Annotated in this window: 50 protein-coding genes and 1 tRNA gene (2 of these 51 running past the window's edge); 40 read left to right on the top strand and 11 right to left on the bottom strand. The window is 54.6% G+C overall.

Annotation, left to right across the window (positions count from 1 at the left end; genetic code table 11):
- The 3 genes from MKY58_RS04340 to MKY58_RS04350 all read left to right on the top strand — a co-directional run.
- Positions 1–244 carry the 3' portion of a hypothetical protein gene (locus MKY58_RS04340; protein ID WP_339323614.1) on the top strand. 131 nt of this gene lie to the left of the window's left edge, so only the last 244 of its 375 coding nucleotides appear in the window; its start codon lies off the left edge, out of view; the stop codon is at positions 242–244.
- Between the two features lie 177 nt (positions 245–421).
- Positions 422–916 (top strand): CYTH domain-containing protein, encoded by a 495-nt coding sequence (locus MKY58_RS04345; protein WP_339323615.1) that lies wholly within the window; start codon positions 422–424, stop codon positions 914–916.
- A gap of 391 nt (positions 917–1,307) precedes the next feature.
- A complete protein-coding gene (locus MKY58_RS04350; protein WP_339325050.1) occupies positions 1,308–2,444 on the top strand; it encodes a glycoside hydrolase family 88 protein in 1,137 nt (378 codons plus the stop codon).
- Positions 2,445–2,527: 83 nt separating this feature from the next.
- Here the strand turns inward: MKY58_RS04350 and MKY58_RS04355 are convergent, their stop codons facing one another.
- Positions 2,528–3,568, bottom strand: a complete 1,041-nt coding sequence (locus MKY58_RS04355; RefSeq protein WP_339323616.1) for a chitosanase — start codon at positions 3,566–3,568, stop codon at positions 2,528–2,530.
- Between the two features lie 672 nt (positions 3,569–4,240).
- On the opposite strand from MKY58_RS04355, the gene MKY58_RS04360 reads away from it, so the two are divergent.
- Positions 4,241–5,110, top strand: a complete 870-nt coding sequence (locus MKY58_RS04360) for an EamA family transporter (protein ID WP_339323617.1) — start codon at positions 4,241–4,243, stop codon at positions 5,108–5,110.
- Positions 5,111–5,271: 161 nt separating this feature from the next.
- Here MKY58_RS04360 and MKY58_RS04365 read toward each other — a convergent pair whose 3' ends face one another.
- Positions 5,272–6,222, bottom strand: a complete 951-nt coding sequence (locus tag MKY58_RS04365) for a helix-turn-helix transcriptional regulator (protein ID WP_339323618.1) — start codon at positions 6,220–6,222, stop codon at positions 5,272–5,274.
- 253 nt (positions 6,223–6,475) lie between these two features.
- Here MKY58_RS04365 and modA point away from each other — a divergent pair, with 253 nt between their 5' ends.
- The 4 genes from modA (at position 6,476) to MKY58_RS04385 (ending at position 9,877) form a co-directional block, all read left to right on the top strand.
- Positions 6,476–7,324 (top strand): molybdate ABC transporter substrate-binding protein, encoded by an 849-nt coding sequence (modA, locus tag MKY58_RS04370; RefSeq protein ID WP_339323619.1) that lies wholly within the window; start codon positions 6,476–6,478, stop codon positions 7,322–7,324.
- A gap of 15 nt (positions 7,325–7,339) precedes the next feature.
- Positions 7,340–8,041, top strand: a complete 702-nt coding sequence (gene modB, locus MKY58_RS04375; protein WP_339323620.1) for a molybdate ABC transporter permease subunit — start codon at positions 7,340–7,342, stop codon at positions 8,039–8,041.
- A 320-nt stretch (positions 8,042–8,361) separates the two neighbouring features.
- Positions 8,362–8,634 carry a hypothetical protein gene (locus tag MKY58_RS04380; protein ID WP_339323621.1) on the top strand — a complete coding sequence of 91 codons (273 nt, stop codon included), beginning with the start codon at positions 8,362–8,364 and terminating at the stop codon, positions 8,632–8,634.
- A gap of 88 nt (positions 8,635–8,722) precedes the next feature.
- The gene (locus MKY58_RS04385) at positions 8,723–9,877 is read left to right on the top strand and encodes a response regulator (RefSeq protein WP_339323622.1); all 1,155 of its coding nucleotides are present in this window, start codon (positions 8,723–8,725) and stop codon (positions 9,875–9,877) included.
- 48 nt (positions 9,878–9,925) lie between these two features.
- Here MKY58_RS04385 and MKY58_RS04390 read toward each other — a convergent pair whose 3' ends face one another.
- A complete protein-coding gene (locus tag MKY58_RS04390; protein WP_339323623.1) occupies positions 9,926–13,069 on the bottom strand; it encodes an ATP-binding protein in 3,144 nt (1,047 codons plus the stop codon).
- Between the two features lie 555 nt (positions 13,070–13,624).
- On the bottom strand, positions 13,625–13,783 hold the full coding sequence (locus tag MKY58_RS04395) for a hypothetical protein (RefSeq protein WP_156124758.1): 159 nt from the start codon (positions 13,781–13,783) through the stop codon (positions 13,625–13,627).
- A 331-nt stretch (positions 13,784–14,114) separates the two neighbouring features.
- On the opposite strand from MKY58_RS04395, the gene MKY58_RS04400 reads away from it, so the two are divergent.
- From MKY58_RS04400 to MKY58_RS04415, 4 genes are all read left to right on the top strand, one after another.
- Positions 14,115–15,056, top strand: a complete 942-nt coding sequence (locus tag MKY58_RS04400) for a hypothetical protein (protein WP_339323624.1) — start codon at positions 14,115–14,117, stop codon at positions 15,054–15,056.
- A 22-nt stretch (positions 15,057–15,078) separates the two neighbouring features.
- Positions 15,079–15,336, top strand: coding sequence for a hypothetical protein (locus MKY58_RS04405; protein ID WP_036713415.1), 258 nt, complete (start codon positions 15,079–15,081; stop codon positions 15,334–15,336).
- A gap of 675 nt (positions 15,337–16,011) precedes the next feature.
- A tRNA-Pro gene (locus MKY58_RS04410) sits at positions 16,012–16,085 on the top strand.
- Between the two features lie 236 nt (positions 16,086–16,321).
- Positions 16,322–16,516, top strand: a complete 195-nt coding sequence (locus MKY58_RS04415; RefSeq protein WP_339323625.1) for a hypothetical protein — start codon at positions 16,322–16,324, stop codon at positions 16,514–16,516.
- 67 nt (positions 16,517–16,583) lie between these two features.
- Here the strand turns inward: MKY58_RS04415 and MKY58_RS04420 are convergent, their stop codons facing one another.
- Together MKY58_RS04420 and MKY58_RS04425 are read right to left on the bottom strand one after the other, a co-directional pair.
- On the bottom strand, positions 16,584–17,186 hold the full coding sequence (locus MKY58_RS04420) for a hypothetical protein (protein WP_339323626.1): 603 nt from the start codon (positions 17,184–17,186) through the stop codon (positions 16,584–16,586).
- Positions 17,187–17,359: 173 nt separating this feature from the next.
- The gene (locus MKY58_RS04425; RefSeq protein WP_339323627.1) at positions 17,360–17,782 is read right to left on the bottom strand and encodes a hypothetical protein; all 423 of its coding nucleotides are present in this window, start codon (positions 17,780–17,782) and stop codon (positions 17,360–17,362) included.
- A gap of 263 nt (positions 17,783–18,045) precedes the next feature.
- On the opposite strand from MKY58_RS04425, the gene MKY58_RS04430 reads away from it, so the two are divergent.
- A complete protein-coding gene (locus MKY58_RS04430; protein WP_339323628.1) occupies positions 18,046–18,873 on the top strand; it encodes an aldo/keto reductase in 828 nt (275 codons plus the stop codon).
- A gap of 94 nt (positions 18,874–18,967) precedes the next feature.
- Here MKY58_RS04430 and MKY58_RS04435 read toward each other — a convergent pair whose 3' ends face one another.
- Entirely contained in the window at positions 18,968–20,092 is a 1,125-nt protein-coding gene (locus MKY58_RS04435) for a cytochrome P450 (protein WP_339323629.1), read from the bottom strand.
- 77 nt (positions 20,093–20,169) lie between these two features.
- On the bottom strand, positions 20,170–20,748 hold the full coding sequence (locus MKY58_RS04440) for a TetR/AcrR family transcriptional regulator (protein WP_036713423.1): 579 nt from the start codon (positions 20,746–20,748) through the stop codon (positions 20,170–20,172).
- A gap of 245 nt (positions 20,749–20,993) precedes the next feature.
- Here MKY58_RS04440 and MKY58_RS04445 point away from each other — a divergent pair, with 245 nt between their 5' ends.
- Both MKY58_RS04445 and MKY58_RS04450 read left to right on the top strand, forming a co-directional pair.
- Positions 20,994–21,155, top strand: coding sequence for a DUF3934 family protein (locus tag MKY58_RS04445; RefSeq protein ID WP_081992626.1), 162 nt, complete (start codon positions 20,994–20,996; stop codon positions 21,153–21,155).
- Between the two features lie 29 nt (positions 21,156–21,184).
- Complete coding sequence (locus MKY58_RS04450; RefSeq protein ID WP_036713409.1) at positions 21,185–21,472, top strand: hypothetical protein; 288 nt, start codon at positions 21,185–21,187, stop codon at positions 21,470–21,472.
- 106 nt (positions 21,473–21,578) lie between these two features.
- On the opposite strand, the gene MKY58_RS04455 is transcribed toward MKY58_RS04450, so the two are convergent.
- Complete coding sequence (locus MKY58_RS04455) at positions 21,579–21,923, bottom strand: helix-turn-helix domain-containing protein (protein ID WP_036713408.1); 345 nt, start codon at positions 21,921–21,923, stop codon at positions 21,579–21,581.
- Positions 21,924–22,073: 150 nt separating this feature from the next.
- On the opposite strand from MKY58_RS04455, the gene MKY58_RS04460 reads away from it, so the two are divergent.
- From MKY58_RS04460 to MKY58_RS04500, 9 genes are all read left to right on the top strand, one after another.
- Positions 22,074–23,012 carry an aldo/keto reductase family protein gene (locus MKY58_RS04460; RefSeq protein ID WP_339323630.1) on the top strand — a complete coding sequence of 313 codons (939 nt, stop codon included), beginning with the start codon at positions 22,074–22,076 and terminating at the stop codon, positions 23,010–23,012.
- A gap of 330 nt (positions 23,013–23,342) precedes the next feature.
- Entirely contained in the window at positions 23,343–25,496 is a 2,154-nt protein-coding gene (locus MKY58_RS04465; protein ID WP_339323631.1) for a PrsW family glutamic-type intramembrane protease, read from the top strand.
- Position 25,497: 1 nt separating this feature from the next.
- Positions 25,498–25,827: a hypothetical protein gene (locus MKY58_RS04470; RefSeq protein WP_036713407.1), complete on the top strand. Its 330-nt coding sequence runs from the start codon at positions 25,498–25,500 to the stop codon at positions 25,825–25,827.
- Positions 25,828–26,120: 293 nt separating this feature from the next.
- Positions 26,121–26,732, top strand: coding sequence for a glycerol-3-phosphate responsive antiterminator (locus MKY58_RS04475; RefSeq protein ID WP_339323632.1), 612 nt, complete (start codon positions 26,121–26,123; stop codon positions 26,730–26,732).
- 178 nt (positions 26,733–26,910) lie between these two features.
- Positions 26,911–28,224 (top strand): ABC transporter substrate-binding protein, encoded by a 1,314-nt coding sequence (locus MKY58_RS04480; RefSeq protein WP_246537234.1) that lies wholly within the window; start codon positions 26,911–26,913, stop codon positions 28,222–28,224.
- Positions 28,225–28,241: 17 nt separating this feature from the next.
- Complete coding sequence (locus tag MKY58_RS04485) at positions 28,242–29,123, top strand: HAD family hydrolase (protein ID WP_339323633.1); 882 nt, start codon at positions 28,242–28,244, stop codon at positions 29,121–29,123.
- Positions 29,105–30,178, top strand: a complete 1,074-nt coding sequence (locus MKY58_RS04490) for an ABC transporter ATP-binding protein (RefSeq protein WP_212952397.1) — start codon at positions 29,105–29,107, stop codon at positions 30,176–30,178. The genes MKY58_RS04485 and MKY58_RS04490 overlap by 19 nt, the downstream gene beginning before the upstream one ends.
- Positions 30,175–31,047 carry a sugar ABC transporter permease gene (locus tag MKY58_RS04495; RefSeq protein ID WP_339323634.1) on the top strand — a complete coding sequence of 291 codons (873 nt, stop codon included), beginning with the start codon at positions 30,175–30,177 and terminating at the stop codon, positions 31,045–31,047. The genes MKY58_RS04490 and MKY58_RS04495 overlap by 4 nt, the downstream gene beginning before the upstream one ends.
- A 115-nt stretch (positions 31,048–31,162) precedes the next feature.
- Positions 31,163–31,981, top strand: a complete 819-nt coding sequence (locus MKY58_RS04500) for a carbohydrate ABC transporter permease (protein WP_339325051.1) — start codon at positions 31,163–31,165, stop codon at positions 31,979–31,981.
- A gap of 124 nt (positions 31,982–32,105) precedes the next feature.
- Here the strand turns inward: MKY58_RS04500 and MKY58_RS04505 are convergent, their stop codons facing one another.
- Positions 32,106–32,732, bottom strand: a complete 627-nt coding sequence (locus MKY58_RS04505; RefSeq protein ID WP_339323635.1) for a DUF3298 domain-containing protein — start codon at positions 32,730–32,732, stop codon at positions 32,106–32,108.
- A 418-nt stretch (positions 32,733–33,150) separates the two neighbouring features.
- On the opposite strand from MKY58_RS04505, the gene MKY58_RS04510 reads away from it, so the two are divergent.
- The 14 genes from MKY58_RS04510 (at position 33,151) to gcvPB (ending at position 54,675) form a co-directional block, all read left to right on the top strand.
- Positions 33,151–34,344: an amino acid deaminase/aldolase gene (locus MKY58_RS04510; RefSeq protein ID WP_339323636.1), complete on the top strand. Its 1,194-nt coding sequence runs from the start codon at positions 33,151–33,153 to the stop codon at positions 34,342–34,344.
- Positions 34,332–35,648, top strand: coding sequence for a D-arabinono-1,4-lactone oxidase (locus MKY58_RS04515; protein WP_339323637.1), 1,317 nt, complete (start codon positions 34,332–34,334; stop codon positions 35,646–35,648). The genes MKY58_RS04510 and MKY58_RS04515 overlap by 13 nt, the downstream gene beginning before the upstream one ends.
- Positions 35,649–35,893: 245 nt before the next feature.
- Complete coding sequence (gene htpG / locus MKY58_RS04520) at positions 35,894–37,774, top strand: molecular chaperone HtpG (RefSeq protein WP_339323638.1); 1,881 nt, start codon at positions 35,894–35,896, stop codon at positions 37,772–37,774.
- Between the two features lie 327 nt (positions 37,775–38,101).
- A complete protein-coding gene (locus MKY58_RS04525; RefSeq protein ID WP_339323639.1) occupies positions 38,102–39,244 on the top strand; it encodes an SEC-C metal-binding domain-containing protein in 1,143 nt (380 codons plus the stop codon).
- Positions 39,245–39,615: 371 nt separating this feature from the next.
- Entirely contained in the window at positions 39,616–41,322 is a 1,707-nt protein-coding gene (locus tag MKY58_RS04530) for a trehalase family glycosidase (RefSeq protein ID WP_339323640.1), read from the top strand.
- Positions 41,323–41,553: 231 nt separating this feature from the next.
- A complete protein-coding gene (locus MKY58_RS04535) occupies positions 41,554–43,314 on the top strand; it encodes a sensor histidine kinase (protein WP_339325052.1) in 1,761 nt (586 codons plus the stop codon).
- Complete coding sequence (locus MKY58_RS04540; protein WP_339323641.1) at positions 43,274–44,458, top strand: response regulator; 1,185 nt, start codon at positions 43,274–43,276, stop codon at positions 44,456–44,458. Before MKY58_RS04535 ends, MKY58_RS04540 begins: the two co-directional genes overlap by 41 nt.
- A 131-nt stretch (positions 44,459–44,589) precedes the next feature.
- Complete coding sequence (locus MKY58_RS04545) at positions 44,590–45,861, top strand: sugar ABC transporter substrate-binding protein (protein ID WP_339323642.1); 1,272 nt, start codon at positions 44,590–44,592, stop codon at positions 45,859–45,861.
- 36 nt (positions 45,862–45,897) lie between these two features.
- Positions 45,898–46,887 (top strand): sugar ABC transporter permease, encoded by a 990-nt coding sequence (locus MKY58_RS04550; RefSeq protein ID WP_339323643.1) that lies wholly within the window; start codon positions 45,898–45,900, stop codon positions 46,885–46,887.
- Positions 46,884–47,696 carry a carbohydrate ABC transporter permease gene (locus MKY58_RS04555; protein WP_339323644.1) on the top strand — a complete coding sequence of 271 codons (813 nt, stop codon included), beginning with the start codon at positions 46,884–46,886 and terminating at the stop codon, positions 47,694–47,696. The genes MKY58_RS04550 and MKY58_RS04555 overlap by 4 nt, the downstream gene beginning before the upstream one ends.
- Before the next feature lie 23 nt (positions 47,697–47,719).
- Complete coding sequence (locus MKY58_RS04560; protein WP_339323645.1) at positions 47,720–50,848, top strand: glycoside hydrolase family 2 TIM barrel-domain containing protein; 3,129 nt, start codon at positions 47,720–47,722, stop codon at positions 50,846–50,848.
- Positions 50,841–51,623: an SDR family NAD(P)-dependent oxidoreductase gene (locus tag MKY58_RS04565; RefSeq protein WP_339323646.1), complete on the top strand. Its 783-nt coding sequence runs from the start codon at positions 50,841–50,843 to the stop codon at positions 51,621–51,623. Before MKY58_RS04560 ends, MKY58_RS04565 begins: the two co-directional genes overlap by 8 nt.
- A 46-nt stretch (positions 51,624–51,669) precedes the next feature.
- Positions 51,670–53,079: an aminomethyl-transferring glycine dehydrogenase subunit GcvPA gene (gene gcvPA, locus MKY58_RS04570; RefSeq protein ID WP_339323647.1), complete on the top strand. Its 1,410-nt coding sequence runs from the start codon at positions 51,670–51,672 to the stop codon at positions 53,077–53,079.
- Positions 53,080–53,097: 18 nt separating this feature from the next.
- Complete coding sequence (gene gcvPB, locus MKY58_RS04575) at positions 53,098–54,675, top strand: aminomethyl-transferring glycine dehydrogenase subunit GcvPB (protein WP_339323648.1); 1,578 nt, start codon at positions 53,098–53,100, stop codon at positions 54,673–54,675.
- A 125-nt stretch (positions 54,676–54,800) separates the two neighbouring features.
- On the opposite strand, the gene MKY58_RS04580 is transcribed toward gcvPB, so the two are convergent.
- On the bottom strand, positions 54,801–55,040 hold the full coding sequence (locus MKY58_RS04580) for a hypothetical protein (protein WP_339323649.1): 240 nt from the start codon (positions 55,038–55,040) through the stop codon (positions 54,801–54,803).
- A gap of 375 nt (positions 55,041–55,415) precedes the next feature.
- Here MKY58_RS04580 and MKY58_RS04585 point away from each other — a divergent pair, with 375 nt between their 5' ends.
- Together MKY58_RS04585 and MKY58_RS04590 are read left to right on the top strand one after the other, a co-directional pair.
- A complete protein-coding gene (locus MKY58_RS04585) occupies positions 55,416–55,631 on the top strand; it encodes a hypothetical protein (protein ID WP_339323650.1) in 216 nt (71 codons plus the stop codon).
- Between the two features lie 46 nt (positions 55,632–55,677).
- Positions 55,678–57,671, top strand: partial view of a glycogen/starch/alpha-glucan phosphorylase gene (locus MKY58_RS04590; protein ID WP_339323651.1) — the 5' portion only. Its footprint extends 466 nt past the window's final position; 1,994 of the gene's 2,460 nt are visible here — the first part of the coding sequence; it begins with the start codon at positions 55,678–55,680; the stop codon falls past the right edge of the window.

The following is a 57,671-nucleotide window of genomic DNA, read 5'->3' on the forward strand; positions in this document are numbered from 1 at the left end:
AGCGGTCGGCAAAACGGTCGCGGTGCGCAGCTCGTGGCTGAAGCAGCTTCCGGCAGCCCCCCTTACAGACCGGCAGAATCTCGAAAGCTTGATCGACCTTGCCTTGTCCACGTGGGATGAAGCCTGGTTCGACGAACTGACGGGGCTTCTGGAGGGCTTAAACAGCGAAGAAGAACAAGGCAAACAGCGTGCCCGGCTTCAAGGTTCCTTCCGGAACCGGCTCGGTTTGTTTGAAAATAAATGACGGCAAGGCCCGGATTTTCCGGGTCTTTGTTTTTTTAGGAACGGTTTCGCGGCGAAATGGCCGGCATGGGCCGGGATTTGCGTCTGGACGAGCTTGTTCGTGCTCATTGTTCCTCGCCGGTCCCGCCCGTATAATGGATAGTACATGCACGAAAATGACATAACGGGAGGCAAACGGATGGTGCTTGAGATTGAACGCAAATTTTTGCTGCCGGAATTTCCGGCGGCGCTGCTCGACGAACAGGGGCTGCGGATCGAAAAGGAGCAGATGATCGAGCAGACGTACCTGGCGATCCATGAAGACCAGGAGCTGCGGGTTCGGAAAATCTCCGACGTGAAGACCGGCCTGACGGAATACACCCATACGTTCAAAAAAGGCCACGGCATTGCCCGGGAGGAAGTGGAATATTCCATCTCGGCAGGGATCTATGAGCAAATGATCGCCAAACACGGCGCGGTGCCGCTGATCAAAAAGCGCACGACGGCCGCTTGGGGAAACCGCCTGATCGAAATCGACGAATACGAGCAAATCGAACTGCGGGTATTGGAAGTGGAATTCGCTTCCGTTTCGGAGGCGGAACGTTTCGTTCCGCCGGCGTGGTTCGGCCGGGATATCAGCTCCGACAAAAGGTACAGCAACAAAAAGGTGTGGAAGCAGCTGCAAAGCCGTTAAGGACAAAGCGGACGCGCGAAGAGGTACGGGGGCAGTTCGTTTGTTCACGGATATAAAGGTATGGACAAATCCGCCGACCGGTGCCTATTATCTTAATAAGCGCATTTCGGCGCGCACAGCAGCGCTATTTTACCTACCCAAGCAGCGTCCGCTTCTTGGGGCTTACCGGAAAACGGCGATCCGTGGACGCGGGTATCCACATGAACGAGGCAAAAGACGGGCGGCAAGCGCCCCTCTTCGCGCCCCGGCGACATACAATTGAAAGCGCATACGGCAGCAATCTCCGCTTCCGATGAAGGAAATGGCCATGGTTTTTCACGGGGATGAGGCCGAAAGCCGTGAAGGTTTGCTTCAAATCATGAATGAACTCGAAAAGGAGAATCAACGTACGATGTGGCAAAAAGCGATTGAAGATGCAGCGGGAAAAATCAAACGTAATGCGGTTCGCCATCCGGGGCTGTTCCCTCATATTGTCGGGCAAAGCGCAAACGGAGAGAAACGTTACGACTGGGGTGCGAACGAGGACTGGATCGAAGGGTTTTATACCGGAATGATGTGGCTTTGTTACGAATACGGCGGAGATGCATTTTTCCGTGAGTCGGCGGCGGCGCAACTGGATCAATACCGCCACCGTCTGGAAAAGCATATCAGCCTCGACCATCATGACATCGGGTTTTTGTATTCCCTTTCGGCCGTGGCCCAGTGGCGCGTGCTGAAGGACGAGAAAGCCCGTGAGCTGGCGCTGCAGGCGGCGGATAAGCTGCTTTTGCGCTGGCGCCCGCGAATCGGGGCGATTCAGGCCTGGGGACCCGAAGGCGATCCGGAAAACGGGGGACGGATCATCATCGACTGCCTGCTGAACCTGCCGCTGTTGTATTGGGCCCATCTGCAGACGGGCGACGAAAAATATTACGATATCGCTTACCGCCACGCGCTCCTCAGCCGGCGTTTCCTCGTTCGCGGCGACGGCTCGTCGTACCATACGTTTTATTTCAACCAGGAAAACGGCAATGCCATCCGCGGCGGTACGCATCAAGGGTATCAGGACGGCTCGACGTGGACGCGGGGGCAAGCCTGGGGAATATACGGTTTTGCGTTGTCCTACCGGTACACGCGGGACGAGCGTTTTCTGGATACGTCCAAGCGCATGGCCCGATATTTTATCGAACATTTGCCGGAGGACGACGTGGCGTATTGGGATTTCGACGCGCCGGTCGAACCGGGAACGCCGCGCGACAGCTCCGCCTCGGCCATCGTGGCCTGCGGTTTGCTGGAGCTGCTTGAGCTGATGGACGAACACGATCCGCAGCGCGGATATTTCGCGGACGCTTTGCAGCGGATGATGGCGTCGCTTGTCGAAAACTACTCTACGATCGGCATGCCGGACGCGGAGGGCCTGCTGCAGCATGGCTCTTATCATGTCCGCGGCGGCATCGGCCCCGACGATTACATGATCTGGGGAGATTATTATTACCTGGAGGCGCTGGTAAGGATGTCGAAGGGGATTAAGGGATATTGGTACGAATAAGGCAGGATCGAACTTTGTAAAGACTTATACTGAGAAAGCAGGGGCACCGTTCACGATGCCCGCTGCTTTTTCCGGTTTCCGGCTTACTTCAGCTCCCAATCGGTGACCTTTTGGATCGCCGCATCGGCATTTTTTAAATCGGTTTCGCCCATGTTCAGGAGCGTGCTCCATTGTTTGACGCGGTTTTTTCCGTTCGGCGGCTGGTTGTAGTCGTTCGTGTCCACGATTTTGGTGCGTTCGGCGTAAAATTTCGTCATAAACGTCTTTTCGTCCTTGCTGCTTCCCGAGCGGGACAGGATGCCTTGAAGGCTGCCGGAGTCGCCCGTGGCGCCTTGGTTAAGAGCGGTGTCGACGAAAGAGCCGATCGTCAGCGCCGAAGTGAAGCCGCGTTTTTTCGCCTGCTCGACGCTGTATTTGATGTATACGTTATAGAAGGTGCGCCACATCGCTTCCCGCCAGGCCGCGTCATTCTGCAGGCTGTTGATTTTTTTGACGAATTTGCTTTCGCTGTCCGAGATGACCAGGATGCCGTTTTTCATTTTGCCGTTGATGCCAAGGCGCTTCAGGGCGCCTTCGACGCTTGGATTGCTTGCGCCCTTGGCGCGGTCGTACTCTTTAAAAAGTTCGGGACCGTCCGGCCCTTCGTCGTTCGGCCCCCCGGTTGTCGCGCCGAAAATACCGATGGTATACCCGCGGTCATCTCCGATATCCTCGCAATATCCGTAATATTTCGTCCAGTTGAGGTCGTCCTGCTCCGGTTTGTTGACGAGCTTCATGATGTTGTCCCACTGCTCGCCGTCAAGGCCGGTGTTGGCTTTCAGAAATTGCAGCGTTTCCGGCGAAAAGTTGGCGTCATGGCTTCCCGCCACAGCGGCGAAGGCTTGGACGTCCGCCTCGGAGGCTTCGGCCGAAGGGCTTGCGTTGAGTTCAGCATTGATATCCGTTTCCAGGGGGATGGAGATCTCCGTCGGTTCAAGCTGCTCCGCATCCGAAACCTGCTCGTCGGCAAAAGCCTTCACCGGAACGGGGCCCGACATGGCGATCATGGAACCCAGCAGCGTAAAGCTGAGCAGAAATACGGTTAACTTTTTTCTTGCGGCGGCTTGTTTGCTTGAGTTGTTCATCCGTTTATTCCTCCAATTCGAAGATAGAAGATACGTTCACTTAAATTAATACGCTTTAACTTTAATTCGTTAAAAATTTCCGAGTTCATTTTTCTTGTTGCAGGCGGGTGCGTTTTTTTAAGTTTAAGCGCTTAAACTTTAAGAGCGAAAAAACATACCATTCCGTATGCCAAACACCCCATGATGGAATGCCGTGGATCCGCCGGCCTTCATCCCGCCCTTTTGGGGATGCAGCATGAGCATACTTGAGTTTGCGGCAATTGAACAGGGTACAACAGACTATTGCGTACGCGGATGTATGTGTAGATACTTTATCCTAATCAGGCGAAAGGAATGCTGCGGAGCATGGCAGCGTTCGACTCCGTTCGCCTTCAAATGCGATCGATAGACAGTCATAACGGTTGTTCGAAAGCCGCACGTAGAATCCGGAGTCGCTTTTTGGCTGGCGGCGAGCATTTCCTTTTATAAAGCCCTGTTGGAAAAAAAGAGCACTTCTTTTGGGGAGGATCTTCTGCTTGGGCCGGGTTTCTGATATGGTGGTAAGGCAGAAAATTCGGGGTTAGGCGAGTAAAAGGAACGCAACTTCATATGCTATGCATGGAATCATCCGATATACATATGGCTCCGCTCGGCGAACGAAGGGCTGACCTAAGAAAGGGGGACTGATCGGCAATGTGGATTGCCTTTGCATTTGGGGCGGCGCTGTTCGCCGGCATCACATCGATTCTTGCCAAAATCGGGATCCGCAACGTGGATTCTAACCTGGCCACCGCGCTGCGCACGTGGGTCGTTTTGATTTTCTCCTGGCTGATGGTTTTTGTGGTCGGGTCGCAGAACACGATCGCGGCTTTAAGCGGAAAAAGCTTGTTGTTTCTCCTGTTGTCCGGCCTGACGACGGGAGCTTCTTGGATCTGTTATTTCCGGGCGCTGCAGCTTGGGGACGTCAACAAGGTCACGCCGGTCGATAAGTCGAGCAATGTGCTGACGATGATGTTGGCGTTTGTTTTTCTCGGCGAGCGGCTGACGTGGATCAATGCCATCGGAATGGTGGTCATCGCGGCCGGCACATATATGATGATCCAAAAAAGCAAATCGGAAAAAGCGGCGTCCGCCGTCCGCAGAAGCTGGCTGGTTTACGCCTGTTTATCCGCGTTATTCGCGGCATTAACCTCGATTTTGGGCAAAATCGGCATCGAGGGCGTGGAGTCCAACCTGGGGACGGCAATCCGGACGATTGTCGTGCTTTTGATGGCTTGGCTGATCGTGTTTGTCCAAAAAAAGCAGGGAGAGATCAAACGGATCGACCGCAAAAGCTGGCTGTTTATCACCCTGTCCGGGCTGGCGACGGGCCTGTCGTGGTTATGCTTTTACAAAGCGCTGCAGGATGGCCCGGCAAGCGTTGTCGTGCCGATCGACAAGCTCAGCATTTTGATCACGGTGCTGTTCGCCTTCGTTTTTCTGAAGGAAAAGCTGTCGCTGAAATCGACGGCCGGATTGGTGCTGCTGACGGCGGGAACGCTTTTGTTGCTGCTCAAAGGATAGCGAAATAACCCTGCAAAGCCGGGCCAATGGCTCTGAAGCCTATTCAGGTGCTTTGCGGGGGTGCCGAAGGATTTAAATTCTTATACTAAAAAGGAGCTGTCCCATAGGTCGCTTTGGACCCAGGGCAGCTCCTTTTATTTATGGCCAAGCAAGGAAGGCGGTCACGTCTCGAACAAAACTTCCCCCGTGCGCGACAAGTCGTACCCCGCGATCGTTTGCAGCTCCTTCCGGAACTCCTCCGAACGCAAAATGTCCAGCAGCGCCCCGATCCATGCCCTATTCTCCGGCTTTTTCAGCATCACCAGATCGTAGCGCTCCTGAATGAGCGGGATAAAATCCACCTGCCCGACGATCGCTGCGGCTTTTTCGATGCCGACGCCGACGTCGGCGTCGCTGGACGCAACCTTGGCCGCCACGCCGATATGGTTGGTCTGCTCCTCTTCATATCCATCGAGCCGCTCCGGCCGGATGCCGTGCAGGCGCAGCTGCTCGTCCAACAGAACGCGGGCGCCGGAACCTTTCTCTCGGTTTGCCATCCGCAGGCCGGGACGGGCCAGATCGGACCAGCCGGACAGCCCGAGCGGATTGCCTTTTTGCACGTAAAGCCCGGCGTTTCTCGACAGCAGGTTCACGACCATGTAGGAAGAGCCGACGAGCAGCTTGCGGATGTACGGAATGTTGTATTCGCCGGTATCCCCGTCCAGCAGATGGGTGCTGACGATGTCCGATTCCCCGCGGTACATGGCGATCAGACTGTCCAGGCTTCCGACGTAGGCGCGCAGCGGGCGGACGCCGGGGATGCCTTTTTCCATATATTTGACCAAAATGTCGAGGCTGAGATCCTGTCCCGTCACGACCAGCGGGCGAACTCCGTTCATGGCCGGCGCGGCGGAAAGGGGAAGGCTGTCGGCCGCTTGGACGGGGACGGACGCCGTTCGGATGCCTTTGGCCCGCTGCTTGTAAGCTTCGAGATCCGACGCGTCCACGCGCATCTGTTTGCCGACGCGGTAGGACGGAAGCTCTCCTTTTTTGATCAGATCGTAAACGGTGAGCTTGGATATTTTCAGCATTTTGGCGATTTCTTCGGTGGTATAGGATATATCGCTCGACATGGAAATCCTCCTCGTTCAAAACAAACGCTCGTTTGGCAAAAGCCTTATGCTTCTTCTTCCATTGTAACATGCCGATTTTGCAAAAAGCCAAGAAACATACTGCTTCTTGATCATCAAGCGGAATGCGGCCCAACGGATTTGTTGTCCGATTGTGAAACATTTCTGAAATAGGTTTACAATGCGTGTCACGCCCAATATAATTTATATCAATTATAACTAATTATTATTAAATATAATGATCTGGAGTGTTGACATGCGAAAAATGTATCGAAACAGTATGGTTTGGTTTGTTTTTGCGCTGATTCTGGCGTTGGCGACAGGCTGCGGAAACGCGTCGAAAACGGATGCCAACCCTAAAGCAGCGTCAGGTTCGAACCCAGCGGCACCGAATGCGGAGCCGTTATCCAAAGCGGACTTGACGATTTCCGCGGCCGCAAGCATGACCGATGCGCTTGAGGAAATCAAGGCCGCCTACGAGAAGTCCCATCCCAACGTGGAGCTGAATTTCAATTTCGGCGGCTCCGGCGCGCTGCAAAAGCAAATCGAGCAGGGAGCCCCGGCAGACCTGTTCCTCTCCGCCGCGGTCAAAAACATGAAGCCGCTTGTCGAGCAGGGGCTTATGGCCGACGGCAAGGTGAAAACCCTCCTGAAAAACGAGCTGGTCGCCGTCGTGCCGGCGGATTCCGCGAGTCCGGTCGGCAGCATCGGAGACTTGGGCAAAGCTGAGGTCAAAAGGATCGCGATCGGCATCCCGGAAAGCGTTCCGGCAGGCAATTACGCGAAGGAAGCGCTGACGAACGCGAAGCTGTGGGAGCCGCTTCAGCCGAAGCTGGTCCAGGCCAAAGACGTGCGGCAGGTGCTTCAATACGTCGAAACGGGCAATGCCGACGCCGGGTTCGTCTATAAAACAGACGCGTTGTCTTCTTCGAAAATCGGCATCGCGTTTACGGTGGACCAGGCCTCCTATTCGGTAGTGGAATATCCGGTCGGGATCGTCAAAGCCACCAAACATGCGCGGGAAGCGGAGGATTTTTACGAATATTTGCAGTCGCAAGCTGCGCTTGACGTCTTTGTCAAATACGGCTTTTCCGTTCCGGAGTAAAAAGGATGTGTGGATATGAACTGGCATGATTTTTGGCCCCCCGTCCGCATTTCGCTTCAGGTGGCGGCGTTGTCGAGCGTGATCGTGCTGCTCCTGGGCACGGCGGCGGCCTGGTGGATGTCCCGAAAAAGGTTCAAGGGCAAAATCGTGCTCGAAACCGTCCTGATGCTGCCGCTGGTGCTTCCTCCGACGGTCGTCGGCTTTTTGCTTTTGGTGCTGCTCGGGCGGAAAAGCTGGATCGGACAGGCCGTAGAACGGCTGTTTGACGCGCCGGTGATTTTCTCCTGGTGGGCGGCGGTGATCGCCGCCGTGGTCGTATCTTTTCCGCTCGTATACCAAACGATGAAAAACGGCTTTGCCGCCGTCGATCCCGAACTCGAAAACGCCGGGCGCGCAAACGGCGCAAGCGAATGGCAGGTGTTTCGATACATTACGCTGCCGCTTGCCGTTCATGCGGTCGGTACCGCCTTTATCCTCGGCTTCGCGCGCGGGCTCGGGGAATTCGGGGCGACGCTGATGATCGCGGGCAACATCCCGGGCAAAACCCAAACCATCCCGACGGCGATCTACGTGGCGGTGGATGCGGGCAATACGCCGATGGCATGGGCATGGACGGCGGCCATTGTCGCGATTTCGTTCCTGATGCTGTTACTGACGGGACGCCGAAATCCGCCGGAATCCACCCGGGCGGCCGTCCAGCCCCGAAAATCTTTATAGGCGCGCTTTTGGCAAAGATACTGCGCAGAAATGAACAAAAGCTTGATTTGGTGCTTGCACCGGGTCAAGCTTTTTTGATGATTGGGGATGCCCGGTCATTTCGAAAAAATTTTTTTTATAGCATTTCTTTTTATGTTTTCGCCATGTTTTTTGCGGCCGCCCTGAACCTGTTTCTTTGGTCCTAGTGTTTATTTTTCAGAATATATTCAGAGCCCTATGCTTAAATAGCCTTATACTCGCTGAAATGGGAGGGGGGCGTAATGATTCCATCGATTGTCTTGGCAGCAAATAACGTAAAAGATTTGTGTGGTGATCAATTAATGTTATCTGAAATACAGCAGGAGGCGCTGAACAAGGCGCAGCAGCATGGGGGAAAATTGGTCCGCTGGAGGCAAGGCGGATACTGGACGTATGAGAAAGCCGTATCGAAATTAAGGGATCGTTCTCCAAGCGTGTCCGATTTGGAATGGTATTGCACGACCAACACCATTTTCGCGCTCGTCCGGCGCGGGTACATGGCAATGGACGATTGGGAAAATTGTTCGGTCGTCCAAGAGGAAACAGAGGATCGCATCCTGCAAAAAGAATCATAGAAGAGTCGGGTTTCTCGGTTCAACTGGACACGTTTTGCTGTTAAAATGAAAGTAAGAGAATGCAGCGCTGCCCAGGAGGAGAGAAGCCTTGAAGGTAATAATCGTCGATGATGAAAAACTGGCTTTATTGAAGTTGGAAAAACTTCTGCATTCACAGATCGGGGCAAACCTTCATTTGGAACTGGCGGGAGCTTATCAGGATCCTTACGCTGCACTTGCCGCCGCCCGGGAAGTGCGGCCCGATGTCGCTTTTTTGGATATCGAAATGCCGGAGGTTTCCGGTTTTGAACTGGCGGAGAAGCTGCTGGAGATCCAGCCGCAAATGCAGATCGTTTTTGTTACCGCCTATCAGGATTTTGCGATTAAAGCTTTCGAGGTCAACGCACTCGATTATTTGCTGAAGCCCGTGAACGCGTCGCGCTTGAACGTGACGTTGAACAGGGTCGTCCGATTTTCGCTTCTGAACGCTGCGGGCGCAAATCAGGATCAAGCTGCAAAGACAATGCTTTGCTGCCTGCAAAGTTTGCATTACCGCGACCCGGACGGCCAACCGAAATACTTCCAATGGAAGACGCTGAAAGCGCCGGAATTGTTTGCGTATCTGATTTATTACCGGGACAAGATGGTGAGCAAACAGGCTCTGATCGATTTGCTGTGGCCGGAGCAAGACATGAAAAAAGCAACAACTCAGTTACATACGGCAATCTATCAGATTAGGCAAATGATCAAAACAAGCGGGCTGGATCTTCAAATCAAGTACCATGATGAGGGATACCGCCTGGTTTGGGGCCAAGTAGAACTCGACGTCGAGGCGTGGGAGAACAGCCTTCGCGACGCGCCGCCGGTAACCCCGGATACGCTTCACCGCCATCTAGGAACACTGGACAAGTACACCGGCGATTTTCTGGAGGAGCACCGCTATATATGGGCAGAACCGGAACAGGAACGGATCCGGCTGCTGTGGCTCAATTATGCCAAACCCGTCGCCGAGTGCCACGTCGGGCTTGGGCAGTATGCCGAAGCTGCAAAGCTGTATCAGCAGATGATCGAAAGACTGCCTTTTATGGAGGACGGCTATGCCGGCTTGATGAAGATGTATGCCGGTTTGCATAATTACGCAGAAGTAAGAAGGCTGTATCAACAGCTGAGGGACGTGTTCGACGGCGAATATGCCATGTCCCCAAGCGCGGGTATCACGTCCTGGTACCTGGAATGGGAACAAGGCGTCGCCAGCGGCGCATAAAGTCAATCAAATAGAAAAAGCAGCCTGAACGGATCAGGCTGCTTTTTCCTATTCGTCGAAAAATTCCGGGTTTCGGCCCGGCTCGGAGCTAGGATTCGGTATGACGAATGACATGACCGTGCCTTGCCCCAGCTTGCTCTCAATATGCAGGCCTTTGCCGTAATGCTGCATCAGCCTGCGGTTCGTATTCAGCAATCCGATCCCGCGGGATGCCTGAATGCTGTCGGGGTCGAGGTGAAGCAGCCGCCCGGCTTCCTCTTCGGACATGCCTTTTCCGTTATCCCGAACCTCGAACCTTGTCCCATCCTCCTGGCGGCGGATGCGGATTTCAAGCGTGCCGCCCTGCAGCCTGCTCAGCAGTCCGTGTTTGACCGCATTTTCGACCAGGGGCTGCAGCGTCAGCGGAGGAATGAACAGCGATATTTCCGGATCAATGTCCCATACGACCTCAAGCCGTTCTCCAAAACGTTCTTTTTCGATGTAAAGGTACGCTTCGACCAGATCCAGTTCGTGGGTCAGAGGGACGATTTGTTCCGAATTCAGGAAGTCGATGCTGATCCGCAAATACGAGGTGAACGCGTCGGCCAAATCCCGCATTTTGTCCAAGTCGATTTCGCTTAGGGACATGATCGAATTGATCGTATTAAACAGGAAATGCGGCTGAATTTGCGCCTGCAAATAAGCGGCCTCGATCCTGAGCCTTTCTTCCGCGGATTTTTTTAACGTGCCCAAGGCAAGCACCCGGTATTTCAGCTCCATCGCATCCACCGGTTTGGCGACGTAATCGTTGGCACCGGCGATAAAACCTGCATAAATGTCCTCCGGCCGGCTTCTTGCCGTCAGGAGCAGGATCGGCAGCTCGAAGCTGCTGTAACGTTCCCGGACGATCCGCGTCAGCTCATATCCGGACATATGCGGCATCATGACGTCGGAAACGAGCAGGTCCCAAGACGCGGATTCCAGCAGATTCAGCGCCTCCTTCGCCGACAAGGCCGTTTGGATTTCATAATGTTCCTCCGCAAAAATGCCCGTAAGGACCCGCAGATTGACGGGATCGTCTTCCACGATCAAAATTTTTAATCCTTTGGAGAAACGTTCCGTCATATCGGCCGTTTCGGTGATCAGGCCCGGTTCTGCGGCTGCCGCGGTTTCCTGCATCGGCAGGTTGTCCGGCACGCGTTCGGCCGGGTTCGGTTCGTCGCGTTGTTCCTCCCGGATTTCGGAGGCTTCTTCCGTGCGGCTTTCCGCGATCGGCAGGGAAAAGCTGAACGTTGTCCCCTTTCCAAGGGTGGACTCGGCCGTCAGGCATCCGCCATGCAGTTCGACGAGCTGCCTGCTGATGCTGAGGCCCAAGCCGATGCCGCCGTTTTCATCGTCGCCATGCCCCTGCTCGTAAGGAAGGAAAATCCGTTCAAGCGCTTCCTTCGTGATCCCCCGCCCGGTATCCGACACGTGGATGACGACCTGCTCTCCGTTCAGGCTGGCCGTGACTTCAATGACGCCTTCGTCGGTGAACTTGATGGCATTGTGAAGCAAATTGAATAAAATTTGGGTCAGTCTCTGTTCATCGGCATATACCGAAGGAATCTCCTGCAATGCCATCTTCACTTGGACGGGTTTGCCCTCTGTCATATGGGCAAGCATGCTGATGACGCCGGATACGACCGGTTCAACCTGCAGCGCCTGCCGGCGGAGCATGATCCTTTGATCCTTCAATCGGACGGCATCGAGCAGGTCGCTGAGCAGGTAAGCCATCCGGCGGCTGATCGTGACGAGGAGCTCCATGTTTTTGTGGCCTTCCTCCGTCATCGTATGCTGCTCGCGGGACAGCACCGATTGGGCGATATTGATAATGCCGTGCAGCGGCGTCCGAAGCTCGTGCGAAGTGTTCACCAGGAACTGGTCCTTCCGTTCATCCGCCTCTCGGAGCTGCTTGTTCAGCTTGGCGTTTTCCGCCGCGTTCCGGAAATACCGTTTGAACCAGTAGGCTGAAAATCCGACGATGGCAGCCAGAATATCGACCGGATAATAAATCGGCGTAAAATTCCAATCGAAATTCACGAATCCCCATAGAATGTTCGACATGACGCTCGTTGCCGCCAGGAGGATGATAAACGCATCCTTTTGCTTCCGGCGCACCATTTGGCCGATAAGATAGAAAAACCAGAAGCTCGGCAGCAGGTAGAACAAGCCAAAAACATGATAGGCCCTGGACAGATGGACCAAGTTGGCGGGCGCGATGAGCACGAATAAGACGTACAGGGCGGCAGCGCCTGCAAATCCGATAAACAAAGGCCCCTTCCGGGTTCGTTCGACAAAATTCCTGCCCATCAGCAGCATGCAGAACGTAATGCCAAGATAGGAAAGAATGCGGATTTTCAACATCCACGTGTAATTGAGGGGGAACCAGCGCATAAGCACGTATTCATGGTCCGAGACGATCGTCAGGCCTGCGAAGACGAGCAGCAGAACGAAGGCAAGCAGCATGTTCTCCCTCGGATTGATGAGGTACATAATGCCGGCATACAGCGCATGCAGAAGCAGAATCATGAAAACGGAAAGCTGAAAGCCGATCGAATACCACCACTGAAAATCGATCGCCGCCTGCGTGCCGAACCGCAGGGATTGGATGATCCCCCCGCTCGTGGGATCGCTGTAATTGGCGGATTGGATCATGATGTCGATCACGTTTTGCTTGTCCGGGACAAAGGTATTAATGAAAGATACCAGCTCCGGAGTGTACTCCTGTTCAGTCGCTGCCGGGTTTCCGAATTTGCCCACGGTTTTTCCGTTGACGATCACCGTTGAAGCGGCCTTAATTTCCTTGACCCATAATTCATAAGGCTGGTTCAGCGGCTGGTCTACGAGGATGCGAAGCCTGTAAGTGCCGTATCCGAACGATGAGCCGTTTGTGTCGGGCCAAGCCGTACTCCAATCGCCGGGAACCTGAATGTAGCGGCGACCGTCTTTTGCCTGGTCGGCCTGCCTGTTGCCGGAGATCAGCATGTCCGGGTAAAACTCCCACTCTCCGTCCAGCACGATGGAATGCCTGTCGTCCAGATGGATTCCGCGCAGGTCAAGCACGCCATTCTCCACTTTGGGCTGTTGTTCCGTCCCGAACGTATCGGACCAGAACCATCTCACGCAAAGGAGCAGGGCTATGTATATCAGTAATATGGCTGCTTTCTTCATGAAACTACCGTCCCCGTTATTAGAGTAGTTGTCAGCGGATCCTGTTGTTGTCGAGCACCATCTATTATACGACAGGATTCGCCCAGCGTCTGTCCATTCGAAAATTTCGTTTTCGCGAATATGAACTCCTGCGAAACCTTCGACTTCTACATTTCATGCAATCTTCGGGATTGGCGCGGACGGGGGCGTTTGGCAGGTATTTACGCATTCTTTTATTGCGGTATGGACGGATTGGTCCTTACGGTGAATAAGGTTTAAAAAGGCAAGAACGAATGCGAGAGGCATCGGCTTTTTTGCTAAACAGTTCGGTCAAGATGCGGGTGTGAAAAGGAGGAGCAGAGAAGAAACTAATCACATTCAGGTCTCGGCTGGATAGGAAGCCGTTTGGATGAATGGCATATTCCCGGTTTGCTGCATTGTGAAAAGGATACATAACTGCACCGCCGGTCTGAAGAGGTTCGGGAGGGCATGAGGTTAACGCAAATTTTATGAAAAACAACTTACTGTGCACCGTGTTGGTTTGGAATCCGTTTGGGTATCAAGCCAAAGTGGAGTTTAGCGTCCCTGATTGCTGGGTTGGGCAGACTCGCTTCGAGGCGGCTTCACGGATGCTTTGGGAGGCTGCTCGGCCCGTTTGGCTTCGGCGCAACCGACGATCAGAATGCTGAAGGTCATGACTGCCGCGACGACGGAATGCATCTGCCTTGTTGTCATCATTTCACCCCCTTTGGTTTCGCGTCATGGGTCGTTTTGTAACCGCTATCTTATATAACGTTTTTCGTTGGATTCGGTTCCGGCTTTCAAAAAACGTTCACAAGTTCGCAATTGAAAGCGTTCACGTTCTGTTCACAAATACCCGCTGCGGGATTTTGCGAAACAAACATTTTGTTGTTGAAATCGATGGAAGAGGTTGCATATGAAACTTAATCGAACGATGGTTGTATGAGGGTAACAAATATAAAAACATTGAAAAAATATGTAACTTTTTATACGACGCGTTGTTCTATATTATGTAACCAAAAAATCTGAAGGGAGATTTACCGAAATGAAAAAAAAATTTCTCTGCTTGATGATGTCTTTAACCGCTGTGCTTTTTATCCAAGCAAACAGTGCTTTTGCAGCAGTAACCAATGACAACGATGATACTTCTATTGTTAGCTATGATATATTAAATGATAGCGATGTAAATGCTAAACAAACTTTAGCCTCTAAATTTAGTAATGAATTTAATCCTAATTTGTCTGAAGATCAGAAGAAAGAATTAAGATCTGAACTAGGCTCAATACTAGCGGAACTTGTATCTCAAGGAGCATCTGAAGAGACGATTGATAAGGAGATTCAAAAATATAACGCCCACGTGCTATTTCAGCCGGAAACTAACGAAGACCAAGTTATATCACCAATGTCCCAAGGTTCAGATATACAAATGAACAAGCCAACAATTGTTTATTCAGCAACTAGTAAGGAGTGGATTGTAACTGGGGGCGGATATTGGAAAACAGAGAATTGGAAGAATGATGTACCAGGAGTATGGCTCCCTATCACAGGTGAAACGAAAAACATCGGCGGCAGAGATTCGGTTGGTATTACCTTCTTTAATAAAAGTGGTACGTATAATGCAAAGGTTTTATCATCTTCGGGATATCTAAAGAATGGTCGAGGACAAGAAATCAAAAATGAAAACCCAACTTATGGAAACGGTAATGTTGGAGTTGCCTTTGAAATTCAGGACTATGCTAAGTTAGCAGACGCAGGCACAGCGGATGTTTACTATATGGGACACAATTTCGCTGCACAGATAGTATACGATGAAAATTTCAAAAATTTACATGGTAATGCCCGCACTTTTTATGTTCATACATGGGATAATTCTAGTATTAATAATATTCAAATGGGAGCGTCAGGTGGTACTTTCGGTGTTACTTTTTCAATCGCAAATGAAAGCAAGAGCTTTAAAATATTCAACAATGCTGATGCTAGCTTCTAAAATATCAACATAGGGGGTGTAAATGATTATTACTATACTTGACATTGCCCTGCCTTCTTTTATTGCCTCCATTATTGTAGTTTATATTATTACTAAGTTTTTTCCTAAAGATTCAATTAAAATGTTCCTTTTAAGTTTTCAATTTATGCTTTTTGGAATTAGTTTATTTGTTTTGGATTATGTTGCCCAGAGTAGTGAACATATACTCTTATTTGGAGGGATTTTCTTTGTAATATTAGGGCTTTTACTTAGTTTATCTGCATTTTACAGAGAAAAATAACATAGGCTGGTACACAAGTAACGAAGCATAAAGTGAACTGATTTACTAAGCTTTAGAATTATCTCGGAATAACTTAGTCATAGTAAGACCATATTGTCTACAATGGCTTTTATTAAGAAAACAACAATGAACCGTCCTTGATTTGGGCGGTTTTTTCATATTAACGACTATGGAATGTTTTGGGATGAATGAATTTACTGATTCTGTAGGACATGCACTTTTTTCTTACTGACCAAGACGCTTGTTACATTATTGAGTCGGTTTGGATGAACATAACGCTGTTAGAGATTTGAAAAAGGGACGTACCTAAACAGTATACTCAGGATACTCCTGTTCTTTATATTGTTATTATGGAAAAAGGTATATTAAAGCACCGAGTTGAGGAGCTAGAAGGTTTCTGAACAATCCTTAGAGTTATTTCGTATTCAGAAAACATGAAATTAACGAAAGGAAAAAAATTTAAGCACGAAGCATGGAATTACAGCGCCGATTTTAGAGATTTTTTAGTCGGAAAATATACGCAGGTATGTTGCGTCTAAGTATTGCAGGTGTGCGTGCCTATGCGCTATAATAGCCTCAAATACACCAACGGATGACTAACAATTATCGAATGGGCTGTCTTACAATGGACGTGAAATCCGTATCTTTATGCGAAATTAACGCTCCCGCGATCATCGGGGTATGGCGCAGTCTGGTAGCGCGCACCCTTGGGGTGGGTGAGGCCGTGGGTTCAAATCCCGCTACTCCGATCGAGTTCCATTCATCAAACAGGAAAAAGCGTGCACGGAAAGTCTCGGCTTTCGGTGGACGCTTTTTTTTTGTCCTCTCTCGAAATAAAAACGAAAATATCCCCGGCTAAACGATAGGGGAAAGCAGGATTCGTGTCAGACCGTTACGGTCGATGGCCGTCTGCCGCCAGCCTCAAACTGCGACAAGAGGGCGCGCTTATGGTAGAATTTAGGGAAGCATATGCGAGGTGATCGAAATGAGCCGTTTTATGAAGCCGCTGACCTCTTCGCTGCACCTGTATACCGCGATGGCTGAACGCGTGCCGATCGTCGTTTTTATCGGGAATGAACTCGTCGGCGCCGGGCGGATCGCAGAGATTTCGGAAGATAGCGTGAAAATCGGCGGAGAGCGGTACATGCGTGAAGTATGTACGTTTAAATATGCCAGTTAAAAATACCGCCTCTTTTTCATGATGCGGACGCAAAATGGACTGGAGGCGGTATGTATTTGGATGTGATTTATGCGCCATTCTCCTGTTCCAAATCATCCTTCAGCGCCTCAACCCACAGCTTGTTCCCGCCCGCCTGGATCAGATGCTCCAGCAGCCACGCTTTCGATCGACGATCATCGCTCCGCTCCAAATAGACGCGAAAGTCGTGCTCGTCTTCCGGCCGCGTGCCCAGGCTTTTGAACAGCAGCTGCCACGCCGGATTGACGTAAGGCCGAGGCGAGTTTCCCATCGCAAAGTCGTCGAGTAGCATGGTGATGTTCCGGTTTTTACGGAAAATGACTTGCTCTTGGTTTCGTTCGGTCAGCAGAATTTCGAGAAAATCCGAGCCTTTGAACAAATGCAGACAATACCTCGGCAGTTCAACATCTCCCGAATGACGGACCGGCCCCAGCCTGTGTTCGCCGGGAATGGCTACGTTGATGTCCCAATCTTTGAAGAAGTAGAGCGCATACTCCAAATCCTCTCTAAAAATGCAAATATCCATATCTTTATGGCTTCGCGTCGCTTCTCCGACGGCCAAATCGATCGTCCAGCCCCCGGCAATGAACCAGGGCTTTGCGAATGAGGCCATGAGCGACTCGATCTGGTCGAGCTCTTGTGCACGGATCATGCTTCCGCCTCCCAGGCATGTTATGCCAGCGTATTTTTGGAATGCAGCTCTTTTAAGGTGGTCATGAATCTATAACAGGTTTCCGTTGAAGAGAAAAAGAAAAATGCAGCCGATGATCGGCATTTTTAGCTAAACGCTTGCGGAACATCGTTCGTCACTGTTGCAGAAAATTTCTACACGATCGTCGCGCAGTACCCCGTCTTTTTTCCTTCCTCCACGGCGTCGACATACCCGTCAAAATAAAAAGGGATATTGTCCTCGCTGCCGTTGACGATTCTTCCCCTCACTTTGTCGAAAGCGAAGATCGAGACCGAAAAAGCAGGCTCCCCGGTAACCAGAACGGGTTGCTCCTTTTCCGCCGCCCAATAATATTTCCCGCCGTAATTCCGCCGGGCCACCTCGAAAATATAACATCCCGCCATGGAACATACGGAATCCAAGGGATCGTCGTCCGTCACAAAATCGCGGATTTCGTCCAACAGATCGTCCAGCAGGCGCAGGCTTTCCACGCCGAAATCAAAATTCCCCCGGTCCGCGAAATTGGCGGCAAAACTTTCGGCCGTAGAAATCACGTCGTCTTGCAAGCTTCTTTGCATGTGGTTTAAGCTCCTTTTTTCTTTTTTTGATGGGATTGACGCGGCAAGAAACAGCAGATCTGCCAAATGGTTCAATCTATTATAGCAATTCCTTCGGGTCTCTGTACGTTGGGTCCATTTTGCAGCCGAAAAACCTCTTTCTGCAACTCCGAAGGCGGGATGCATGACATGGTTTTGACTTTGGCGCGCCGCTGGTTTATCTTGGGTTGTACCGGGTGTCTTTGGACATCCCTCATTGAATCATCCGAAGGAGGCGTCTTTTCATGAAAAATCTTCAATCGAAGGCAACCTTGAACAGCGGCCATGCCATGCCATGGTTTGGGCTGGGCGTATACAAGGTGCAGGAAGGCCAGGAAGTGGTCGATTCCGTCAAAACGGCGATAGCCCACGGCTACCGGAGCATCGACACGGCTGCGCTTTACGGCAATGAGGAAGGCGTTGGGCAAGCGGTTCGGGAATCGGGCGTTCCGCGCGAGGAATTGTTTATTACGACCAAAGTGTGGAACTCGGATCAGGGATACGAGAGCACGTTGAAGGCTTTTGAAACAAGCATCAATAAACTGGGACTGGATTACGTGGATCTTTATTTGGTGCACTGGCCGGTCAAAGGAAAATACAAAGACACGTGGCGGGCGCTCGAGAAGCTGCAGCAGGACGGAAAAGTCCGTTCGATCGGGGTATCCAACTTCCATATCCACCATCTGGAGGATTTGATGAAGGATGCGAGCGTGAAGCCTGCCGTCAACCAGGTGGAGCTGCATCCGCTGCTGAACCAGGCCGAGCTGCGCGAATACTGCAAATCGCAAGGCATCCAGATCGAAGCCTGGGCTCCGTTGGCGCAAGGGCATCTGCTCGATAACGAAGTGCTGAACACCATCGGCGCAAAATACGGTAAATCCACGGCACAGGTCATCCTCCGCTGGGACATCCAAAATGAAATCGTGACGATTCCGAAATCGGTCAATCCGAAGCGGATCGTCGAAAATGCCGACATTTTCGATTTCGAATTGACGGCGGACGAAATGGAGCAAATCAACGGGTTGAACGAAAACCGCCGTTTTGGTGCCGATCCGGACAATTTTAACTTCTAAATTCGCTTTGAGCGTAAAAAATCGCGCATGTCTGCTTCCGGGCAGGATGCGCGATTTTTTTATATGAAAAATATGAGTGCCCTCTCGGACCGCGTCATTTCAAAATCACCGGCAGCTCCTTCAGCGCAAACATCATCGTGCTTTCCTGGCGCACGAGCGCCGCCGAACGGTCGCGGCGGAAATCCGGGAAGCGCCTCAGCAGCGTTTCGATGGCGATTTTCGATTCCATCCGGGCGAGCTGCGAACCGAGGCAGTAGTGGATGCCGCTGCCCAGACCCAGATGCGGATTCGGATTCCGGTGAATGTTGAATTGTTCCGGGTGCTCGAACACTTCTTCATCATGGTTCGCCGATGCCATCCAGATGTGGACGAATTGTCCCTGCTTCAGCTTTTGCCCGCGCAGCTCCGTATCCTGCTTCACTTGACGGAACATGAGCTGCACCGGGGAGAAATAACGGAACGTTTCCTCGATGGCGCCCGGAATCAATCCGGGGTCTTCAAGCAGCTGCGAGCGCACCTCCGGGAGACTGTCGACGGCCAGCATGGCGGAGGCGATCAGGTTGGTCGTCGTTTCGTTGCCGGCCACGAGCAGCAGGATGCAAAACCCGATGATCTCCATATCGGTCAAATGCTCGTTTTCGATGCGTGCCTGCACCAGCTTGGTGATCAAATCGTCCTGCGGATGCCGCCTGCGGTCTTCGGCGATGTCCGCAAAATAGGCGCTCATCTCCCGCTGGCAGGCGTAATAGGCTTCGGGATGGTCGCCGACGAGGGCGTCCGACCATTCCTTGAACTTCTCCCTGTGTTCCATCGATACCCCGAGCATTTCGGCGATGACGGTGATCGGGAGCGGGCTGGCCAAATCCGCGATCGCATCCATCCGGCCCTTTTGTTCGGCTTCGTCAAGAAGGGCGTCCGTGATCGCTTGGATTTTCGGGGCAAGGGATTCGACCACGCGCGGGGTGAACGCCTGCGAAACCAGCTTGCGCAGCTGACGGTGCTTCGGCGGGTCCTGGCGCAAGATGCTCGATTCGAGCGGATCTTCCGACGACGGGGACCCTTGGGAAGAGAAGATTTCGTAATTCGTGAAGACGTATTTAACGTCCTCGTACTTAAAAACGCTCCAAAGTCCAGTCCCTTCGGACTGAACGACAGGAGAGCCGTTGCGCATTTGCTTAAACCAATCCAAAGGCAGCAGACCGTTTTCATTCCATTCCATGCGTAACACCGTCGCTTTCTTTTGAAGATTTTTTGAACTGACTGGTCAGTTTTAAACCCTTAAAAAAGAAGGCCTGGCTAATCGATCGAGATAAACAGGCCTTTCGTTACCATGGTAAAGACAAAATGCTCCAGATCATCGCGGGAATATTCGTCCGGATGGCTCAGGTAATAGTTGCAGGTGCTTTCCAGCGTGCCGACGATGCTTGCCGCCGCCAAATTCGCATCCACGTCGCGGATCAGGTTCCCTTCGCATTGGCCTTCCTCCAAGATGGACGCCAAAAAGCGGAGATGCTCCCGCCGGAGCTGCTTCAGCTCATCCAGGACATCCTGCTCGATCCCGTTTGACAGCTCGTTGAACACGATATGCGAAAAATGGCGCGATTCCAGAAAAAAATCCAGATGATGGCGGATGACCCGCAAAATCTGCTCCTTGATCGGAAGGGGGGCGCACAGGTCGGCCTGGGTCCGCTGCATGATATCCTCGAAGCCTTGCTTGACGATCGTTTTAAACAGTTCGGACTTCCCCGGAAAGTTATAATACAGCGTTCCTTTGGCCACTTGGGCCCTCAAGGCGATTTCATCCATGCTGGCGCGGTGGTAGCCGTTTTCGGAAAACACTTCGATGGCGGCGCGTATAATTTTGTCTTTGCTCAAGCTCAATCTACCTTTCCTGCAAAATCAATCCGTTAATCTGACTGGTCAGTTCAAAAATAAAATAACATGCTGGGAAAAATTAGTCAAATAGGTTAACATGAATTAGAATAGGTCCGATGATTCGCTTTCCGTGCGTATCATGTACATATGGACCATAGTGGTGTATATTTCAACATGCTGGTTCATTCATCAGCGGAATTGGATATGACTATACCAAGAACACTATACGGTAACGGAGTGATCACTTGAGCAAATCAAAAGGCAAGGGCGGAACAGGCAGGGGAACGGGCAAGAAAGGCTGGACCCGCTGGGATGCTAAAGCCCGCCGGATCAAAAGCGCCCCGAAGCCTTATACCAGTAAGGGGACGAAAAAAACCGGTGAAGCCACAGGCGATGGACCTATATAAGGAGTGGTATTCTGAGAAAGCATAAACCAATGTCATTTGACGATCTGCTAAAAGAGCTGCAAGGCCAAAAAATGGTTCAGGAAGATCCGAATCATGTACCGCTGAACGAATTGTTTAATGCGTCGTTTATGCGGAAGCATTCTTCTTTCAACAGTTTTGGGGAGTTTGTAGAGAAGGGCAGCTTCCAAATCCAGACGTATGAAGACATCGACAACATCCCTGACGAGCTGTTTGATCGGCATATCTTCAGAGAGACCGACTTCACAGACTGGAAGTCCATGCTGGATCAAGCCAACGCGGAGTATAATGGGAAATAAGAGGATGCTTCCGCATCTCAGTTTACGGAACCTCGATTCACAGAAGAGCGCACCGATACCGGCTGCGCTTTTTTGGTATGAAGAGCAATCCGCTGGGGCGCGGCTTTTAAGTCCACCGCGCCGCCCAAAGCTTCATTTGATGGCAAATGCCGTGCAAATCCTGCCCCTTTGGAGTGAGCGTATATTCCACCGTCACCGGCACCGTCGGGAACACTTTGCGCTCCAGCACCCCCTGCTCTTCGAGGTGGCGCAGCGTGCTTGTCAGCGCCCGGGGACTCACGCTGGGGATCCGGCGCTGCAGCTCGCCGAACCGGAGCGTTCCGCAAAACAGCTCGCGGATGACGAGAAAAGCCCATTTGCCGCCCAGCACGTCCAGCGTTTTTTCGATGTTGCATTCGATGAATTCCGGATTTTTCGGGATATAGCTGCTGGCCTTTTTCGTTGTCGTCACAAGGTTCACCTCCCATGGATATCTACTATATTAAAGTATACTAGATATCCTCCGTATAATTAAGTGAAAAACATTTCACTTCTTTAAATCGGATACGAACTTTTATAGAATGGGGAATGTAACCAGAACGATCTCGAGGAGGAATGGAACATGAAATACCGGAGATTAGGCGGAAGCGGCCTGAAAGTGAGCGAAATCAGCTTGGGAAGCTGGCTTACATACGGCGGTTACGTGGAACGCGAAAATGCGGTCCATTCGATCAAAACGGCATATGATCTGGGCATCAATTTTTTCGATACGGCAAACGTTTATGAAAAAGGCGCGGCGGAAGAGCTGGTAGGCGAAGCATTGAAAGCGTATCCGCGCGAGTCGTACGTGCTCGCCACGAAAGCGTTTTGGCCGATGGGAGACGGTCCGAACGACCGCGGTTTGTCCCGCAAGCATATTACGGAGCAGGTCCATGCCAGCTTGAAGCGTTTGAAGCATGACTATGTGGACATTTTCTACTGCCACCGCCATGATCCCGAAACGCCTCTGGAGGAAACGCTGCGCGCGATCGACGATTTGATCCGCCAAGGCAAAGTGCTGTACGCGGGCGTCAGCGAATGGCAGGCCTCGCAAATCGCGGAAGCGCTGGGCGTAGCCGACCGTTATTTGCTGGACCGCATCGTGGTCAATCAGCCGCAGTACAATATGTTCCACCGTTACATCGAAAAAGAAATCATGCCGCTCTGCGAGCGTTCCGGCATCGGGCAGGTGGTATTTTCGCCGCTGGCGCAAGGCCTGCTGACGGGCAAATACACCTCGGCCTCGGACATTCCGCAGGACAGCCGCGCGGCAAGGCTCGAATGGATGCGCAAAGGCATCACGGAAGAAAAAATCAATCAAGTCAAACAGCTTGAAGGCATCGCCAAGGAGCTGGGCATTTCCGTGGGCAACCTGGCGCTGGCCTGGGTTTTGCGGAGCGGCAACGTGGCGAGCGCGCTCGTTGGCGCCAGCCGTCCGGAGCAGGTCACGGAAAACGCGAAAGCTTCCGGCGTCGAACTGAGCGAAGACGTATTGAACCGCATCGAGGAGATTTTGAAATAAAAGGTGGCATAGCCCCGTCGCCATGCCGAAGAAAAAGGGTTCATTCGGCAGTAACGGCGATTCGGGCAAAAATAGAGATACGAGGAAAATAGCGGCCCAGCCAAACATGGGCCGCTATTTTGTTGCTGGCGTTTTTTCGCTTTTGGCCGCTAAACGCGCAAAGGAGCGCAGGCCGGCCGCCTATCGCCTTGTTTCCGGTCCGAACGAACCGGTGCGGCCTCGCGTAGTTCGTTTGTTGGAGGAATAAAGTCCAGTTTTTATAAATCGAACCATTTCCTGTGTCATGAACGGCGCAACATCGGGTATGATTTGGAGAGAGCACTGCTGCCCATGAATAGCTGGATTACGGCAAAGGAGGCGGTTGTTACGGAAACGGTCTGGCGGATCCGATGCGGGATCCGGGACGCCGCGGAAGCGGGATATCGATGGTTATGCGGAATACGGCGGCGTTACCCCTGGCTCGGAACCTTGTATGCCATCTGGTGCTGGATATCGCTGCTGACGTGGATCGTCGGCTTGTTTTTGTACCGGGATTCGCGCACGATGCTGGTTCAGTACTTGTGGTCCTTTTACGTGATGCTTCAATTCTGGTTGTTGTGCCGCAGCAAAACGTTGGCCTGGAAGCAAACGGCGCTGTTTATGCTGCTGGGCGTCTTTCTTGTCATTCCGCTGACGGCGCTGACGCTGCTCGCGGCTCACGGCATATTCGGCGGAAGCACGAGGGACACCTGGTCTCAGGCGGTGCTGACTCCGATCGCGGAAGAAATATGGAAGCTTGCGCCGCTGGGGTTGTTTTTGCTTTTCTCGCGCCGCGCCACCTCCATGAGCCTGGCGGATTACGCGCTTGCGGGGGCGGGGGCCGGCGCCGGCTTTCAGCTGATGGAGGAGCTTGCCCGCCGTTGGCTGAATTCGGGCATCATCGGGCGGACGTATGGCTACAGCACGACGCTGCTCGGGGGAGAGACGATCCATTGGGATGTTTGGACTTTATTCCCCGGGCGTTTTGAGGAGAGCATTTTCCCGACGATCATGTCGGTCAGCCATCCCGTGCACACCGGCATGATCACGCTTGGCATCGGGCTCGCCGTCCGTTGCCGCAAACGGCTTGGCGGCGCCATTTTTGCTTTGCCTGCGCTGCTGCTGGCCTGGTCCATTCTGGAACACGCCGCTTATAATGGACAGAATTCCTTGCCCGCGTGGTTGATGAAGCTCAGCGATTGGACCGGCAGCGGATACCGGACGAAAGGCGTTTTCCTGACGCTGCTGGCTCTGGCGCTGATTCTGGATTACGTTGCCTTGAACCGGGTCAAAAGCCGGCTGCCCCGCATGGAGAGGGAACGGATGATTACTCCGGTATCGGAGCTGTGGTACATGCTGGAGGCACTCCTCACCCGCAGGGAACGGTTCGCAAGCGTCATGTCATGGACCCGCGAACGAAGGGAAATGGGTTTTTCGCTGCTTTACGGAAACGATGAGGCCCGGTCGATCCGCGGGCGTCTGCAGGACGACATGCTGAAGCATTTCCGGGCGGCCGCCGGCGTTGCCGTGATGCTTTTCCTGCTTGCCGGGCTGGCGGGATTCGCCGCTTATGGGCAGGCGCATGTTCAACCTGCGGATTCCGCGTGCTTTTCCTGCATGTTCGATTCGCTGCAAAATTGGTGGGACCGCCTCGGTTTTTGGGAAAAGGGCGCGATCGTGCTGGGCGCGTTTGCCTTGTCGCTGCTGTTCGTCGGCTTCTGGCCGGCGCTCGGCATCGCCTTGACGGCCGCCAGCCTTCCGGCCGGCGGGCATGAAATCGCCAAAAACATCCGCGATCCCAAGCGGCTGCTTACGCCCGAGCATGCCATTTCCGCGCTGCTGGCGTTGGCGCTCAGCCGGGTTCCGTTCGGCCGGCTGGCCGAAAGCTTCGGCAAACGGGGCGGGCGCAAGCTGAAGGAATGGCTGGAGAAGCTGCTGAAGAAGCGGAAGAAGCCGGGGCGCAAGCCTGAAGGAAAGGAACGGCCGTCCGGGCAGGAACCCGAAGAGAATCCGCCGCGCGGCGATGCGGACGATTACGTTCACTGGAGCAAAGCGAAATACCGCGGCGTTGAGCTGTACGACAGCCGGAATTCTCCGCTTGGGGAAATCGACGGGATCGATTTGGATAGGGGCGTTTTCTATGAAGCGAAGTCGGCCGAGGGGCTCGACCGCATCCACCCGAAAACGGGCAAACCGCAGCAGACGCCGCAGCAGTTTACGGATAAACAGCTGTACCAGAAAACGAAGGTGCGGATCCACAATCTTCAAAAAGCGGCGGGAACGCGGGCGACGCCGGACGGAACGGCGGAAATCCCGACGCTTGAGCAAATCAGGGGCATCCGGCGTTTCGAGTTTCAGCTGGACGGGGACTCGCCGGCGCTGCGGGAGGCGGCGGAGAACAGCTTGAACCGGCTACGGCAGGAATTTCCGGATTATACATTTTCGATACGGTTTGGAGTGAAATAAAATGTCGATCGCGGTTTTTATCGTGGATCCCGTGGACGATTTCGAGCGTTCCTTTACGATTCCGGTCGCGACGGAGTCGTTTTATCGGCAATATTGGGTGCCGGCCATCGCGGATCTGGACCTTCAGTGGCTGGCGTTGTTCGAGAACGGCGTGGATGTGGAGCAGGAGGACGTTCCCGCGGTTTTGGGCGAAGTCTCCCGGTTAAAGGAATGGGCGCGGGCCAACATGCACGGGGATGATCTGGAGCATATGCTGCGCAGGCTGGAGCTGCTTGAAGCGGAACTGCCGAAGGCATACAGGCGCGGCGGAGCCGTTGTATATATTGGATAGCCAAAGCCCGGAAGGCGTACCTTCCGGGCTTTTTGACGAGGGGCGTCGACGGCCCCTTTGACCATGGGCCAACCGTGCGGAGGCAGGACGCCCCTCAAACGTTGGCTTTTTTCGCGATCCGCTCCCCGAGCCTTAAGTTTTTGCCTGCCAACGTTTACAAAACGATGAGCCTCATTTTACCTTAAGGAAACCTTTAACGCGTACGATGGATGGGAAGGGACAAGGACTGAAAAAAGCCGTCGACAAGCGAAATGATGACGCTAATTGCAAATGGAACCAAGGAGGCTGCAGCAATGAAGGATGCGATCACCAAGGAGGATTTTTGCCGGGGGCTCGAAAAACATAAACGCATCGCTTCCATCAAAGATCCTCGGCATATCGAGCTGGCCCTTCGCCGGCGGGATCAGCTGAGCGGCGTTTTTCTGCTGATGGGGCATATCGGCGTCGTCAAAGGGTACGTCAACGTATTCAAGGAGCACGGCCTGCCCGTGTTTATGCATCTGGAGAAAATCGGCGGTCTCAGCACCGACCGCTACGGCCTGGAATATTTGGCTAAAAGCATCCGGCCGTCCGGGGTGATTTCTACCAAAACGAACATCGTCAAAAACGCGAAAAAAATGGGGCTGATCACCATCCAGCGTTTTTTTCTCGTCGACAGCGAAGGGCTGGACAACATCGCCAAAAGCCTCTCGCAAACCGAACCGGATATCATCGAACTGATGCCTGCCCGGATTCCGGACATCATCTGCAAGGTGAAGTCTTTTACGTCGCTCCCCATCATTACGGGAGGCTTATTGTACGAAGAAGCGCACGCCGAAGCCTGCCTGAACCATGGCGCAACCGCCATTTCTTCTTCCCGGCCGGAGCTGTGGGGCATACCGGAACGAAATTTGACCGAAAATTAATGCATCGCGGGAACAGATTTAACAGTTGTCCATTAATCTGGTATCGACAAGTAAATAAACCGGTTGGAGTCTTGGAGAAACCTGATCTGCTGCGGCTGGCGCATGTTGCCGTTCGTTTTTCGGGTTTCTTTTTGCTACTTCCGGCCTGATTTTACAAAAAAAGGGTGGAGGAATGACTGTGTTCAAGAAGAAGGTAACGGCTTTTACGCTTGCGGCGTTGATGGCGGTGTCTTTGGCGGGCTGCGGTTCGGGCGGAGGCGATGCGGCCGAAGTCGAAGGGAAAGCTGAAGCGGCTGCGCCGGCCAAAAAGGTGGTCATCAAATACTGGTACGCCTACGGGGACAAAATCGAGGAAGCGAAGCTGCACATGGTCAAAACCTTTAACGAATCGCAGGACAAATACGAGGTCGTGGCCGAACATCAAGGCAAATACGACGATCTTCATGCCAAAGTGCAGGCCGCGTTTGCCGCGGGCAACGCCCCGGCCGTGACGGATCTCGAGATCGCTTCGACCGGCGTGTTCGCCAATTCCGGCATGCTGGAAGAGCTGACGCCGTACGTGGAAAAGGATAAGGATCAGGTCAAGCTGGACGATTTTATTCCGGGTTTGATGGGGAACGCCTACGTCAACGGCAAGCTGTACGGGCTTCCTTTTATGCGCAGCACCCCGATTATGTATAAAAACGTGACGATGCTGAAAGACGCCGGGTTGGACCCTGCCGGCCCGAAAACGTGGCAGGAGCTGGAGGAATACTCGCGCGTGCTGAAGGCAAAAGGCAAGTTCGGCATGACGGTTCCGGTGGATATCTGGTTTTACGAAGCGCTGGTGGCCCAAAGCGGCGGGCAGATGTTAAGCGAGGACGGCAAAAAAGCGGCTTTCAACGAAGCGCCGGGAGTCGCGGCGGTCGAGTTTTGGAAAAAGCTCTCCAGCGAAGGCCTGATCAAAATGCCGGTCGGCGATGAGGCCGGAGCGACCGCGGACAAGGATTGGGCGAACCAAATTTCCGCCTTCAAGTTCGGTTCGACCGCAGGCGTGGCGGAGAGCCTGGAAATCGCCCAGGGCAACGGCTTTGAGCTGCAAACGGCGTTCATGCCCGCCAACAAGGATTACGGCGTTCCGACCGGCGGCTGCCAGCTTGTCATGACCTCGAAGAGCAAACCCGAAGAGAAGGAAGCGGCATGGGAGTTTATCAAGTGGATGACCTCCAAAGAAAACACGATTTACCAGCACAAACACGTCGGTTACTTGCCGACGCGCACGTCCGCGGTCGAAAGCGAAGAGCTGCAGGAACACTTTAAGCAATATCCGCAGTACAAGGTAGCCGTCGACCAGCTTCAATACGCAAGACCGCGCCCGATGGAGAACGCTTATCCGGAAGTGGCGGACATTTTGGGCGATGCGATCGAAAAGGCGATCATCGATCCGAAGACGACCCCGCAGGACGCGCTCAATGAAGCGGCTGAAAAAGCAAACAAACTGCTCGGCAAATAGAAAGGAACATGTCCGGTATGACGGAAGACAACTGGTTGGGAAAGATCAAGGTCGTTATTTTCGATATGGACGGCACGTTGTATCAGGAAGATACCTTCATGGAGCGGTATATCCGATATCTGCTCGAAGGAACGGAGCATGAAGCGGATACGGAGGCGGCCATAAGCATGGGAAAAGCGATCCGGTCCGGGGAGCATTTTTTCGGGTTCGGCCACTTTTACCATCTGAAGGACGATCTCCTGGTCGTTCGGCTGGAGGACGGATTGGCACGGGGATATGCATGGGACGGTTCATCCGTCCCGATGCGCAAAAAAGTTTACAAATTCGATTCGATCCTGGACGGGGAACTGCTTCATCTCGGCGATCCGTGGTGCATTGCGGCCATGTTCAGCCATAAATACAAGCTGCCGGCCATGAAGCTGGACGAAGCTTTTAACAGAGTGCGTCGAGAAATGCTGGCTGCTCCGCACCGCTTCGAGGTTCACGGCGGTTTGATGCAGGCGATCGGAGAGCTCGGCGTGAAAAAAAGGGTGCTCATGACCAATACCCATCAGGCATCGGGCGCCGAATTTCTGGAGTTTATGCGAATCGGGCATGTTTTCGATGAAATTTGCTGCGGGGCGGGAAAGCCGGCGGGGTTGGACGCTTATTTGGCTTCCTTGCTGCGGCAGGGATACCAAGCGGATGAGATTTTGTCGGTCGGCGACAACCCGTGGAACGATTTGCATCCGGCGAAGCGGATCGGGGGCAGAACCTGCTTCATTTCCCCGTATCCAAGCCGCGACGCCGAGGCATGGGATGTGCGGCTGACGACGCTTGACGAACTGGAATGGCTCTTGCGTGCCCTGAACAAGCGGAAAACGAAGGAGGAGATGCATGTATGGCACGAATCCTGCTAAAAGGAATCAGCAAAACATTCAAGGATGAAACGGTGATTCAGGATTTGAACCTGGAGATCAAAGACGGTTCTTTTACGGTGCTGGTCGGACCCTCGGGCTGCGGCAAATCGACCACGCTGCGCATGGTTGCCGGTCTGGAGAAGCAAAGCGGGGGAGAAATTTGGATCGACGATACGTGCGTGAACGATACGCCGCCCGGCATGCGGGACGTCGCCATGGTATTCCAAAACTATGCGCTGTATCCGACCATGACCGTCCGCGGCAACATTGAGTTCGGACTGAAAAACAGGGGCGTGCCCCGAAACGAGCGCGATAAGCTCGTCAAGGACATTTCCGAGATCGTCGGGCTCGCCCCTTTCCTGGACAAAAAGCCGCAAAGCCTTTCCGGCGGGCAGCGCCAACGGGTCGCGCTCGCGCGCGCCATGGTGAAAAAGCCGAAGGTATTCATTCTCGACGAGCCGCTTTCCAATCTGGACGCCAAGCTGCGCAATCAGATGCGGACGGAGCTGATCCAGCTTCACAAGCGGCTGGGCACGACATTCGTCTACGTGACCCACGATCAGGTGGAGGCGATGTCGATGGGAGACGAAATCGTCGTCATGAACAAGGGAGCGATCCAGCAGGCGGATTCGCCGATGAAGCTTTACCAGGACCCGGCCAACCTGTTTACCGCCCAATTTATCGGCACGCCCGCGATGAATATCATCGACATGCAGGGCATGAAAGGTCTGAACATCCGCTCGGACCGTCCGGTCGGTTTCATCGGTTTCCGGCCCGAACAGGGGCTGCTGAACCCCGATCGCCCGGTGGAAGGGCTTGTCTTGAAAGGGGATATCCTGACCCGCGAGAGCCTGGGCGCGGAGAACATTTACCAAATCCGTTCGGATGCCGGAACGTTTTTCGTCAAAACCTTCCTGAGGCCGCTGGAGCCTGCGGACGCGGTAACCGTAGCGGTTCCGCATGACCAGCTTTATTATTTCGGCCCGGACGGCGGCAGAATATACGGGGCCGGGATGCAGGAGAGGGCACTTATTGCCGGGGGCGCGATCGTATGACGGTTTGGCATAAACTTCGTCCCTACGGCATGGTTGCTCCGGCCATCATCGTTTTTTCGCTGTTTTTTATTTATCCGATCTTCTACATGATTTATTTGAGCTTCTACGACTGGAATTTCATCAGTCCGACGAAAACGTTCGTCGGGATTCAAAATTTCGTGGATTTGTTGTCCGAACCGGAATTCATGCAGGTGCTTTCCAATACGACCGTTTACACGGTTTTGACGGTTACGCTGACGACGGCGTTGTCGCTGCTGCTGGCCTTGTGGCTCAACCGCGGCAATTTCTTTTACGGCATCGTGCAGGGGGCGATTTTCAGCCCGCATATCATTTCGCTCGTGTCCATTTCGCTGCTGTGGAGCTGGCTGATGGACCCGGAATACGGGCTGCTCAATTGGGTGATCGGCTTGTTCGGCTTCGGAAAGCTGCAATGGCTGTCGCACCCGAGCACCTCGCTCGTCTCGCTGGTCATCGTCGCGGTATGGAAAGGCATCGGGTACAACACGCTGGTGTTTATCGCCGGTCTGCAGAGCATTCCCGCCGATATTTACGAGGCGGCTTCCCTGGACCGCTCCCGGCCGTGGACGACGTTTACGAAGCTGATTTTGCCGATGCTGTCGCCGACGATCTTTTTCCTGGTCATCATCAACATGATCGGTTCCTTCCAGGTGTTCGAAACGATCGCCATCATGACCCAGGGCGGGCCGGTCAATTCCACGAACACGCTCGTGTACTACATTTACGAATACGGCTTCCGGTTCTTTAAAATCGGGTATGCTTCCGCGGCAGGCGTCATTTTGCTGGTCATTGTCGGCATCCTGACGATCATCTACTTCAAACTGCTGTCGAACCGGGTTCATTACCGTTAAGAAAGAGGTGTAACGCTTGAAAGCCGCAAACCGCGCCATCGAAGGCCCGATCCGGGCTGCCGCCGGCACGCCCATGAACGGGATCCGGTCGAAACGGGCTCTGCTGCGCACGATCATGAACGTCGTGCTCCGCCTTGCGAACGCTGCCGGACTTCTGCTGCTGGTGCTCATTTTTGCCCTGCCGTTTGTCTGGATGCTGTCCACGTCGCTCAAAACGCTGCCGGAGACGATGATATTTCCGCCGGAATGGATTCCGCGGAATCCCGTCTGGAAAAACTACGTCGACGCCTGGAACACGGGGCCGTTCCTGCATTACATTACGAACAGCGTCATCATCGCCGTAAGCATCCTTTTGCTGCAAATGCTGACGATCATTCCGGCTTCCTATGCGTTTGCCAGATATAAGTTTGCCGGATCGGGCTTTTTGTTCAGCATCGTCATGGTGACGCTGATGATTCCGAGTCAATTGATCTTCCTGCCCGTCTATTTGGAGCTGAGCGCCTTCAAGCTGCTCAACACCCATCTGGGCCTCATTTTGCCATTCGCGTCAAGCGCCTTCGGCATCTTCCTGCTGCGGCAGGCGTTCCGGCAAATTTCCGATGAGCTGATCGAAGCCGCAAGGCTGGATCAGGCGGCGGAGTGGAAAATCATCGTCCGGATCATGGTGCCGATGGTGAAGCCGGTGCTTGTCACGTTCGCCTTGTTCAGCTTTATCGCCCACTGGAACGATTATTTCTGGCCGCTGGTCATGACGACGAACGAAACCGCCAGAACGCTGCCGATCGGCATTGCCAAAATCCGCGAGGTCGAAGGCGTGGGCACCTGGAATATTTTGATGGCGGGCAACCTGATTCTCGTGGCGCCGATTCTCGTCGTGTTTTTCTTGTCGCAGCGCCAAATTATCAAAGCTTTCGTCTATAATGGCGTCAAATAACCGCAGTTTCATGGAAGCTTGAAAGCCGATGCCGCCTGCAAAAGCTGCCTGCACCGCCGTTTCCGGCGGTATAGGGCGGCTTTTTTGGCGTGTGTGCATCCCTGCCGGGGCTGCCGCTATCGCATTAAGCGATATCCGCCGCGAGCACCGTAAGCGGTCCTTCTTCGGCAGCGATGTTCTGCAGGTCGTAGACCGACACCGGAAACATCGGAAACCCCGCATAATAGGGCGCAATCGAATACTGCGGGTAAAACACGACGAGCGTTTTATCGGCCACATAATAATCCTGGGTCGGCTGGACCGTTACCGTCGTTCCTTCCAGCATGGGGAGGTTCCTTTTGCGGATCTGGGCGTTGATCTCCGACGTCAGCTTCGCTTGATAGTTCGAGCCGGGCTGGAACAGGTCGGCCAGCGCGTAAGAAGCGCCGGTGCGGGTATTGAAGGTCAATCCCTTGGCAACGGTATAGCCGTGGGCCATGGGAGCGGAGTATGTGTAGTTGCTGAGCACCAGGCTGAGAATGCCGCGCTCGTTCGTTTTGATTTCGAAATTTCCGGTCGTTTGCGGGTGGCTTCCGGTCTGGACATGCTGCTGAATTCGCTGCATTTCCTGGATCTGCCCGATGATCGCGCGGTTGATTCGCTCCTCGGCTTGGGGGCTCGCCAGTCCGGCGACCTGGGGATATTGGATCCGGATGCCGGGGGCGTCATAAGCAAGGGTTCGCACTTGAACGGGAGGCTCGTAAAGAGGCATTGCAATCGCTCCTAATCAGGTTCGTATGTTTGCTGCAATAGCCTATTCGCAAGCCCGCTTCTTCGTGACTTCCGGGCGGCCGGTGCCGGGCGGGAAGCACGCGAAAAGAACCGATTGCCCGCATTCTCCTTTTCCGCTAAAATAAGGATAATTTACATGCCTCAAGAATCATTTTCGCTTCCACATGACCGCTTGATCGATCGACCTCAATTTTCGACGACTCCGCAAGCCTATTTTCCAGTTAACGGACATATCGTTTAGATACCCTTAATAAGACGTAGCAGCTCATATTTGTTCTTTTGAAATGACAGCGCTTTCTTAATTTCGATCCGCCGCGTCTCACGTTTGTTTCCATTCATTCGTTCCATTTTCCGGTTTTATTGCCCGCGCCGGCAGACGTTTCAGAAGGAGGGAGAAGATGGATCGCGGTTATGCCTATTATAAAAAGGCGTTTGAGGGCATTCCCAAACCTTTCGCTTACGTGGACCTGGATTTGTTTGACGAAAATATCCGGAACATCCTGAAGCGGGCAGGCGCCAAAAACCTGCGCATCGCCACCAAGTCGGTCCGAAGCGTCGCTTTGCTGAAGCGGATACTTCATCGGAGCCCGGTTTTTTGCGGAGTGATGTGCTTTTCGCCGCAGGAGGCCATATATCTGGTAAAACAGGGATTGGATGATATCGTGATGGGTTATCCCGTGTGGGAGCCGTCCGCGCTGTCCGGCCTGGCCGAGCTCATCCGCCGGGGCAAATCGGTTACGCTGATGGTCGATTCGATCGCGCATATCGAGCATCTCGAACGCATCGCGGCGAGGCATGGCGTACGTTTCCCCGTATGTCTCGACATGGACATGTCGATGGACGTTCCGGGGCTGCATTTCGGCGTGTGGCGCTCGCCGATCCGGACCGTTGCCGAGGCGGAGCCGGTCGTGGAGAGAATCCTCTCCTCCCGCATGGTGATGCTGGACGGCGTCATGGGGTACGAAGCCCAAATTGCCGGGGTAGGCGACCATTATCCGAACAGCGGCCCGAAAAACAGGCTGGTGCAAACGCTGAAGCGGCGATCCGTCCGGCAGGTCGCAGGCAAAAGGGCGGCGCTGGTCGCCATGATCGAAGACGCGTTGGGGGCGCCTCTGCGTTTCGTAAACGGCGGCGGCACGGGAAGCTTGCATACGACGGTCCTGGAGGAAGCGGTGACGGAGGTGACGGTCGGCTCCGGGTTCTTTGCGCCGGCGTTATTCGACAATTACAAAGATTTCCGTTATCTGCCCTCGGCGGGTTTCGCCGTTGAAATCGTGCGCCAGCCTAGCAAACAGTTGTATACCTGTCTCGGGGGCGGATATACGGCTTCGGGAGCCGCCGGCAAAGATAAGCTGCCGAAACCTTATTTGCCGGCAGGCGCGTCCCTGATGCCGCTGGAAGGCGCGGGGGAAGTGCAAACCCCCGTAAAGTACGAAGGGGAGGAGCCGCTCATGCTGGGCGATCCGGTTTTTTTCCGGCATGCGAAGGCCGGGGAGTTATGCGAACGGTTCAATCATCTGTACGGCGTATCGAAAGGCAAAATCGTTGAAAAAATCACGACGTACCGGGGGGATGGACAATGCTTTCTTTGAACGAAAACCGGAAGGTATGGAGGAACTGGTCGGGAACCGTCCGCACCATGCCAAGGCATGTCGCGTATCCGACCGGGGTCGATGAAATCGCGGCTTTGGTCCAGTCCTGCGCCAAGGAAGGCAAAGGCATCCGCGTCATCGGGGCAGGCCATTCCTTTACGCCGCTGGTCGAGACCGGGGACGTCCTGCTTTCGCTGGACCACCTGGCCGGCGTCGAGCCGGTGGACGAAAGCACGCGCAGCGTCTGGATCTGGGCGGGGACGAGACTAAAGGACATCAGCGAAGCGCTGCACAAGCAGGGCTGGGCGCAGGAAAACCTCGGCGACATCGACGTCCAGTCGATCGGGGGCGCGATCGGAACCGGAACGCACGGAACGGGAATAAGGTTCGGTTCTCTATCGACGCAGCTGCTGGAAGCCCAGGTAGTGACGGCGTCCGGCGAGCTGCTGACATGCAGCGAGGAACAGAACCGCGAGCTGTTCAAGGCGCTTCAGGTTTCGCTCGGGATGCTGGGGATCGTGGTGAAGGTCCGCATCCGCGTCGTTCCCCGAACGGTGCTTCACTATAGAAGCATGCGCCTGTCCATGGACGAATGTTTCGAAAGGCTGGCAGAGCTCCGGGACCAGCATGACCATTTCGAATTTTTTTGGTTCCCCCATACCGATACCGTCCAGGTGAAGCTGTTGGATGAAACGGATGAAAAGCCGTCCGAAAGCCGGTTTTGGCAGCAGGTCAATCAGCTGGTGATGGAAAACGCCTTTTTCGGCATGATGTCGGAAGGCTGCCGCATCCTGCCGGGACTGTGCAAGCCGGTCAGCCGGTTGTCGGCGCGGTTCGTCCCTACGGGCGAGAACGTGGCGTACAGCCATGAGCTTTTTGCCACGCAGCGGCTCGTGCGTTTCAATGAAATGGAATGCAGCGTGCCGGCGGAGCGGATGGAGGAAGTTGTCCGCGAAATCCGGGCCAAGGTGGCGGCGAAAAAACATGCGGTGCATTTCCCGGTCGAATGCCGCTACGTCAAAGGCGACGACATATGGCTCAGCCCGGCCTACGGCCGCGATTCCGCGTATATTGCCGTGCATATGTACAAAGGGATGGAGCATGAGGCCTATTTCCGGGATGTCGAGGACATTTTCCGCAAACACGGCGGCCGACCGCATTGGGGCAAAATGCATACCCGCACGGCGCGGGAACTTGCAGGCCTGTACCCGAAGTGGGAGGCGTTTTGGGAGATTCGCAAGCAAGCGGACCCGGACGGCCTCTTCCTGAACGATTATTTAAGGAAGCTGTTCGCGCCGGAATAAAGACGGCACAAGCCCGCGAGTTCGCGGGTTTTTATATTTGCACCGTCATTTTGCGCCGGCCGGCCCGTTTCGCGCCAGATGGGCACCACTACGGGGGGGCGCATCGGCGAAAGCCAGGATCACCGGCTTTGAAATCGTCTTCATGTATTGACTTCGAAATTCAAGGTGTGATATATAAAAATAAGAATTAGCACTCATTGTGCGAGAGTGCTAACATACCCATCGAGCCGAAAGGAGCCTGACTCATGATCAAAAAAGAGTTCAAAGCCGAATCGAAACGGCTGCTGGACATGATGATCCACTCGATCTATACGCAGAAGGAAATCTTTTTGAGGGAATTGATCTCCAACGCCAGCGACGCGATCGACAAGATTTATTACAAAGCTCTCACCGACGACAACATCGTCTTCAATAAAGAAGATTATTATATCCGCATTACGCCGGACAAGGACAGCCGCACGCTCACCATTGCGGACACGGGAATCGGCATGACCCAGGAGGAACTGGAAAACAACCTCGGGATCATCGCCAAAAGCGGATCGCTGGCCTTCAAGAACGAAAACGAAGCGAAGGACGGGCACAATATCATCGGCCAGTTCGGCGTCGGCTTTTACTCCGCGTTTATGGTGGCCGACAAGGTAACGGTCATCAGCAAAGCGCTGGGCAGCGACCAGGCTTACCGCTGGGAATCCGAAGGCGCGGACGGCTACACGATCGAACCTTGCGAGAAGGATTCGGTAGGGACGGAAATCATTCTTAAAATCAAACAAAACACCGAAGACGACCGGTACGACGAATTTCTTGAGGAATACCGCCTGAGAACGATCATCAAGAAGTATTCCGACTTCATCCGTTATCCGATCAAAATGGAAGTAAGCGGAAGCCGTCCGAAGGAAGGCGGCGAGGGCGAGTTCGAGGAATACAAGGAAGAGCAAACGATCAACAGCATGGTGCCGATCTGGCGCCGAAACAAAAGCGAGCTGACGAAGGAAGATTACGAGAATTTCTACGCGGAAAAACGCTACGGCTTCGACAAACCGCTGAGCTACGTGCACGTCAAGGCGGACGGCGCCGTCGTGTACAACGCCATTTTGTTCATTCCGGAACGCACGCCTTTCGACTATTACACGAAGGAATACGAAAAAGGCCTCGAGCTGTATTCCAACGGCGTCCTCATCATGGACAAATGCGCGGACCTGCTGCCGGATTACTTCAGCTTCGTCAAAGGGATGGTCGATTCCGAGGATCTGTCCTTGAACATCTCCCGCGAAATGCTGCAGCATGACCGCCAGCTGACGCTCATCGCCAAAAACATCAAAAACAAAATCAAATCCCAGCTCCTGTCCCTCCTGAAGGACGAACGCGAGAAATACGAAACGTTCTACAAAGCGTTCGGCCGGCAGCTTAAATTCGGGGTATACAACGATTACGGCATGAACAAGGACATGTTGTCCGATCTTCTGATGTTCACGTCCTCGAAGGAGAAAAAGCTGGTTACGCTCGATGAATACGTGTCGAGAATGCCTGAGGATCAAAAATATATCTATTACGCTACCGGTACCTCCGTCGAGCGGATCGAGAAGCTGCCGCAAACGGAGCTTGTCCTTGACAAAGGTTACGAAATTCTGTACTTTACCGACGACATCGACGAATTTGCGATCAAGATGCTGATGAACTACAAGGAGAAGGAGTTCAAATCGGTATCGAGCGGCGATCTCGGCATCGAGTCCGAAGCGGACGAAGAGGCGTCCAAAGCCGAAGCGGAAGAGAACAAGGAGCTGTTCGAAGCGATGAAAGAACTGCTTTCCGGCAAAGTGAAGGACGTCAAGGCATCCAAACGCCTGAAGTCCCATCCGGTATGTTTGTCCGCCGAAGGCGAGCTTTCGATCGAAATGGAAAAAGTGCTGAGCGCGATGCCGAGCAGCGAAGGCATCAAGGCCGACAAAATATTGGAGATCAACGTGCAGCACGACGTGTTCAAATCCTTGAAGGAAGCCTTTGACAAAGACCGCGAAAAGCTCGGCTTGTATACGAACCTGTTGTACAACCAGGCGCTGCTGATCGAAGGGCTTCCGATCCAGGACCCAGTCGAATTTACGAACGATATTTGTAAAATCATGGTGTAGCTTTCGTTTCATGAATAGCAGCGTATATTGCCCGGCCTTCCGGAGGCCGGGCGCTTTTGTTGCTTTTCTCCTCGCCGGCATGTTGTAAAATTTTCGGTATGGAAGATGAAACGGCTCGAATAGTGTATAATGTTTAAAGATGCGGCTAAATTCACATGCCCCGGCTGCCGCGGCATGCGATTTAGACGCTCCAGGGTGCGATCTATAAACGAATGAAACGTTTTCGGCCGCTCGATGCCGAAGAGGGTTCTTTGGATTTGCAAAATCGTTGCCTGCATGCTTATCAATCTGGAAGAGGTGTAAATGTTGGAAGACCCAAGGTTACAAATGGAAGAACGTAATATACAGCACGCCATCATTGGAGACGTGATGAACCGTTTGCCGGAAATTCTGCAAAGCCTGACCAAATCAAGACTTTCTTCGCTTGCTGCCGCCAATCAAATTTCCGGACGTTCCAAGATGAAGAAGGAAGAGCTTGCAGATGCTCTTTCAGCATATTTGACCGATCCGGAGCAGCTGCGGCCGATCGTGATGGCGACGGATGCCGATGAATGGGCCCTTCTGGAAAAAGTGATGAATGAGCTGTCCATTCAGGATAATGCGCTGCCTTTCGGACATTATGCGAATTTTCTGGAGCGCGGGCTGGTATTCAGCTTCTTTAACGAAGGCAAGCTGCATGTGCTGATGCCGGAGGAAATCAAAGCGGCCGCATCGCAAATCGGCTTGTCCGAATTGAAAAAAGAGCACGGCTCGAAGCAGGAAGTTTACGATTATATCGCCGCCGCGGCTCATTTGTATGGCGTTATCAAGCTGGACAAGCTTGTTCAAGTATATAATTCGCAGCATGAAGAGTCGATCGCCAAAGAGGAGCTTGCGGCTTGCGCGGGCGAGATGGGCGGTCGCGGTCAAAACATCCTTTTGGCGGGCGACGTTCTGTACAACGGACTGATCGCAGGCAGCGCGGACGAAAACAAGCTGGCCGAGCTGGCGAAAGGGTTGGACGATAAACCGTTTTACGTTCCGGAAAAAGAAGAGCTGCTCCGCTACGCGGATATGGGTTACTTCGAGATGACGCCGCAGCTTGAAGAGCTGCAGGCTTTTGTGCTGAACAATATGTGCAAGGACGCGGAGCGGGTGGAACATCTGCTTGACGACATCCAATGGGCTTGCGTGCAGAAATCCCCGATGCAGGAGCTGATCAATCAGTTTGACCGCCATAAAATCCCGTTCAAAACGCCTGTGCATGCGCAGCGCGTCATTTCCCTGCTGGCGGAAGTGTACAACAACACGAGAATGTGGGCCAACGCCGGTCATACGCTGGTTGAGCTGAGTGCGATGAATGCCATCGATCCGGAGAAAGGGCTCGTCAGACTTGTGGACGACAGCGACAATACCGTTCCCAAAGTCGGAAGAAACGAACCTTGCCCATGCGGAAGCGGATTGAAATACAAGAAATGTCACGGGAAATAACAACATCATCATAAGTTTTGACCAGGCCTTATCCACACCCTGCAGACCTCGGACCGCCCTTCGGTTGTCCGGCTGCAGGGTGTTTTTCGTGTTCATCGGCTTTGTTGATGGACGAAGCGGATTCCGTTCCGGCCACCGGCAACGACGGCGAGCCATTCCAAGCCGAACGCTCAATAACGAATCTCGGAAGGCGGCGGAGACCGGCCTAACATTTATGCCCCGCATGGTCGAACAAAAAGACACCTTTTATGAGGGCGCCCCCGTTATTCCAACAAAATGGCCGCCACTTGAAAACAACTGGCCGTTTCGACCCCTCCCGATCAAGGGTACAATGAAAGCGTTATGATTCCTCTTGACGAAGGAGAACAGCCATGAAATTCGACCTGAGCATCGTGCCCTTCAGCCGGAGAGAAACGTTTCTTGCGGTTTCGCTCCTGCCCGAAGGAAAAAATAGACAGGAAGGCCTGTACCTCCGGACGGTACGGGGCGGAGACGACAAGTTCGGAGAAGCCTTCCGCATCGAACCGGTGGATGCCCTCGGCAGGCTGATTCCGTTTACGGCTGAGGCATCGCCGGAGGCGGTCAAGCTTCAATCGCCCGCGTCCGAAATCTACGCCGACATTTGCATTTCGGACAAACGTACGGTCCGCTTCCGTTCAAAGGGCTGCGGCATCCGGCTGACTTTCATGCCGGCCGCTTACGATTATGCTTACGAAGTGAACGAAGACAGCTGGGAGATGAACAGCTTCACCCATGAATGCCGCTTTATGCTGACCCGGCTTGCGGGCGCCATGAAGATGGAAGTGCCGTGGGACAAAATCAAAAGCTCCCGCGTCGTCGCCGAGTTCGTTCCGGATCCGGGCATGAACGAAGCGGAGTTTGCCGTCGAGGAATTCCGCACGGTCTGGGAGCCGCGGGCGGCATGGGAGCCGTTTGACGAAGCGGTTCAGTCGGCAAAGGAGGACTTTGTTTCTTGGCTCGATCGAAGTTTGCCCGTGTCCGAGGCTTTCACCGAGGGAAGGGAGCTTGCGGCCTATATTACCTGGTCCTGCCTCGTCCCGGCGGAAGGCTTGCTGACGCGGCCGGCCATGTACATGTCGAAAAACTGGATGACGAATATTTGGAGCTGGGACCACTGCTTTAACGCGATGGCTTTGGTCCGCCATGATCCGAAGCTGGCCTGGGACCAGTTCATGATCTTTTTCGACCGGCAGGACGAAAGCGGGCTGATTCCCGACTTCGTCAACGACAAATACGAGCTGTGGAACTGCAACAAACCGCCGATTCACGGCTGGACGCTCGCCTGGATGATGCAGCGGACGGATTACATCCGGGAGTCTCAGCTGCGCGAAGTATACGGTCCATTGTCCAAATGGACGAAATGGTGGTACCGGTACCGCGACGGGGACGGCGACGGCATTCCGCAGTACAACCACGGCAACGATTCGGGCTGGGACAACAGCACGGCGTTTAATAACGGGATTCCGGTGGAAAGCCCGGATTTGGCGGCGTTCCTGATCCTTCAGGCCGAGCTGCTTGCCGAAATCGCCGGCTTGCTCGGACTTCCGGAAGAATCCTCGGCATGGCGCCGTTTGGCGGAGGATACGCTCGATAACATGATCGCCCATTTTTGGCGGGACGGAAAGTTTATTTCCTGCCGCTCGGGCACGCATGAGCCGTCCGACGGCGACAGCTTGCTGCTGTTCGTGCCGATCGTGCTCGGCAAACGGCTTCCAGAGCCTATCCGCACCGCGCTGCTCGAGGGCTTGCGCGACGAAAGCCGGTTCCTGACGGCCAACGGCTGGGCGACCGAAAGCGTCAGCAGCCCGTATTATACGCCGGACGGATATTGGCGCGGCCCGATTTGGGCGCCGTCGACGATGCTGCTGGTGGAAGGCGTCGCCGCGGCCGGCGATGCCGAGCTGGCCCGCGAAGTATCGCGCCGCTTCTGCCGCATGCTGAACAAAAGCGGCATGGCGGAAAATTTCGACGCCCTGACCGGCGAAGGCCTCCGCGACAGAGCGTTTACCTGGACGTCGAGCGTGTTCCTCATTTTGGGGCATGAATACGCATTTTAAGGGAATATAACGCACTTCTCCCGCTTTTTAAAAGCGTCAAGGGGAAGTGCTTTTCCCGTTTGTCCGGCATGACATCCCGTCTTGCTTCCGCGCCGGATTCACGTCAAAGCCAGCTTATCCGCAACTGGAAAAATGTAAGCGGTACCATCGGAAGCTTTATTTTATCTTCTACGTGTTCGTCCATGCTAGAATGCTGTTATACGCTACATGCAGACAAGGGGGGAAATCGTGATGAAAGGCCAGCGGCTTCGGCAGCTGTACCGCCGTCTCGTGTCGGGCTCGTACCGGAGCATCCGCACCAAGCTGCTTGTTTGTTTTCTCATCGTGGCCCTGATTCCTTTGCTTTCGCTCGGCGCGGTGTCGTATTACCAGTCGGCGAAAATGATCAATTCGCAGTTCGGCAAATACGGGGAAAACGCCGTGGCCCAGCTTGAGCAGCAGACCAATTCGTCATTGGGCCGCATGAAACAAACAAGCGAAACCATCTATTCGTATTTGTTAGACCCGGCCCGTACCGGTTTAGGGAACCGGGTTCCTGTTACTTATAGCGAAATTATCGAAAAAAACGATTTTGAAGCGCTGCTGAAGTCGCTCCGGACGGACCGGACGGCAGGCATTTATATCATTACGCCATCGGGGTATTATTACGGGGAAAGCAATCTGGACGTGGCCAAGCTGGATAACATTCCCGCATGGAAGTCCAGGCCGGCATCTTATCAAGGCACGTACTGGCTCGGTTTTTACGAGCAAAACCATGCGATGAGGGGGGAGGATTCCCATCTCCCGGTATTGGGGCTGGCGGTGCCCATCCACCACCCGAACGGAGCGCAGGACGGAAGCACGATCCTGATCGAGGAAAACGCGCAGGAACTGCTCCACATGTTCCGTCTGTTCGAGGAAGACACGAAGGCCCATCTGACGATCAAGTCCCCGGATGGAAGACTCATATACGAGAGCGCTTCCAAGTTTGCGCCGAAAAAAAACGACGTCATCTGGGACCGGACGTTGGCGGTGAATCAATGGACCATCGAAGCCCGGCTGCCGGCCAAAGCGTTTTATAAATCGTCCGGAGTCATTCGCTCCAACACCGTGGTCGTGGCCGTCATTTCCTGCGTGCTTGCGTTCGGGCTGGCTTACGTTTTCTCCTCCCGCTTTACGGCCCGGATTCGGACGCTCAAAGATTCGATGCAGAAGGTCAGCTTCGGCAAGCTCGATACCCGGCTGCCCGTTGAGGGCCGCGACGAGCTGGGAAGCCTCGACATGAGCTTCAACCGGATGGTGAGCGGCGTGCAGACGCTGATCGAGGAAGTGGAGCAAAGCGAACGGCTGAAAAAGGAAGCGGAGCTGCGGGCGTTCCATTACCAGATCAATCCGCATCTATTGTTCAACACGCTGAATTCGATCCAATGGAAAGCCCGGCTGGAGGGAGCGGAGGAGATCCGCCACATGCTTTACCATTTGACGATGGTGCTGGAGGGGAATCTCGACATTTCGCAGGAGCTGATTACGCTCGGCAGAGAGCTGCGCATGATCGATCACTTTTTGAAAATCCAGGAAATCCGGTACGGCGAGGTTTTCCGTTACGACCTGCACTGCGGGGAATCGCTGAAACGGTACCTGATCCCGCGGATGACGCTGCAGCCGCTTTTCGAGAATATATTTTTCCACGGCTTTACCGACGGCGTCGGCTCCATTGAGCTGGACGTGAGGGAGGACAACGACGAGCTGGTGCTGACGCTGAAGGACGACGGCGCGGGCATCGCGGCGGAGAAGCTGGAGCAGTTGTTCAAGCCGAAGCCGGAGAGCCGCGGGCGCGGCGGGCTCGGCGTGCAAAACGCGGACCAGAAGTTCAAGCTGCATTTTGGCCCGCCATACGGGCTTACGGTACATTCGACGAAAGGCGAGGGCACGACGATCCTCATTCGTTGGCCGAAAAAGGAGGAGGGTTCGGATGGAGACGGCAAAAAAAATCAAGGTGCTGATTGCGGATGACGAAAGCATCGTTCGCAAAGGTTTGCGTTCCACGATCGCATGGGAGCGATTCGGCATGGAGGTCGTTGCGGATGCGCCGAACGGGCTGAAGGCTTGGGAAGCTTTTCTCGAATACCGCCCGGAAGTTGTCATTACCGACATCGTTATGCCGGAAATGGACGGGATCGAGCTGTCGCGCAGGGTGAAGGAAGTTGAACAGCGGACGAAAATCGTTCTGCTGAGCTGTCACCGCGATTTCGAATACGCCCAGCAGGGCATCCGCCTGGGAGCATCCGGTTACCTGCTCAAGACCGCGTTCGAAGATGAAGAGCTGGAGGCGATGCTGGAGCAATTCCGGCAGGAGCTGCAGTCCCCGCCTCCGGCGGACGGTCAGGACGGCGAACGGCTGGAGGCGATGCTTTTTGCTTGGCTAAGCGGGCATCACGAAAAATTTCCGGCCGAGCTTGCCAGGCTGCGCGGGGGAACGTGGCATTTCAACGGTGAGCCGCTGCACCTTTATTTGATCCGTACGGCCGATTGCGGTTCGAGCTGGAGCGGGCTGCTCCTCGGCACTGGCCAGGACGTCAGGCACTTATGCGAAGGCACCGTGATCCCTTACGGCGAGGAATACTGCTATTGGGCCGTTCCCGAATCGCTGCGGGGGACCGCGGAGGGCTTGCTGGTCGAATGCAAAAGCCGGTGCGGGAAGCTGAAATGGAGCCGAAAGGGAGCATTGCAGGATGCCGGGGAACTGAAAGAGGCGTTCCAATCCCTGCATAAGGAAGCGGAGCTGGAACGAATATACGGCGTATCGGGAGAGGACTGGCCGGAGCCGATCTGGAAAGCGGTCCGCCTGCTGCACGAAAATCCGGCGGCGGATTGGTCGGCAAGCCAGCTGGCGGAAAGGGTCGGCCTGAGCCGCAGCCATTTTTCCATCCTGTTCAAGAAGGCGGTCGGAGACAGCTTTATCGCTTTCCAATACAAGCGGAAGCTGCGGCTCGCGTCGGCGCTGCTGCGCGATACGGGGTTGACGATGCAGGAAATCGCCGAGCGCACCGGCCTCGGGGACAGCAAATATTTCAGCAAATGGTTCAAGCGCTGCACCGGCCAAACGCCGAGCCATTACCGTTCCCAACAAAAAGGGGAGGCGTCCCGAACAGATTGACACCCGCCCGGCGACATTCGAACAAAAACGCAACAACATTCGAATAGATGCACGTTTTGAACCGCTTTCATAAGAGTTACGATGAAAGCGGTTCAATTATTATACACCTCATTGACAGGGGAGCTGACAAGATGAAAAAGAGAATTTCACTCATTGTCCTTGCAACAACGGTGATGGTATCCGTATTGTCCGCCTGCGGCGGAAGCGGCGGAAACGCCGAAACGTCCGGCCAGGGGGAAGGCGGCTCCAAACAATCGAAAACGCTGCGTTTTGCGACCTGGGATACCGGGGATGCGCTTAAGATCGAACAGGATATCGCCAAAAAGTTCGAAGCGGCGCATCCGGGCACGAAGGTGCAGGTCGAGGCTTACGCGGACGGATTCGACCAGAAGCTGGCCGCCGGCTTCGGCGCGGCGAACCCGCCGGACGTGATGTACATGTGGGACTTCCCGACGTACCATCAATCGCTTGAGCCGCTGGACGGCTATGCGGACAAGGACCCGGACCTCAACATAGATGATTTTTACAAAGGATTGTTCAACTACGGCAAAATCGGCGATACGCTTTACGGCATCCCGGCCGGGTTTACGACCCGCGTCGTGTACTACAACAAGAAGCTGTTCGACGAGGCGGGCGTTCCGTATCCGAAAGACGGCTGGACCTGGGCCGAATTCCAGGACATCGCCCAGAAGCTCACCGACAAGTCGAAAAAGCAGTACGGCTTCGGAGTGCGCGCCGAAAACGACACGTACGATCTCCAGGGATTCGTTTGGAGCAACGGCAGTTCCTTTATTTCCCCGGACGGCAAAGCGATCGACGGATATATGAACAGCAAGGAGACGGCCGAAGCGATCCAAATGTTCGGGGACATGGTGAAAAACGGCTCCGCTGTGCTGACGGGCGGAAAAGGCCAGCAGAGCGGCGACGACATCTTCAAAGCCGGCAAAATCGCCATGTGGGAAAGCGGCATTTGGCCGCTGGAGTCGTTTAAGCAGGCGGGCGTCGACGTAGGCACCGTGGAAATGCCGGCCTTCCCGGGCAAACCGGTCAAAGGCGTGCTCGCCGAATCCGCGCTGTCCATCGCCAAAGACTCCAAGCAAAAAGATCTGGCGTGGGAGTTCGTCAAATTTTACGTATCCAACGATTCGATCAAAATGCGCGTAGCCGACCTGCCTGTCCGCCAAAGCGTCGTGACCGAGCTGAAGAAGGATCAGGATCCGCTTTACAAGCCGTTTTACGCGATGCTTGAACGTTCGAGCGATACGCCGGCGTTCCTGCTGAACCCGAAATGGAACGAAGTGAACCGTCAGCTGTCGGCAGCGGTCGAAGCGGTGATGCACGGCGCGAGCGCCCAGGAAGTGCTGAACCAGGCGGTCAAAGACAGCGAGCGGTATTTGAAATAGACGCTTAAACAACTTCTAAAGAAAGAAGGTTAGGAGATGGCTCAGACCTACCTGCACAACGCACGGGAACAGACAGCCGCCCTTAAGCCCTTGAGAAAACGCAGATGGGGTGGGGCTGCTCCCTACCTCTTCATCTTTCCTTGGATATTCGGCTTCGTCGTTTTTACGCTCGGCCCGCTGCTGTTTTCGCTGATCATATCGTTTTTCGATTGGCCGATCGTCGGCAAAGTGACGTTTATCGGTTTCGACAACTATATCGAAATGTTTACGGACGATCCGATGTTCTGGAAATCGCTTTTCGTCACCTTAAAATTCGCGGCCCTCTTCGTCCCGCTCAACATCATCATCGCGCTGGGACTCGCCATGCTGCTGAACCAAAAGGTGCGGGGCAGCGCGATTTTCCGCACCGCCTTCTACCTGCCGTCCGTCATTTCGGGCGTGGCGCTCGCCATGATCTGGTCCTGGGTGTACAGCGGGGATTACGGGATCCTGAACTACTTCCTGTCGCTGTTCGGGATTCAGGGTCCGGACTGGCTGAACGACACGAAATGGTCGCTGGTGGCGATGGTCGTCGCCAGCCTGTGGGGACAAGGTTCGATGATGCTGATTTTCCTGGCGGGATTGAAGGGTATCCCGAAGGATTTGTACGAATCGGCTTCGATCGACGGGGCCGGCAAAATCCGGCAGTTTTTCAGCGTGACCATTCCGATGATCACCCCGACGATTTTGTTCAACCTCATTACGTCCATCATCGCGGCGTTCCAGCAGCTGACCTTGGCTTTGCTCTTGACGGGGGGCGGACCGCTGAAGTCTACGTATTTTTACGCGATGTACATGTACGAAAACGCTTTTAAATATTTCAAAATGGGATATTCCGCGGCCAACGCCTGGTTCATGTTCCTGATCGTGCTTGTGCTGACGTTCCTTGTCTTCAAGTCGTCGGAAGCATGGGTGTTCTACGAAGGCGAAATGAAAAAAAATTCGCGGGATAAGCGGAAATCGAAAAAAGGGGTGCAGGCCGGATGAAAAAAGCGCTGACGTACCTGCTGCTGATCCTGTTTTCGCTCCTGTTCATCGCGCCATTGTTCTGGGCGGTGACGACGGCGCTCAAATCGCAGCAGGAGCTGTATCTGTTCCCGCCCAAATGGATTCCTTCCGTCTGGAAATTCAGCAATTTTGCCGAAGCCTGGAACAGCCAGCCGTTTAACCTGTTTTTGAAAAATACGGTGATCATTACGGCCCTGTCCACGCTCGGCCAGCTGATCTCCTGCACCCTGGTTGCTTACGGCTTCGCCCGGTTCCAGTTCAAGGGACGCGACTTCCTGTTTCTGGTCGTGCTGGCGACGATGATGATTCCGTGGGAAGTGACGATGATTCCGCAATACATGGAATTCAACTATTTGGGCTGGATCAATACGCTGAAGCCGCTGATCGTGCCTTCGTGGTTCGGATCCGCTTATTATATCTTTTTGCTGCGGCAGTTTATTTTGACCCTGCCCAGGGAGCTGGACGAAGCGGCCACGATCGACGGCGCCAGCAAAGTGACGGTGCTGTTCCGGATCATCGTGCCGCTGATGTGGCCTTCGCTGATTCTGGTGGCGGTATTCCAGGTGATGAGCTGCTGGAACGACTATCTCGGGCCGCTCATTTTCCTGAACGACCAGACGAAGTATACGCTGACGCTCGGCTTGTCCCAGTTTAAGGGGATGTACGGCGTCGACATGCAGTCGATCATGGCGATTACATGCCTGATCTCCATCCCGCCGCTGGCCATTTTCTTCTTCGCGCAGCGTTATATCGTGGGCGGAATCGCGACGACGGGCATCAAAGGATAGATCGCAGAGAAAGGAAGAGGACCATGAATGACATCATGAAGCAGCGGGATTGGGATAACCTCGGCGTGCTGGAGCGTAACCGCACGAAGAGCCGGGCTTATTTCATCCCGTTCCCCGATCGGGAAGGCGCTTTGAGTTATGACCGGGGGAGTTCCCCGTGGTTCAAATCGCTGAACGGGATATGGAAATTCGATTTTGCGGAGGGGCCGGAGCTGGCTCCGCGGCATTTTTACGAGCAGGAATTCGACGTTTCGGGATGGGACGACATCCGCGTGCCGGGCCACTGGCAGCTGCAGGGCTACGGGCACCCGCATTACACGGACCTGTATTACCCGTTTCCGGTCGATCCGCCGCATGTGCCGAACGACAATCCGACGGGGAGTTACGTCAGGGACTTCGAGCTTCCCGCGCGATGGGACGGACGGCATGTGTCCATTAAATTCGACGGCGTGGACAGCGCCTTCCATCTGTGGCTGAACGGGGCGTTTGTCGGTTACAGCCAAGGGAGCCGCCTGACGTCGGAGTTCGATTTGACCCCTTATTTGAAATCCGGCATGAACCGATTGGCCGTTCGTGTGTATCAGTGGTCGGACGGCAGTTATCTGGAGGATCAGGACATGTGGTGGATGAGCGGCATTTTCCGGGACGTGTACCTGGTGGCCGAACCGTCCTCCGTGCGCATGGCCGATTTCCGGGTGGTAACGGAGCTGGACGCCGAGCTGACGAACGCGGTGCTGTCGGTGCGCACGGACATGGCTGGAAAAGACGCCGGAGGCAAAGTTCGCCTCCAGCTGCTGGATCGGACGGGAGCCGAGCTGCTCTCCGCCGAAAAAACATGGTCCGGGGAGGCGCATGCCGAGTTTAACCTGCCCGTCGCCAAACCGGTTTTATGGAACGCGGAATCGCCGTATTTGTACCATTTGGTATTGACCGTATTCGATGCGCAGGGGCAGGTAACCGAAACCGTCGCCCAGCGCGTCGGCTTCCGCCGCATCGAGGTGAAGGACGGCCAGTTTTTGGTGAACGGCAAGGCGATCCTGCTCAAAGGCGTCAACCGGCATGACCATCATCCGGATACGGGCCGGACGGTGACGTTGTCGACGATGCTGGAGGACATCAAGCTGATGAAGCGGCATAACATCAACGCGGTCCGTACGGCGCATTATCCGAACGACCCGCGCTTTTACGACCTGTGCGACGAATACGGGTTGTACGTCATGGAAGAAACGGACTTGGAAACGCACGGCTTCGAGCCGCTTGGCAACATATCGCGCCTAAGCGACGATCCGGCCTGGAAGGAAGCTTACGTGGACCGGGTGCGCCGCATGGTGGAACGCGACAAAAACCATCCGTCGGTCATCTTCTGGTCGCTGGGTAACGAATCGGGCTTCGGCTGCAACTTCCGCGCGATGTCCGCATGGTGCAAGGAACATGATCCGACCCGCCTCGTCCATTATGAGGAAGACCGGGAAGCGGAGGTATGCGACGTCGTCAGCACGATGTACTCTTCCGTGGAGAAAATGGAAGGCTTCGGCCGAATGGAGGATCATCCGAAACCGCATGTGTTGTGCGAATTTGCCCATGCCATGGGCAACGGCCCGGGAGGGCTGCGCGCGTATTTCGACGTCTTCGACAGGTACCGGCGCCTGCAGGGCGGTTTCGTCTGGGAATGGATCGACCACGGCCTCAGCCGCAGGACGGCGGACGGCAAGGCCGATTACGCTTACGGCGGCGATTACGGCGATGTGCCGAACAACGGCAACTTCGTGATCGACGGACTGGTCTTCCCGGATCGGACGCCATCGCCGGGACTCCTTGAATACAAGAAAATCATCGAACCCGTCCGGGTGAAAATGACCGATGAAGGCCGCATCCGCGTGACGAACCGCTACGATTTTATCGGCCTGGATCACTTGCGGGCGCATTACAGCGTCACGGGGGACGGACGGGTTTTGGACAGCGGCGTGCTTGAGCTGCCGGAGATCGGGGCGGGCGAAAGCCGCGAGGTGGAGATTCCGCTGCGGGATGACCTCTTGCGGAACGTCGCCGCCTTTGGCGCGGAACGCTGGCTGAACATCGGCTTCACGCTGGCGGCCGATTGCGATTGGGCTTCCCAAGGCCATGAGGTGGCCTGGGCCCAGTTTGCGCTGCCAATCGCAGCCGCCTCCGTTGAACCGGGAGCTGAGGCCGTCTCCGCCGAACCTCGGGCCTTGTCGGCAAACGAGGAGGACCGGAGACTTGCCGTTGGTAACGATGCGTTCCGGTTGACCTTTGACCGGCTTCAGCCGGGAATCGCTTCGCTGCACTTCGGCGGCAAGGAGCTGATCCGGCGCGGTCCGCGCCTAAACTTCTGGCGGGCGCCGATCGACAACGACATGTACGTGCTCGCGGATTGGCGCAAAGCCCATCTCGACCGGCTGTCGGAACGGATCGACGGTTTCCGTTGGGAACGGCTGGACGATAGCGCGGTACGGGTAACCTGGAATTCGCGGATTGCGCCGCCGGTCCATGATTGGGGTTTCCGCTGTGAGGTTTCGTATACGGTGAGCGCCAGCGGGCTGGTCGTCATCGACGTGAACGGGACGCCGGAAGGAACGCCGCCTTCCATGCTGCCGAAAATCGGCCTCCAGCTCGAAATACCGGGCGACATGGAGCATGTCCGGTGGTACGGGCGCGGGCCGGGAGAAAGTTATTCGGACAGCAAAGAAGCGGGCAGGTTCGGCGTGTACCGGAACACGGTTGACGGTTTATTTACGCCGTACGTGTATCCGCAAGAGAACGGCAACCGGACGGACGTCCGCTGGGTGTCCGTCTCGGATGGAACGGGCATCGGCCTGCTGGCGGCCGGCGCGCCGGTGCTTGAATTCAGCGCAAGGCGGTATGCCGACGCCGATCTGGAAGCGGCTCGGCATTTGAGCGACCTGAAACCGCGGGATTATATCACCCTTAATTTGGATTACCGGCAAAACGGCCTCGGCAGCAACAGCTGCGGACCGGCGCAGTCGCCGGAACATGCCGTCAAGCCGGAGCCTTTCCGGTTCCGCATCCTGCTGCAGGCGTATATGGCCGAAAACGGCTCGCCTGAACGGCTGTGGCGGAGCATGGCGGCGGAAGCGGACAACATGAAGCTGGAGGAGGAGAACGATGCTTAAATCACAGGATGTTTTGAACTTATCGGGTAAAGTGGCGGTCGTCACGGGGGGCGCTTCAGGGATCGGCCTGGCCACCGCCGAGCTGCTCGCCGAATTCGGAGCGCATGCGGTGCTGGTCGACATCAATGAAACGGCGGGGGAACAAGCGGCCGCCGGCATCCGCGAAAAGGGAGGACAGGCCAGCTTCTACCGCTGCAACGTCACTTCCGCCGCGGATTGCGAGCGCGTCGCCGGAGAGGTCGCATCGGCGCTTGGGGGCATCCACATCCTGTTTAACAACGCGGGCGTCATCCGCCGTAAAACGGTGACCGAGCTCGAGGAGCGGGATTGGGATCTGGTGCTGGACGTTTCGCTGAAAGGCGTGTACCTGCTCTCCAAGTACGTCATCCCGATCATGGAGCAAGGCGGCGGAGGCAGCATCATCAATACGGGTTCCGGCTGGGGGCTGAAAGGCGGGGACCGAGCCGCTGCATACTGCGCGGCCAAAGCCGGGGTCGTCAATCTGACCAAAGCGATGGCCATCGACCACGGCCCGGCCAACATCCGCGTCAACTGCGTGTCGCCGGGCGACACCGACACGCCGCTCCTTCGCGACGAAGCCAAGCAGCTTCAGCAGGACGAAGCGTCGTTCCTCGTCGCTTCGGCGGGCGGGCGGCCGCTGGAGAGGCTCGGCACGCCGCGGGATATCGCAAACGCCGTATTGTTCCTGGCCAGCGACCTCTCTTCCTGGGTGACAGGCAGCGTGCTTGTCGTCGACGGAGGCGGCATTGCTTAGGACGGATCTTTGTTTTGCTTTTCCAACACGAACGGAGGCGATTCATTTGGCAGAAAGAACTTATGCCCATCCTTATATTCCGAATACCGTACCGGAGGTCCGGGACGCGATGCTGAAGGAAATCGGCCTGACATCCTTGGACCAGCTGCATGAAGCGATTCCGGACGGCTTGAAGCTGAAGCGGGAGATGAACCTGCCGCCGGCGATGAACGAATACGAGCTGCGCCGCCATATCGAAGGCCTTCTGGCCAAAAACAAGGACGGCGCCGATTATCTCAATTTCCTCGGAGCCGGCTGTTGGCAGCATTTCATTCCGGCGGTATGCGACGAAATCAACCAGCGTTCCGAATTCGTGACCGCCTATGCCGGCGAACCTTACGAAGACCATGGGCGTTTCCAGGCGTTGTTCGAATACCAAAGCCTGGTCGCCGAGCTTGTCGACATGGACGTCGTCAACGTGCCTACGTTCGACTGGGCGCAGGCGGCATCGACGGCCATCCGGATGGCCGGCCGCATGACGGGCCGCAAGACCGCTTTGCTTCCGCGTTCCGTCGATCCCGATAAGGCCGCGATCATTCGCAATTACTGCGTACCGGTCATGGACATCGCATACGTGGAGATCGACCCGGCGACAGGGAAAATGGACCTGGACGACCTGCAAAGCAAACTCGGCCCCGACGTGGCGGCCGTTTATTTCGAAAACCCGGGGTATCTCGGCATCATCGAGGACCGGGGAGCGGAAATCTCGAAGCTTGCCCATGACGCCGGGGCCGTATCGATCGTCGGCGTCGACCCGATTTCCCTCGGGGTGCTCGAAGCTCCGCCGCGCTACGGCGCGGACATCGTCTGCGGGGATCTGCAGCCGCTTGGCATGCATATGAATTACGGCGGCGGCCAGGCAGGTTTCATCGCGACGCGCGATGAAGAGAAATTCGTCATGGAATATCCTTCCCGCCTGTTCGGCATCGTACCGACCGAGGTAGAAGGCGAATACGGCTTCGGGGACGTCGCTTACGAGCGCACGTCCTTTGCCCTCCGCGAGAAGGGCAAGGAATCCGTAGGTACCCAAACCGCCTTGTGGGGAATTACGGCCGGCGTATATTTGGCGCTGCTCGGTCCGCACGGCATGAAGGAGGTCGGCAGCACCATCATCCAGAAGTCGCATTATGCCGCGAAGCGGCTGGCGGAGATTCCGGGCGTTGCCCTTCGGTTCGAAGGCGCCTTTTTCAAGGAATTCGTCGTCGACTTTAACGCCACGGGCCTGACCGTTGCCGAGATCAACCGCCGCCTGATGGAGGAAGGCATTTTCGGCGGCAAGGATTTGTCCGCGGGGTATCCGGCGTGGGGACAATGCGCGCTCTACTGCGTGACGGAAATCCATACGCAGTCCGATCTGGACCGCCTTGCGGCCGCGATCCGCGCGATTGTCGGCACGTCATCGACTACAAGAACCTAAGAGGGGGAGACAGACGCCATGAAACGGATTAAGAGAGACCGCAAGGTCCGTCAGTTCCACCAAGCCAAATGGGATGAACCGGTTATTTTTGAACTTCACCGCCCAGGGGAGCGGGGCGTCATCCCTCCGGGAACCGAAGCGGCCGTGGCGGCCGCGGTCGGCAGCGCCGAGGACAGCATCCCGGCTTCCATGCGTCGCAGCTCGGCTCCCGCGCTTCCGGAAATCGGGCAGGCCAAAGTGCTCCGCCATTACTTGAGATTGTCCCAGGAAACGCTGGGATCGGATCTGAACGTCGAAATTGGGCAGGGCACCTGCACGATGAAATACATTCCGCGCATCAATGAAATGCTGATCCGCAACCCGCGTTTAACGGAGCTGCATCCGCTCCAGGATGTCGACACCGTGCAAGGCATGCTTGAGATTTACCATCGACTCGACCTTGCGATGCGCGAAATTTCCGGCATGGACGCTTTTTCGTTCCAGCCGAGCAGCGGCACCCAAGCATTGCTGGCCATGGCCTCCATCGTCCGGGCTTACCATGACTCCCGCGGCGAAGGCGACCGGCGGGACGAGATCATCACGACGATTTTCTCGCATCCGTCCCAGGCGGCGACCGCTGCGGTCAAAGGCTACAAGATCATCACGCTGCATCCGGACGAGGACGGGTTCCCGGATCTCGAAAAGCTGAAAAACGCCGTCTCGGAACGGACGGCCGGATTTGTCGTCGCGAATCCGGAGGACACGGGCATTTACAATCACCGTATCCGGGAATTTACGGACGTGGTGCACGCCGCCGGCGGCATTTGCTACTACGATCAGGCCAACGCCAACGGCCTGCTTGGCATTACCCGGGCGAAGGAAGCCGGCTTCGACATGTGCTTTTTTAACCTGCACAAAACCTTCGCCGCCCCGCATATGTGCGGAGGACCGGCGACGGGCGCGCTCGGCGTGACCGAAGAGCTGAAGCCGTTCCTGCCGGGGCCGCTCGTGGAACGCGAAGAAGGCGGGCGTTACGTACTGAAGGAGCAGGGCGACCTCAGCATCGGCAAGGTCCGCAGCTTCCACGGCGTGGCCCAAACCGTGCTGCGAGCTTACGCGTGGATTATGAGCCTTGGCGCCGAAGGATTGAAGGACGTGGCCCAAATCGCCGTACTGAACAACAATTACCTGTACCATAAGATTTTGCAGATCCGCGGCGCAGGCGCTCCGTACATCAAGGGCCGCCGCCTGGAGCAGGTGCGGTACAGCTGGAAGCAGCTGACGGACGAAACGGGCGTCACGACCGAGGATATCACGCGCCGGATGTGCGATTTCGGCCTCCACTATTGGACGTCCCACCATCCGTACATCGTGCCGCAGCCGTTTACGCTCGAGCCGACCGAGTCTTATTCCAAGGAAGACCTGGACGAATACATCCGGGCGCTGGAGTATATTTCGAATGAAGCTTATACGAACCCGGACATCGTCAAAACCGCTCCGCACAACAGCACCGTTCACCGCAACGACGAGTCGTCCCTCGACGATCCGAAGCAGTGGTGCATTACGTGGCGCGCGTACTTGAAGAAAACGAAGGCCCAACTGCAGGAGCAGAAATAGGCACGCGCCCGATGTGAAAAAGGCATCCTCCACTGGTTTGAAACGCCTGGGGGATGCCTTTTTCCGGCGGATGAGAGAGTGGTACGAGAAACACACGTCTTTGAGACGCTGGGTTTCTCTTTTTTTCATTTGCAGGAGTGGTGCTTGTTGGCATTGGCTTTTACATGAGTCGAATCCGTCATGAGCACGCGTCCCACCATTTTGTGCAAAAATGTATCGGAGAAATCTTCATAGGGTTTTACTAATAGAGTATCGTTTACAAAACTAGAAAACTCTTTGTCGAAATCTTGAACGGTTGAAAAACTATTGAGTTGGGTTTTGCATAATTTCAATTCAATACTGGTTGTTTGAAACATCGAGTTCATGATCTGGTGTGGCTCCTGCAGAGGCCGAAAATATAACGTGCTATAATATGGGAAGTAAGGAGAAAAACGGAGGAGAATGATGAATAATAGTAACAGCAATAATAATAGATTGAGATTATTTTGGATAACCGTAGGATTTGTACTAATAGCGGTGAACCTTTTTTCGCTGTCGTTTATACTTATTTCGGGTTATTTGTTTGATTCAATTTTCACCAAAACCTTTGGAATAGCAATAATATGGGGAGTTATCATATTATATTTAAAAGTAATACCGTACAAAGTTAGTAATACGGCATGGAAAATTATACTATTGTTTTTAATTATAATGACTATATTTTGCTATACTTACAATTTTCCTAATGGATATCTTGAACCGTGAACGAATATCACTCCGGCACCCTTGGGCGTATATTTATTAGGTGGGAGTTGCTTGGGGAATATGGCTGCAGCCTGCGGGCCGGGCACGGCCGAAAGCGGCTCTCCTCCAACGTTGCTTCAGCCGTCGTAAACGGGATCGCCTGCATCCAGGCAGCGCTTCGCATTTCGAGCCTGCGGCGCGACAGGCTTGGCGGCGATCGTACAAAGCCGTAACGCTGGCTGTACATCCGCGAATCTTAAACGTCAGGAGGAACTTCTTTTGTTCGACAACAAGGAATTTTTCAAAACTGCGTTCAAGGAGCAATTGGTTAGCCGTTTGGGAAAAAGCATGGAGGAGGCGACGGCAGGCGACATTTACAAAATACTCGGAAATTTGATCCGCGAAAACATCGGGCGCGAGTGGGCCGAAACCAATCAGGCCTATAAGGCGGACCGGGAAAAGCAGGTGTATTATTTTTCGATGGAGTTTCTCGTCGGCCGCCTGCTCGGGAACAATCTGCTGAACCTGGGCATGTACGACACGGTCCGGGAGGGACTGAAGGAGCTGGGCTGGGATTTGGAAACGATCGAGGAGCAGGAGCCGGATGCCGGTCTCGGCAACGGGGGGCTCGGACGCCTCGCCGCCTGTTTTCTTGATTCGCTCGCGTCCTTGGGGTATGCGGGCCACGGCTGCGGCATCCGCTATAAATACGGCTTGTTTGAACAAAAAATCGTCGACGGCCATCAGGTCGAGCTCCCCGATCCGTGGCTGCAAAAAGGGTATGTATGGGAGGAACGCCGGGAGGATAAGCGGGTTCCGGTCAGCTTTTGGGGACGGGTGGAGGTGTCCGAAAAAAACGGCAGGACCGTGTTCGAAACGGTCGGCGACGAAAAAATTTGGGCGGTGCCCTATGACGTCCCCGTCATCGGTTACGGCAGCCCGCATGTCAACACCCTCCGGCTGTGGAGCGCCGAGTCCGCGGTCGATCCGGCCATTCTGCGGTCCGGCGCCCAAAGCGGTCCCGCGAATAAAGGGTATTATCAATTTTTGGACTACAATCGTTCGGTGGAATCCATCTCCGAATTTTTATATCCGGATGATTCGGGGTACGAGGGAAAGCTGCTTCGCCTGAAACAGCAGTACTTTTTATGCTCGGCAGGACTGAGGAGCGTGCTGCGGACCTTCGAGAAGCTGGGATTGCCTTTTTCCGAGCTTCCCCGCAAGGTGGCCGTCCATATCAACGATACGCATCCGACGCTGGTCATTCCGGAGCTGATGCGGATTTTGATCGACGAGAAGGGGTTCGGCTGGGATGAGGCGTGGAGCCTGACGACCCGTACCGTGTCGTATACGAATCATACGCTGATGAGCGAAGCGCTGGAAAAATGGCCGGTCAACATGGTGCGCGAGCTTCTGCCGCGCGTGTACATGATTATCGAAGAAATCAACAAACGTTTTTGCGGCATGCTGCTGGAACGTTTTCCGGGCAGGCAGGACCTCGTCTCCCGGATGGCCATCATCGAAAGCGGCCAGGTGAAGATGGCCCATTTGGCCGTCGTAGGCAGCTACAGCGTGAACGGCGTGGCCCGGCTGCATACGGAGCTGCTGAAAAACGACGTCATGAAACCTTTTTACGGCTTGTTCCCGGAACGGTTCAACAACAAAACCAACGGCATCGCCCACCGCCGCTGGCTGATGCATGCCAATCCGGAACTCAGCCGCCTTATTTGCGACGGCATCGGCACCGGCTGGATCGAAAATCCCGAACGGCTGGAGGAATTGGAACGTTTCAAGAACGATTCGTTGTTCCGGGAAGAAATCCTCCGGATCAAACATGGAAACAAGCAGCGGCTTTCCGGTGAAATCCGGCAGAAGCAGGGCATTGTCGTCGATCCGGAGTCGCTGTTTGACGTACAGGTCAAGCGGCTTCACGGATATAAGCGGCAGCTCCTGAACGCGCTGCACATCATGCATTTATATCATGCGATCAAAGACGATCCGACCGTAGAACGCCTTCCCCGCACGTTTATTTTTGCCGCGAAGGCGGCGCCGGCCTATTTTTTGGCGAAATGCATCATCAAACTGATCCATGCCGTCATGGATACCGTCAACCGGGAGCCGCAAATGGAGGGCAGGCTGAAGGTCGTGTTCCTCGAAAATTATTCGGTTTCCCTCGCCGAAAAAATCATCCCCGCCGCCAACGTCAGCGAACAAATATCGACGGCAGGCAAAGAGGCTTCCGGCACGGGCAACATGAAATTCATGATGAACGG

The sequence above is a fragment of the Paenibacillus sp. FSL W8-0194 genome, assembly GCF_037969745.1.
Classification (GTDB): Bacteria; Bacillota; Bacilli; order Paenibacillales; family Paenibacillaceae; genus Paenibacillus_AQ; species Paenibacillus_AQ cookii.

Bases quoted from the DNA above. Each gene is read 5' to 3' on its own strand.
- MKY58_RS04345 (WP_339323615.1), top strand. From the start codon at position 422: ATGGTGCTTGAGATTGAACGCAAATTTTTGCTGCCGGAATTTCCGGCG.
- MKY58_RS04350 (WP_339325050.1), top strand. From the start codon at position 1,308: ATGTGGCAAAAAGCGATTGAAGATGCAGCGGGAAAAATCAAACGTAAT.
- MKY58_RS04355 (WP_339323616.1), bottom strand. From the start codon at position 3,568: ATGAACAACTCAAGCAAACAAGCCGCCGCAAGAAAAAAGTTAACCGTA.
- MKY58_RS04360 (WP_339323617.1), top strand. From the start codon at position 4,241: ATGTGGATTGCCTTTGCATTTGGGGCGGCGCTGTTCGCCGGCATCACA.
- MKY58_RS04365 (WP_339323618.1), bottom strand. From the start codon at position 6,222: ATGTCGAGCGATATATCCTATACCACCGAAGAAATCGCCAAAATGCTG.
- modA (WP_339323619.1), top strand. From the start codon at position 6,476: ATGCGAAAAATGTATCGAAACAGTATGGTTTGGTTTGTTTTTGCGCTG.
- modB (WP_339323620.1), top strand. From the start codon at position 7,340: ATGAACTGGCATGATTTTTGGCCCCCCGTCCGCATTTCGCTTCAGGTG.
- MKY58_RS04380 (WP_339323621.1), top strand. From the start codon at position 8,362: ATGTTATCTGAAATACAGCAGGAGGCGCTGAACAAGGCGCAGCAGCAT.
- MKY58_RS04390 (WP_339323623.1), bottom strand. From the start codon at position 13,069: ATGAAGAAAGCAGCCATATTACTGATATACATAGCCCTGCTCCTTTGC.
- MKY58_RS04395 (WP_156124758.1), bottom strand. From the start codon at position 13,783: ATGACAACAAGGCAGATGCATTCCGTCGTCGCGGCAGTCATGACCTTC.
- MKY58_RS04400 (WP_339323624.1), top strand. From the start codon at position 14,115: ATGAAAAAAAAATTTCTCTGCTTGATGATGTCTTTAACCGCTGTGCTT.
- MKY58_RS04405 (WP_036713415.1), top strand. From the start codon at position 15,079: ATGATTATTACTATACTTGACATTGCCCTGCCTTCTTTTATTGCCTCC.
- MKY58_RS04415 (WP_339323625.1), top strand. From the start codon at position 16,322: ATGAGCCGTTTTATGAAGCCGCTGACCTCTTCGCTGCACCTGTATACC.
- MKY58_RS04420 (WP_339323626.1), bottom strand. From the start codon at position 17,186: ATGATCCGTGCACAAGAGCTCGACCAGATCGAGTCGCTCATGGCCTCA.
- MKY58_RS04425 (WP_339323627.1), bottom strand. From the start codon at position 17,782: ATGCAAAGAAGCTTGCAAGACGACGTGATTTCTACGGCCGAAAGTTTT.
- MKY58_RS04430 (WP_339323628.1), top strand. From the start codon at position 18,046: ATGAAAAATCTTCAATCGAAGGCAACCTTGAACAGCGGCCATGCCATG.
- MKY58_RS04435 (WP_339323629.1), bottom strand. From the start codon at position 20,092: ATGGAATGGAATGAAAACGGTCTGCTGCCTTTGGATTGGTTTAAGCAA.
- MKY58_RS04450 (WP_036713409.1), top strand. From the start codon at position 21,185: ATGTCATTTGACGATCTGCTAAAAGAGCTGCAAGGCCAAAAAATGGTT.
- MKY58_RS04460 (WP_339323630.1), top strand. From the start codon at position 22,074: ATGAAATACCGGAGATTAGGCGGAAGCGGCCTGAAAGTGAGCGAAATC.
- MKY58_RS04465 (WP_339323631.1), top strand. From the start codon at position 23,343: ATGAATAGCTGGATTACGGCAAAGGAGGCGGTTGTTACGGAAACGGTC.
- MKY58_RS04470 (WP_036713407.1), top strand. From the start codon at position 25,498: ATGTCGATCGCGGTTTTTATCGTGGATCCCGTGGACGATTTCGAGCGT.
- MKY58_RS04475 (WP_339323632.1), top strand. From the start codon at position 26,121: ATGAAGGATGCGATCACCAAGGAGGATTTTTGCCGGGGGCTCGAAAAA.
- MKY58_RS04485 (WP_339323633.1), top strand. From the start codon at position 28,242: ATGACGGAAGACAACTGGTTGGGAAAGATCAAGGTCGTTATTTTCGAT.
- MKY58_RS04490 (WP_212952397.1), top strand. From the start codon at position 29,105: ATGGCACGAATCCTGCTAAAAGGAATCAGCAAAACATTCAAGGATGAA.
- MKY58_RS04495 (WP_339323634.1), top strand. From the start codon at position 30,175: ATGACGGTTTGGCATAAACTTCGTCCCTACGGCATGGTTGCTCCGGCC.
- MKY58_RS04500 (WP_339325051.1), top strand. From the start codon at position 31,163: ATGAACGTCGTGCTCCGCCTTGCGAACGCTGCCGGACTTCTGCTGCTG.
- MKY58_RS04505 (WP_339323635.1), bottom strand. From the start codon at position 32,732: ATGCCTCTTTACGAGCCTCCCGTTCAAGTGCGAACCCTTGCTTATGAC.
- MKY58_RS04510 (WP_339323636.1), top strand. From the start codon at position 33,151: ATGGATCGCGGTTATGCCTATTATAAAAAGGCGTTTGAGGGCATTCCC.
- MKY58_RS04515 (WP_339323637.1), top strand. From the start codon at position 34,332: ATGCTTTCTTTGAACGAAAACCGGAAGGTATGGAGGAACTGGTCGGGA.
- htpG (WP_339323638.1), top strand. From the start codon at position 35,894: ATGATCAAAAAAGAGTTCAAAGCCGAATCGAAACGGCTGCTGGACATG.
- MKY58_RS04525 (WP_339323639.1), top strand. From the start codon at position 38,102: ATGGAAGAACGTAATATACAGCACGCCATCATTGGAGACGTGATGAAC.
- MKY58_RS04530 (WP_339323640.1), top strand. From the start codon at position 39,616: ATGAAATTCGACCTGAGCATCGTGCCCTTCAGCCGGAGAGAAACGTTT.
- MKY58_RS04535 (WP_339325052.1), top strand. From the start codon at position 41,554: ATGAAAGGCCAGCGGCTTCGGCAGCTGTACCGCCGTCTCGTGTCGGGC.
- MKY58_RS04540 (WP_339323641.1), top strand. From the start codon at position 43,274: ATGGAGACGGCAAAAAAAATCAAGGTGCTGATTGCGGATGACGAAAGC.
- MKY58_RS04545 (WP_339323642.1), top strand. From the start codon at position 44,590: ATGAAAAAGAGAATTTCACTCATTGTCCTTGCAACAACGGTGATGGTA.
- MKY58_RS04550 (WP_339323643.1), top strand. From the start codon at position 45,898: ATGGCTCAGACCTACCTGCACAACGCACGGGAACAGACAGCCGCCCTT.
- MKY58_RS04555 (WP_339323644.1), top strand. From the start codon at position 46,884: ATGAAAAAAGCGCTGACGTACCTGCTGCTGATCCTGTTTTCGCTCCTG.
- MKY58_RS04560 (WP_339323645.1), top strand. From the start codon at position 47,720: ATGAATGACATCATGAAGCAGCGGGATTGGGATAACCTCGGCGTGCTG.
- MKY58_RS04565 (WP_339323646.1), top strand. From the start codon at position 50,841: ATGCTTAAATCACAGGATGTTTTGAACTTATCGGGTAAAGTGGCGGTC.
- gcvPB (WP_339323648.1), top strand. From the start codon at position 53,098: ATGAAACGGATTAAGAGAGACCGCAAGGTCCGTCAGTTCCACCAAGCC.
- MKY58_RS04580 (WP_339323649.1), bottom strand. From the start codon at position 55,040: ATGAACTCGATGTTTCAAACAACCAGTATTGAATTGAAATTATGCAAA.